This window comes from Steroidobacter sp. (assembly GCF_036402275.1).
Lineage (GTDB): Bacteria > Pseudomonadota > Gammaproteobacteria > Steroidobacterales > Steroidobacteraceae > Steroidobacter.
Map to the genome: position 1 here is coordinate 115,343 of NZ_DASWTF010000048.1, position 57,430 is coordinate 172,772.

Genomic DNA, 57,430 nt, shown 5'->3' on the forward strand with positions numbered 1-57,430 from the left:
TGAACGTGTTGCCGTTGCCCACTTCGGCGTAGATATCCGCTTCGAGGTGGTCCGAAGGTGCGCGTGTGATGTAGTTGATGGCGCCAGCGAGTGAGTTGCGTCCGTACAGGGTGCCTTGCGGTCCTTTCAGCACTTCGACACGCTCCACGTCATAGAACGGCAACGTGAAGGCGGCCGGGTCGACCTGATAAGCCCCGTCGATGTAGAAGCCCACGCCTGGAACGCCGCCGGTCGGAGCGCCGAGCCCGCGCATCACGACCGGAACTTCGAAAGGACGGATCGCGCTGTAAAAGAAGTTGGGAATGGTCGTCTGGAGATCGGAGAGTGCCGACACGCCCAACTCATTCAACTGCGTTCGATCGAGCACCTGGACGGTGGCGGGAATGTCCGACGCCCGCTCTTCACGCTTGCGCGCCGTCACGATGACTTCATTGATTACCGGCTCGGCGAGCGGGCTCTTCGTGCTTTCGCTGGAGTGGGCGGCACCTGACGGCGCCACGCTCGTGAGTGCGACCGCGACGCCTGTGGTCGTCACGCGGAATAGCTGAGCAAACATATCGGTCCTGAGAGCTGGGGACGCGTCGGGTCGCATCGACCGTTTGCACGGTCGATGGACCTTCGCCATCCGTTTCGCTCGATGCGTTTAGAAGCGTGCCAGCGCGCTCACGCCGATGGTGCGCGGCTGAGAGATCGCCGGCATTCCGGTGCCGCGCCAGTTCAGCGCTGAGAAGACGGCGCGCTCATTGGTGACGTTCCGCACGAACAGCTGCAGATCGACATTCCGCAATGTCAGACCGCCACGGGCATCGACGTTCGTATAGGAAGGCAGCACGTACTGGACGTACGGTACGGAATTGTCGAATACCGCGTTCCGTTCGCCCACATAGTTGACACTGGCGCCGACACGCGGATCCCACTGCCCCGCGAACTGATAGTCAGCGCTCAAGCCGCCGCTGAAACGCGGCACTGCTGGCAGAAACTCTCCAGCGCGGCCACCAAACGCAGGCTCATCCTCATCCAGCGTCGCATCCTGATAGGCGAGCGCCGTGGCAATCTTCAACTGCTGCAGGGGACGCAGCGTCAACGCCAACTCCGCGCCTTTCACTGTCGCACCATTGGTTGCGTTGTCCGTGAAGCCGAAACCGCCGACCACCCGATTGATCTTGATATCGCTCCAGTCGATGTAGAAGATCGCCGCGTCGATGCCGAAGCGCCGGTCGCTGGTCTCTGCCTTATAGCCCAGCTCATAACTCTTCAGATCATCCGGATCGAAGGGCGCCGTCGGCGTCGTGGTGCCGGTGGTCACATTGATGCGGGGATAGTTCGGGCCGCCCGGCCGGAAGCCCGTGGCATAACGCGCGTAGACGGTGTTGCGATCGTTGAAGTGATAGCGCGCATTGGCCAGATAGGTCTTGACGTTCTCTTCCGAACCACCCGCTGTATCGATTCCGGAACCAAACAATCCCCGGGGCGACTGGGCGGTATTCTGCTTGTCATGCGCGTAGCGCATGCCGACCGTGACATCGAACTTGTCCGTGAAGTGCCAGGTCAGGTCGCCGAAGCCGGCGTACTCTTCGTAGCGATTGGTGGCGCGAAAGTCCAGGACATTGGCGGTCGTGGGATTGCCCGCCAGATCCAACGTATCCCAGTACGTGCCGCCCCAGAAGTTTTCACGCGTATAGAACACACCTGCCAGCCATTCGAGCCGACTCGATCCGTCCGAAGCCAACCGGATTTCCTGCGTAAGCTTGTTCCACTGGCCCCATTGCTGCTGGCCGAGTGCGCTGAAGTTCGGACCCAACAGCGCCCTGATGATTGCCAGGTAGTTCGGCGTGGGCGCGTGCGTGAGGTCCTGCACGTACTCCAGATCGTTCTCTTGATAGCCGGTAATCGAAGTCAGTGTAGCCGGCCCGAAGTCATAGGCGATCGTACCGGTGTAGAGCTGATACTTGCTTTCCGACGGCTCGGCGAGCGCGCGGCTTTGATCCAGCTCGCCGTAGATCGGCTTGCCCTGAAAAGTGTAATCGGTGGTGCCCTCACCGTCGCGGGATACCGTTTGCGTGAAAGCGGCGAGGCGGATCGAGAACGCCTCCGAGGGCTGATACAAGAAATCGACTCGACCGCCGTCGACATTGGTGGCGTTCACGTCTTCCTTGTCCAGAGCCACGTTGTCGATGTAGCCACCATCGTCCGAGTAAAAGCCACTGACCCGCAGAGCGGCTGCATCCCCAAGCGGTATGTTCACGGCACCGGAAGCACTGTAACCAACACCGCCGTCCTCCACGCTCGACACAGAGGTCAACACTTTGCCACTGAATCGCGTCGGATCGGGCTTCACACTTACGTACTTGATGAGTCCGCCCATGGTGCTCGCGCCGTAAAGCGTGCCCTGGGGTCCGCGCAATACTTCGATCCGCTCTACATCGGCCAATCCCAGATCCAGGGATCGAGTCGCGCTCAGCGTGCTGTAAGGAACATCATCGACCAACGTGCCGACTGTTGCGCCGATGTCGGTGCCCGCGGTCACGCCACGCAACGTGACTTGCGTCGAGTTGGCGCCCGAAGTCATGAAGCTCAATCCCGGAACCGTCGCTGCGAAATCTCGAAACTGAGTCATACCCGTGGCAACGATCTCACTGCCCGATAACACCGAAACCGACATCGGCACATCGATCAATCGTTCGTCGCGCTTTTGCGCAGTGACGATGATTTCTTGTATCACCACGGAGGCCGAGTCATCGTCGCGCTCCTCCGCCGACGCCGACTGCTGGGCAGCCTCGGCCTGAGCGAGCCGCAACTGCGAACCGTCATCGGCCAGGTTGCGCAGCGAGATGGATGTTACTTTGTCGCGAGCCGGCGCGATCACTATGGAATTCGCGGCAGTTTGTTGTACCACCAGCTTGGTCCCGGCCAGGACGAGCTTGATGGCTTCCTCAGGCGACAGCGTACCGCGCAACGCCGGAGCGGTGAGGTTCTCGACCGTCTCCGGGTCGAACAGGATATTCGTGGTGGTCTGGCTGCCGATGGCGCGGAGCGCATCGGCGAGCGGTTGCGGAGGAAGGTTGAATTCGTAGTTCGATTGAGCATTGGCCACGCTGCCAATCGCTCCGAGGGTACACAGGACTGCTGCCGCCAGCAGTTTGTTACGGCGGGTCGTCATTGCTTTCTCCCCATATTATTCTGCGTGTGTCGCGCCCAGGCTACCGCAGGGCATGTGCCCAGGAGTGCGTGGTCTATGAAGGTAGACGACCTGCGATGCGCGACACCGCACCTGGGGATCGAAAGATTGTTCGGACGCGACGTTTGGCAGATTCGCGCGATCGTTGTGTTGTCCACGAAGGCCAGTTCGTGGACGACGCGCTCAATTGGACGCAGGCGTATGCGCCGTGGCGAGGTGAATCTCGCCCGAGTGATGAAGGACTTCCAAGCCGTACAGCTTCGAGATCATCCGGGCGAACGTTTCATTGTCAGCGGTATGGTAGATGCCGCTGATCTTGAGGCCGGCGATGGCCGGGTCGTCGATGACCAGCGTGTTTTCGTCATAGCGGTTCATCTCGGCGATGGCCTCGGCGAGAACCGTCTTGTCGAGCATGACTTCGCCACGGCGCCAGGCGGTCACCGCGTCGAGGCGCGGCTGGTCGAGTTGCGGCGGCTTGCTCTTGGCAACTACCAGCCGTTGACCCGGAGCCAGAATGGTTTCTTCGACAGGCAGTGGCGTCTGGATATCGGCGCCGAGACGGTCGGGCAGCGATGACACCGTCACCTTGCCCTCCACCAATGTCACCATCGTGCGCGTCGGTTCATATCTGATATTGAAGGAGGTGCCCAACGCGCGCACCTGATGGTCTCCGGCACGGACCAGGAAGGGCCGCGCCGGATCTTTAGCGACATCGAAATAAGCCTCGCCTCGATCGATGCGCACGCGCCGTTCTTCAGCGCGATAGCTGATGGCGACCTGCGAATCGGAGTTCAACGTGATCCGAGTGCCGTCGGATAACCGGACGATGCGTTGCTCGCCGATGCCAGTGGCGTAGGTCGGATTCAGCCAGAAATAGTTGGCGCTCCATAGACCGCCACCGATGAACACGAGCGCGAGCGCGGCGGCCAGCAACCACTGTCGCGCCGGCGAGCTTGCTAAAGCACGAGGGCGAGGCGCTAGCCGCGCCACCCCGGCAACCGGTGCGGTGCCGGCCTCCCAGGTTTCGGTGACACGCTCGAACTGCCGGCCGTTCTCCGGATCGGCGGCCAGCCAGGCTCGAAAACCAGCTTCGAGGTCGGCAGTCCGGTCCGGGCCATGCAGCCGAACGATCCAAACGGAAGCCTCGGCGCGGGCGGCCCTCCGTCTTATGTTCATCGCTTGTTCGGGTGTGCTTTCCATGTCTACTTTTCCTGATCGGTCTCCTGATCCATCCAGTCGGTGAGAAACAGCACCGCCTTCGCTGCATGCTTCTCGACCATACTGAGCGTTATCCCCAGCCGATCGGCAATCTGCGGAAAACTATAGCCCTCCACGCGATTGAGCAGAAAAACTTCGCGGCGGCGTGGGCTCAATGCGGCCACGCCCTGCTTCCACCGAAGTAGACGTTTTTGACTGGCGTACACCTCATCCGGGCTGGGATAGGGATCGATGAGGACGATCTCTTCCAGCAGCCCCTGTTGGAGAGGAGCCCGCTGATCCCTCCTCGCCTGGTCCGTTGACAAGTTCAGGGCGGTGCGCACCAGGAACGCCTCCTTCTTCTCCACCGCGTGATCGCGGCAGTACAGCTGGAGGCGAAGAAACGCTTCCTGGATGAGGTCATCGGTGTCATCCACGGTGCGACCTCGGCTGCGCAACAGGCGCCGGAGCTTGAACAGCAGAGTTCGCAACTCATCCATGGCCCGAAGATGTCACGACGCGAACCGTACTTCAATCGCTGCAGCGCCCCCTGCAAAAAGTTGAATCGGACAGGTGCGGTGCGCAGGCGGCCGGGACGTCTACCCCGAATAACGTGCACCAAATCGTGGCCCGCATCGAGCCTGGCATCCCATGACCGCATCGAACTGCAATGAGCTGCGTTGGTACCTCATCCACTGCAAGCCGCGCGAGGACGAGCGTGCGCTGGAGAACCTGGAGCGACAAGGCTTTGAATGCTTCCGTCCTGCCCGCCAGGTCGAGCGTCGACGAAACGGGCGCAAATGCACAGTCGCAGCCCCGTTGTTCCCGAACTACTTGTTCATTCGCCTGGACCGCGTGCACGACAACTGGGCTCCCATCCGCTCCACACGCGGTGTGATTCATATCGTCCGGTTCAACGAATTCCCGCTGCCGGTCGCCGACGCAATCATCGAACGTATCCGTTTGCGCCTCGCCGAGGACGATATAGAGCCTTATCTCAAGCCGGGCGAGCGAGTGCGCATTACCGAAGGCGCGTTCGCTCAGTTCGAGGCGATCTTCGTTGCCAACGACGGGCAAGACCGCGTCGTGCTGTTGCTCAACATCCTGCAACGGCATCAGGAGCTGAGCTTTCCGCTCGAGGCCGTGCGTAAGCTGGGCTGATCTTCCGACAAACTATTAGAACCCAGGATTCCGGATGACCCTTCGTGCAACCTTCGGCGCATGCGCAGCGCTGCTGAGCTTCGCAGCTCAAGCCGCAGATCCATTAGTCCTCAAAGCCCAACACATCTTCGATGCCGTGAGCGGCGCCTTACGCACCGGCGGCGTCGTGATCGTGCAAGACGACCGAATCCTGGCGATCGGCACGGATGTGCAGATACCGGTCGGCGCTCGAGTCATCGACCTGGGCAATGCGACCTTACTGCCCGGCTTCATCGATACCCATACCCATATCGCCTGGGAAGTGCAAAAGAACTACTACCAGGGTCTGCATGAAGAGCTATCGCGATTTCCTGCGGAGAAAGCTCACTACGCCGCTGCGTATGCGCGAAGGACGCTGGACGCCGGCTTCACTACCATTCGCAATCTCGGTAACGATGAAATGCTGGATGTAGGGCTGCGCAACGCAATCAATGCGGGCGTCGCTACCGGACCTTACATCCTCACGGCTGTTCATCTCGTAGGATCGACAGGCGGTCATTGCGACAGCCCGCCCATTCCGCCCGATCGTGTCAAAGGCAAGGGAATCATGGAAGGTATCTGCAATGGCGCCGATCAATGCCGCGAGGCGGTCCGCAATCAGCTCAAATACGGCGCCGACGTCATCAAGATCTGCACTTCAGGCGGCGTGTTGTCCGAGGCAGATCCCGTGGATGTGCCGCAGTTCACGCGCGAAGAGCTCGAGGCAATGGTGTCGGAGGCGCACGCGTGGAAGCGCAAAGTGGCAGCTCATGCGCACGGGGACCGGGCCGGCAGGCTTGCGGTCGAATCGGGTGTCGATTCCATCGAGCACGGCAGCCTGCTCAGCGAAGAAACATTGCGACTGATGAAACGCAACGGCACCTACCTGGTTCCGACCCGCCTTGCTGTCGAGTCGGTGCTCGAACAGGCCGACAAACTCCCGCCGCAGATCGCCGCCAAGATCCGCGCCGTGGCCGACGCTCACGCGGCAATGTTTAAGACAGCGTCGAAACTCGGTGTGCCCATTGCGTTGGGCAGCGATGCCGGCGTATTTCCTCACGGGCGCAATGCGGCCGAGTTCCGACTCATGCAAGAGTTGGGAATGACGCCCGAGGCTTCGCTACTGGCCGGCACGCGCGATGCCGCGAAGTTGCTCGGCATCGACACTCAGGTCGGTACGCTGGAGCCGGGCAAATGGGCGGACATCGTCGCCGTGCCCGGCAACGTATTGGAGGGTATCGACGCAACCGAGCATCCTCTGCTCGTCGTCCGGCGTGGACAAGTCGTGATGCAGCGATCCGCTCGATAGTCATGAGTACAGTTCAGCTTCATGTCGAAACACCGCTCATTGAATCCGGAGAGCTGTCCGTGCGGACGGAACGCTCGATCTGGCTGAAACTCGAGTCGTCGCAGCCTTGCGGGTCCTTCAAGATTCGCGGGATCGGGCACGCCTGCGACGAGTACGCACGCCGTGGGGCACGCAGGTTTGTTTCATCCTCCGGCGGGAATGCCGGTATTGCAGCCGCATACGCCGGTCGCCGTTTGGGAATTCCCGTTACGGTGGTGGTTCCGGAATCGACGACGGACCGAGCCAAGCAGCGAATACGGGACGAACATGCTGAAGTCATCGTGCACGGTGCTTCCTGGCAGGAAGCGAATGCGCAAGCTCAGTCGTTGCTCGGCGAGCAGGACATCTTCTTGCATCCGTTCGACGACGCGCTGGTCTGGGAGGGCCACGCGACACTGATCGACGAAGTTGCCCGCTCCAACATCAAACCCGACGCGATCGTTCTTTCGGTCGGCGGCGGCGGGCTGCTGTGCGGCGTGGCCGAAGGCTTGCGTCGTAACGAGTGGACGAACATTCCTCTGTTCGCCGTCGAAACCATGGGCGCGGACTCCTACGCGCAAGCGATACGGGCCGGCGAGCGCGTGGAGCTGCCGGGCATCTCGAGTATCGCAACGAGCTTGGGTGCACGCAGAGTCTGCCAGCAAGCTTTCGATCTGGCCCGACGTCATCCTATTCATAACGTCGTGGTCACGGACCTGCAAGCGGTGCAGGCCTGCCAGCGTTTTTACGAAGATCAGCAAACCCTGGTCGAGCCCGCCTGCGGCGCATCGCTCGCAATGGTCTGGGACCATTCGCCATTGCTGCGCGACTTTCAAACCGTGCTCGTGGTGGTTTGCGGCGGCACTGGCGTCAGCCTCGAACAACTGGAGCATTGGCGTCGGCGGCTCGACGCGGCATAGGACCATGTTGGACACAAACCTGGCAGAGCGGGCTCGCGCCGTAATGGGTTCCAGTATCTGCTGGGACAACCACTCATGCATGCCGCTGCGCCCCGGCGATGACCGGTTCCTGCCGCAGTTGGCGAGAGTTCGGCGGGCCGGTTTCGACGTCATCTCGCTGAATGTGAGCTTCGACGCCATGGATCCCCGCGAGGCCTTTCCGATGCTGGCGAGCATCCGCCATTGGATACGCCAGCGGCCCGAGCAGTACCGACTGATCGACACGGTCGCGGATATCGAAGCCGCCAAAGCCAACGGTCAACTTGCGGTGTGCTTCGATATCGAAGGCGGCAATGCCGTCGCCGCCCATCCCGGGCTCGTGGAGTTGTTTTATCGCTCGGGCGTGCGCTGGATGCTGTTCGCGTACAACAAGAACAACGGACTGGGCGGCGGCTGCATGGATGAGGATCCGGGCCTCACCGACTACGGTCGCAAGATCATCGATGAGATGGAACGCGTCGGCATGGTCTTGTGCTGCTCGCACGTGGGTCATCGCACCGCTCTCGAAGCTATCGAATACTCCAGTCAGCCCGTGATCTTCTCGCACTCCAACCCCTCGGCCGTGTATCCCCATGTCCGGAACATCCCTGACGAGCTCATGATTGCCTGCGCTCAGACGGGCGGCGTCGTGAATATCAACGGCGTCGGCAAGTTTTTAGGCGACGGTGTCGGCGGTCGCGGCGACAGCACTACCGAAACGATCCTGCGCCACATCGACTATGCAGCCCAACTTATCGGGCCGGCGCACGTCGGGCTGGGGATGGACTACGTTTTCGACGTATCGGAACTGGAAGATCTCGTTCAGAAACACCCGGGCGCCTTCCCGCCCCTGTGTCCCGCCGACGGCGGCTATCAACAGATCGAACCGGAGCGTCTTCCGCAGATCGTAGAGGGGCTGCTGAGGCTCGGATACGGCGACGGCGATGTCCGTGCGATCTTAGGTCAGAACAATCTTCGTGTAGCGCGGGCGGTTTGGAAGTAGCGGCGAGTTGATAGCGCGGGCAGCTGGCGAAATTCCCGCAGCTAACCAATTCAGATGCTCAACGCATTGGGCCGTCTTTCGAGCCCCTCCAGTCCCATCGATTCCCCGTGGCTGGCACCAAAGCTGGCACCAGCGATACCGAACCAATTAAAGGCTGAGCCGATGCATTCTTGGAGAAGCTACAAACATTCGTAAGCCCCCGGATCGGGCCTCTTATTGGCCGCACACCTTCGTAGTACGCAAAGCAATTCGCCAGAAGATACTAATAATAGCCGCGGGAGTCTAAAACAAACCGCTACTCAAGACGGGACGTCGGCTCTATTGGAAGCGCAGGATGTCGCACCATGTAGCGAACTGTCGCATTCCGAAGCCCATCCGCAGCTCTCCTGCAATCATTCGAAAGTACGACTCTCCGGTACCACGTGCGGCGGATTCAGCGGCGATGGGCAACCGCACTATGGTTACCCCATGCAACGATTCATGGCGCCATTCACAGCTCTGCGCTGTGATCTGGCAAGGCAGCTGCTCCCACTCGGTGGCGCCGCCTCAGCTGGAAAGTGACCATGCGCCGGTAGCAGCAGAGCCTGCCATCCTCGTTTTTCTACAACGCCCCCTTTCGAAGGCGATGAGCGCACCAATGTCACTTCCGATGCATGTTACCAGTGAGCAGTCAGTGTCGTTTGGCCCATTTCTCCTTTGCCCGAGAGCACGGCTGCTGTGCAAGAACGGCAGACCTGTCGCGCTGGGGAGCCGGGCGATGGACATCCTGATCGCGCTAGTCGAGCAATCCAGCGAGGTCGTGAATCATCGCGAGCTGATTTCGCGCGCATGGCGGGGGCTGGTCGTCGAATCGGGAAACCTGCGAGTTCAGGTGTTATCTCTGCGCCGTTGTCTTGGCGACGGCAAGGACGGCGCACGGTATATCGCGAACCTGCCGGGACTCGGTTACAGCTTTGTTGCATCAGTCAGGCCGGTGAGCTTCGATCAAGTAATGGAGGCCACGGGCACGGGCCAAGTCACACAGCCGCGGATTCGACAGAAGCATCGTCCACGAGTTGGATAGGCTGGCTGAGTGATCAATCCACGAGCGCCGTTTCATTCAACAACGAGGTGCTGTGTTCAAGAACCGCCCCGACAACTCATCTAGATTGCCGAGCACCAACGAACGCCATCACTCAACAAGGACCGCACCATGTCGGACAACAAGCGAACCAGGCATCTCGATCTATCTCGGCGCGGCGTTATAGCGGGTGCGGCGGGAATCGTTGCAGCCTCCGCGCTGGGTTCCATTGGCGGATCCGCAGCCAGAGCCGCCCAGACTTCCGTAACTACACCTCGAAGAGGACATTCCATGAGCACCATTACCACACGTGACGGAACAAATATCTTCTACAAGGACTGGGGGCCTCGCGGCGCCACACCCATTGTCTTCCATCACGGCTGGCCGTTGAGCGCCGACGATTGGGACAATCAGATGCTGTTCTTCCTGGCGAAGGGCTATCGTGTCATTGCGCATGATCGCCGTGGCCATGGCCGCTCGACCCAGACGAGCGAGGGTCACGAGATGGACACCTACGCGGCCGATGTAGCGGCGTTGACTGACGCGCTCGACCTGAAAGGCGCGGTGCATATCGGCCACTCCACTGGCGGTGGCGAAGCGGCTCACTATGTGGCGCGCGCGAAGCCCGGGCGGGTATCCAAGCTCATCATGGTAGGCGCAGTGCCGCCGGTAATGGTGAAGTCAGCGAAGAATCCCGGGGGCCTGCCTATCGAAGTGTTCGATAACATGCGCACCGCGCTGGCCGCGAACCGCGCGCAGTTCTACATCGATGTGCCGACGGGTCCGTTCTATGGATTCAATCGTCCAGGCGCCAAGATCGTGCAGGGCTTGATCGACAACTGGTGGCGTCAGGGCATGATGGGCGCGGCGAACGCTCATTACGAGTGCATCAAGGCCTTCTCGGAAACGGACTTCACTGACGATCTGAAGCAAATCACGGTGCCGACGCTGGTCGCGCACGGCACCGAGGACCAGATCGTCCCGATCGCCGACTCGGCGTTACTTGCGGTGAAGCTGTTGAAGCACGGCACGCTGAAGACTTACGAGGGATTGCCGCACGGGATGCTGTCCACGCATCCGGAGAAGTTGAATCCCGACCTGCTCGCGTTCATCAAGTCCTGAGGAATGTTGGTCGGGCATCGATGCCTCGATGCCCGACGCATCGTTCAAAACCTCTCGCCGAATTCACGCCGAAGGTCCTGGGCTGATTGTGCCACGGTCCAGCAATCGTTCAGATCGACGCGCAACGCCAGTCGAGCACCAGCGGTATCGACCGCGTTGTGATTGCCTGTTGAGATCGACATTTGCTTGCCTAGTCAAGTCGCACTTCCGTCAGCATCTCGCTCATTTGCCAAAGCCTTTCGGCGGCGACAGGATCGATGGCCCAGGGATTGACGCCTGGATCTTTCGTTCCCGAGACATCGGAGATTACCGAGATATCCGCGTCCTCGCAGTACACGCCTCCATGCCCTCGCAGTTGCGGACTTGTCGCGCACCAAACTGCGGTCGCGGCGCCTTGTTCGATCGACTTGAAGATTCCGCCCTCGGCAGCCGACTGGCCTGGCGGCACGTACCCCTGCGGCGTGTCTCGTGTGAGCCCAAACCCCGCGAAGTCTTCCTCGCTCATATGCCGCGACAACTCAGTGATTACGCCCCCGGGGTGCACGGAGAAGGCGCGAACGCCGCAGCCCTCTCCCCGCTTGTCAGCTGCAACGGCGAACAATGAGTTGGCTGTTTTCGACTGCCCATAGGCCTGCCAGCGATCGTAGGGACGCATGTTGAAATTTGGATCGTCGAAGTCAACCGCGGAATATCGGTGCGCCCTGGAGGACAGAGCGACGATCCTCGCTTCGCCGGCGCGCCTCAGCGCGGGCCACAGCCGCACTGCCAGCTGAAAATGGCCGAGGTGATTCGTCGAGAACTGGCTCTCATAGCCGCGCCCATCGCGGATCAGGGGACTCGCCATGATCCCGGCGCAGTTGATCAATACCTGGAGTCTGGAGTGCTTGCGCAGGAAACGCTCGGCGAAGGCGTCAATCGATGCGGGATCCATGAGATCGAGCTCATCGATGTGCGCGCCGGGGACCGCGGCGAGGGCGCGTGCCGCTTTGTTGATGTCTCGGGCTGGAACGATCACCTTGGCGCCAGCGTTCACCAGCACTCGCACGGTCTCCCTCCCAAGGCCGCTATATCCGCCCGTCACGACCATCAGTCGATCGCGAAGATCGAGACCCTCGAGCACCTCCTCCGCCGTTGATCTGGCGGAAAAGCCTGAAGGAATGGGTCGCTGCTCACTTGGCATGGATGGAACTCCTGAGTAAGTCCTATGGAACCTGGGAGGCGGACGTGGCGCGATCCGGGTCGGTGCGCGCACGCCGCCACATTCGCGGCGTCACTCCCACGGTCTGCAGAAAGAGTCTGCTAAGGTGCGACTGATCGGCTAGACCGCACTCCAGAGCGATGTCGCTCAGCCTGGCGTCGGTTGACAGCATGAGTGCCTGTGCTCGTGCGATTCTGCGCAGTCTGAGATATGCGCGCGGCGACAAGCCAGTGCTCAGCCGGAACGCTCGTGCGAAGTAACTGCGGCTCAATCGCGTGCATTCCGCCAAGCGTTGGTTATCGATGGTTTGATCCAGGTGCGTGTCGATGTACTGGCATACCTTCTTCAGCTGCCAGGGCGCCAGGCCGCCGTGAATGCCGCCGGCGGCTGCTCGACCGTCATTCAGCACCCAGACGGCCCGTCTCAGCCGATCGCTGGCGGCGTCGTGCTCCTCGACAAGTGTCGCGCGCAGTCCGGCGATGACTTGCTCTAGCAGCACTCGAAGCTGATCGTTGGCCACCGGACAAGGGACGCTTTCGCCAACGTCGCTCACCAGTCGCCCACTCCAGTCGTCACGATCACGCACCTCGAAACTCCTTCTGCCGACTTCACCGGCGATTCGTTACCACCCGCTTGCGCCTCGCGAACAGCCGTGCATCCAGCGACAGATTCCCCGGTCCGAGACATGCCAGCGCGAAGCTCGACAAAACATGACTGGCGATGAGAAAGGCGGAAATATCGCTCTGGCCAGTCAAGACGCCGAGCTCGGCGGCAAGGAGAATCGCGGCTGCGAGCGGCGTCGCAAACCCCAAGGTGAGGCAAGCCGCGACCACGCCGGCTCCGAGCGCCAGAAGCCGACCCGGATCACTCGTCGCCTGCACGCACTGAATAGCAGCAGCGGCACAGCTCAACCTGAGCAGGATCGCGCTCCAGTCACATCGCAAGGCAGACCACAGCGCAATGATCTTCGGCATGCGAGGACCATAGGACGGAGTGCCGCGGCGGGATATCCGCCAAGCGTTGCAATGTCCGATCATCCTTTCGGGTGGTTGCAAATCACGAGCGAGCATTTCGAAGCGGACGTTTGCGTGGTCAACCAAGGCAGCGATACATTCTCGGCATGGCCTTGGTCGTTATTGTTTGGCGCTGCCTTCAGCGCACCTTTCTGGGTCGATCGCGAACATCGCGCGAGGAGCCTTCGTACAACCCGATGCGGTTCTTCAACGCTGTCCTTGCGACCCTGTTGTTCGCGCAGCCGCAGCTTGCGACGGCACTCGACCCGAACAGCCTGCTGTCCCAGTACGCTCACAGGAGCTGGCGCGTCCTCGACGGCACGCTGAGCGCCGCTCCGTTCGCGTTGGCTCAGACTTCGGACGGATACTTGTGGATCGGCTCGGAGCGCGGCCTGCTCCGCTTCGACGGGGTGCGCTTCGTCGATTGGAATCCGCCGGCGGAGCACAAGCTTGCGCTGAAGGTCTTTCAACTTGCAGCAACGAGCGATGGCAGCCTGTGGATCGGTACCGATATCGGATTGTTCCGGTGGCGCGATGGCACGTTCAAACGCATAGGAACACTGACCGCGGCCGTCTTTTCGCTGCTGGTCGCACCCGATCAGACCGTATGGCTGACGCTCACGGACATCACTCCACAGCACATCTGCCGTGTGGTGAATGACGATCTCGACTGTAACGCGACGCCAGGCGTCTCACTGCGGCACGCAAACTGTTGCGCTCAGATGCTCGCCGCACGTGCCGACGGCAGCATTTGGGTCGGCAGCGATGAAAGCCTGTTTCGCTGGAGTCCGGCAGCCACTCTTACCTATCGACCCGCGGCGGCAGCGGAGATCAGGAACATGAGCGGCGTAAGCGGCTTCGTCATCGATCGCAGCGGCGAGCAGTGGGTCGGCATCGCCGCCAAGGGTCGTGAAGGTGGGCTACAGCGACTCAGAGAAGGAAGATTCTCGCCACTGAAGACGGCCGGCATCGATACCAGCAATTGGATCGTCAGTACGCTGTTCGTCGACCGAGACGATGTCCTGTGGGTCGGCACGCCAGCGGGCCTGTATCGAGTTGCCCGCTCGAGAATCGACTGGATGGGCGAGAGCAGCGGCCTGACGGGCGATAACATCCTGCGAATCCTCGAAGATCACGAGGGCAACGTCTGGGTCGCCACCGCCAAGGGCCTCGATCAGTTCCGCAATCTGAAGGTAACCACCGTCGGTGACGACGTCGATGGAGTGCTCGCACGTCGCGACGGCTCGCTCTGGGCTTCGACGGCAACCGGATTGCGTGTGCACCGGGATGGGACCTGGCAGCGCATCGATCAGAGCGACGGCTTACCCGGAAGCCAGACGACTTCTCTATTCGAAGATCGGGCAGGCGGGCTTTGGGTGGGCGTCGAGCAAGGCTTGACTCTTTACGAGTCGGGCAGGTTCAAATCGATCGATGGCCTGGATGGGCGTGCGATCGGCATGGTGGTGGGCATGACGGAGGATCGCGCTGGCGCGCTTTGGGTCGCGGTCACCGGCGATCAGCGCAAGATCTTGCAGATCGTCGATGGCAAGGTGCGACGAGAACTGTTGCCGCCCGCCTTTCCGGCCGCCCGGCGCCTCGCCGCGGCTCCCGACGGTAGCGTCTGGTTCGGATTGCTTGACGGCAACCTCGCGCGTTTCTTTGCAGGCGAGCTTGCCGTGTTCCCTGTCGAGCGAGACCCGAGTGTTCCTGATTCACTGTTGGTCAACATGATCGAGCAAATCGAAGTGTCCGAGGATGGTGCCGTCCGAGCAGCATCCGCATCGGGATACATAGAATCTCGCAACGGCCGCCAGGTGCGCATGTCCGGCGCCAACGGCTTGCCGTGCACCGGGGTTCTATCCTTCCTCTATGACCAAACCGAAGATCTTTGGCTGTACATGAGCTGTGGCCTGGCGCGGATCCCACACTCCGAAGTTGCTGCCTGGCGAAGCAATGCGGCGCATCGGCTGCGATTCGACTTCTTCGATACTCTCGACGGCGCCCATCCCACCTGGGCAGCGTTCTCTCCCGGCGCGGTCCGGACCGGAGACGGCCGGTTATGGTTCGCAAACTCGTTGGCATTGCAAACGATCGACCCTGCGGCCATCCATCGAAACGAAGTCGTGCCTCCGCTGCGGATCGAAGCTCTCGTCGCCGATCGTCGGGATCACGCATTGGCCCTTCCCATTCGATTACCCGCGCTGACGCGCGACGTGCGCATCGACTATTCCGCCATGAGTTTCTCGATTCCGCAGAAGGTGCTGTTCCGATACCGCCTGGAGGGCTACGAAAACGATTGGCAGGAGGCCGGGACACGCCGCGAGGCGTTCTTCAGCAATCTACCCCCCGGGCAGTATCGCTTTCACGTGACTGCCTGTAACGAGGACCACGTCTGCAATACGAATGGCGATCGGCTGTCCTTTACCTTGCTGCCGGCGTTTTATCAAACAGGATGGTTCCTAGCGCTGTGCACGGCTGTCGCCGTTGCATTGCTGAGCCTGGTCTTTTCCTGGCGCCTGTCGTATCTCACTTCGCGGCTGCGCGCCCGTCTCGAGGAGCGCATCGATGAGCGAGAGCGAATCGCCCGAGAACTTCACGACACCTTCCTGCAGAGCATTCAGGGACTCATCCTGAAGTTCCAGTCGATCATGGAGACGATACCGAGCGACCAGCCGGCCCATCGCGGCATGGCCGAGGCGTTGGATCGCGCGGATCGCGTCTTGCGCGAAGGACGCCAGCGCGTGTCCGACTTGCGGCAGTCGGCCGGGAGCCGAACCGATCTCGAGCAGGAGCTTCGCGATCTGGCCGGGACTCTCATCCGGAATGATCTACCGAAGGTTCGCGTAGAGGTCGACGGCAACGCCCGCCCCCTGCACCCGGTGGTTTGCGATGAGATCCAAGGAATCGTGCGCGAGGCGGTAACGAACACCGTTCGTCATGCCAACGCCTCGAGCATTCACATCGAGATCGTTTACTCGAGGCCTGCGCTGATCGTGCGCGTTTCCGACGATGGGATCGGCTTCGATGCAGCCGCCAAGGCCGGAGCGAACCCCGGCCGTTTCGGCCTGGTTGGCATGTGCGAGCGCGCCGACAAAATACAGGCGCAGCTGGATATTTCCAGTGGCCAAGGCGCCGGGACAGTCGTGCAGATCACAGTGCCGGCCAGGATCGCGTTTCGTCGTGCCCGCAATGGACGCTCCCGCCCATGAGCTGCCTCGATCAGATGAAAGACGACCGAAAGATTCGCGTACTTGCCATCGACGATCACGCGTTGCTGCTCGAGGGCATCGCCTCCGTCCTGCGCTCTCAATCGGACATCGATCTCGTCGCCGAGGCGAGCGATGGAATCACCGGGATCGAAGCGTTCCGAGTCCACAAACCCGATGTTACGTTGCTGGATCTGCAACTGCCGGACATGAGCGGCATCGATGCAATGCGCGCCATCATTGGGGAGTTTCCGGCCGCTAGGGTGGTCATTCTCACAACCTTTCGTCGCGATGTGCAGATCAGTGCGGCGTTACGCGCCGGCGCATACGGCTTCCTGCTCAAGGACACCTTGCGAACTGATCTACGCGAAACGATTCGGGCTGTACACGCTGGAAGCCGAGTCGTGCCTGCGACCGTGGCCGTAGAATTGGCGCACCACGTTGCGGATCAGAGCCTATCGGCGAGGGAAGTTGAAGTACTGAAGGGCGTAGCGCGCGGCAACTCGAACAAGATGATCGGTCGCGAGCTGCGCATCTCCGAAACGACAGTGAAATCGCACCTGAAAAGCATCTTGCAAAAGCTTGACGCTCAGGACCGCGCGCACGCGGTCGCCGTTGCGGCTCGGCGCGGATTCATCGACCTGTGATGCCCATCACCGATCGCTTCCGGACTTTACTCTTCAAACGGCGCATTCATCAGCACATCGACCATGGACGGCGGCTGGTAGCCCGGGACGAACCGTTCGCCAAAATCTCGCGCGAAGTTATCGTATGTTGTTTGAGGTCGCGATCTGATCAGGCCGCACACGTCGGCGGCGAAGCGCTGTTTCATCCGCAGCCGGGGATAAGCTTCGAGGATCGATTGAGCGAGCCGAGGGGGAATGTTTTCATAACCGAACCCGCCCCAATCGGCGCCGATGCCGCGCGTGCATAGCGAGACTTCCGTTTCCTTGTAAAGGCAGATCGAGGGCGTCGAGTTGAGTGCCACCCCATCCCAGATCAGCTGCAACTGCCGCTGAGTCATTCCCCGTTCCTGGGCGAAGGCGCGCACCGCATCCGCCGCCTCCACTTCGAAGCGTCGCGGGCCGTTGAACGCGTCGGAAAGACCAATGTCGTGCAAGACGACGGACACGGCCAACACCTCCGGGTCATATGCCTCGTTGCGTTGACTGGCGAGAACGACAGCAAACAACCAAGAGCGCATCGAATGATTGAACAGGTATGGATCGCAATGCCGTTGCGCCAGGTCAATGGCAGCCGAGACGATGGGTGTCTCGGGTACTTCCACACCGGCAAGCAGTCGCGTTTTGTTTGACATCTGGAACTCCCGACGCTTCATTCAAAGGAGGCGGCTCGAAGCCGGCCTGCATCTTCACTCGTCTACTTCGTGCGGGTGTGGCAGTCGACTACCGCCGCATAACTTGGCACCGCCTTCATGTACATCGCGGCAAAGTCAGCATCGAGTGGTCCGCGCCAGCGGTGCTGCAGTTCGCTGATGACCGCGTTGACGCTAGTGGGAACGACCCCTGCCTGAACAATACGAGCGAGCGTGACGCGCGATACAAACTCACTCACATCCCCGGACGCATCCATCACCGCATACACTCGATACCCCTCGGCCCGAGCGGCAAGCGCCGGAAGTGCCACACAGACGCTGGTCCAGATCCCGGCGATGAGCAGAGTCTTTCGACCGGTAGCACGTACTGCGCTCACAAAGTCTTCATTGTCCCACGCGTTGATCTCGCCCCGACGTGCAATGTGGCGTGCACGCGGAGCTTGGCTGCGCACCTCAGGTATCGTGCGACCATTAGGACCATCTGGCTCCGATGCGGTGGTGAAGGTCGGGATCGAAAGCAACTCGCCCAACGTGGCGAGCACCGAGACATTAGTGCGCAGCTCAGCTGCATCGATATCTCGCACGGTAAGCAGAAGCCCGGCTTGATGATCGATCAGGAGCAGGACGGTGTCCGACGGATCGATGGTAACGCGATTGGATGCGGCATCACTCACAGCGAGAGTTCCAGAATGAAGTTGACGGGGACTGTCAGAGCGCTTCGTCAGCGCGCGTGCTGCTAGAAAGCTGTTATCAGAATGCCTGTGGGATGCCTTTCGATCTTGAACGGCTCGGCTGTGGCTTGTATGTGCGCATTTCAGAAGCGCGCCGACTGGTCAACCACCTTTGACCGCATGGGCGATGTTTTCTTTAGCGACAACCCATTAGCTGCTAATGACGCGCACTCGCTGTACTCAGCAGACGCATCGTCGCGGGCTAGTGCCAGCTTGGTGCCAGCATTTGGGGAGCAGAGGGGACTCAGCGAATGCGGCGTTTTCTTCTAATTTACTGTTTTTAGGACTGGTATTGGCTGGGGCGGAAGGATTCGAACCTCCGAATGGCGGGATCAAAACCCGCGAAGAGAATTAGCGGAATCAGTAACTTGCTGATTCCATCCATTTTTCAATCCCCTCCAATCCCATCGACTCCCCATGGCTGGCACCAAAGCTGGCACCAGCGATACTGATGAACCACGGTCGAAAGCGAGGGCTCAATATGCGTGAGTCGCGACGGTTTCTATCCTCCCCCGCTTCATGCGCAGAGGGTACCCCGTCGTTCCAAATATCGCAGCCCTGCTTAAGAAGACTACTGCAGCTCGGCGACTCAAGCCATCCGAGGATTGAGTATGCATGGATGTGGCACCGGAGCGCGCTCCGCTAATGCCATACCGGAGCAATTTGTTGCAATCTGTTGCACCCACATATACATCGCAGGTTCAAATCCTATCTTCGCGACATTCCACCAACGGCTGCCAAGGTCCATGTGGGTCTTGCATCCGCTCTCCAGGAGCATCGCCAGGCATTTCCTTCGGAAAGAGGAAACGTCGCGCAAGCGTTACCTTCGCAACGTCGGTCGTAGATCGGGATCAGCCGTCGTTGCATGACCAGACACCAGCCAACGATAGATGATGTCCCCTTCGGAAGAGCCGATCACCGCCATGCCGGGATGACTGCGGCCATCAATCTTCCGAACGGCAACATTGCCGTGCTCCAATGATTCAAAATGACCGAACGGAGCGACTGGATCATCGGGCGAAGCTAGGACGAGTACGCCCATGGGCAGCGCTGCAATCAACGGCTTGATATCCGTTTGCGTCAAGGAGACGCCAGCCTGCGCCAGCGCAGTGCGGGCGCCGTTCTTGATCGCGCGCTCAGTCAGGGACTTCGCCAGCAGTGGCGAGTCGTTCTCGATGTAACTCATAACCGCTTGGTCGAACACGGGCATCGGCGCCTGCAAGATCAAGCCATGAATGTCCTTGCGTGCTGCAGCCAAATGTGTCGCGGCCACTGCGCCCATCGAATTGCCGAGAACGTAAAGCGGGTACTGTATTTCAACGCGACTGTCGAGCAGTTCGTTCAGCGGCCCGCTGTCCTTGATCCCAAAACCCAACGGCGCGTCCGACTCACCGTGCCCCAGCAAATCCGGCATCAGTACGTCGAAGCCCATGAAGCGAAAGTACAGCGCCGTGTTCACCATGAATTCCTTCGAGGCCCTGAAACCGTGCAGGAGCAGCACGGTGCCATGCAGGGGCGCTGTAACAGTTTGTCGGCTCAACTCAAGTTGAACTCGCTCCGTTCGAGCTCCGGCGGAGATTTCTACGTCGTACGTCAGCCTCTGGGAAAGGGCTAACGGGCCGGCAGACAGATAGGTCAGGCAGACATGGTCGCGCGACGAGCAGAATCTCTCCTTGGAGAACCCCTGCTCACGAAGCTGCTGCTCGTTTGCCACATCAGAAACATCGAAGCTCTGTCGGCTCGAGATGTACTGCGATACCAGCACCGAGCAGCCACTCGTCGCCAAGCACGCGCCGATCCAGACCAATGCGCCGAAAACTCTTCTTGTAGAGCGCATGACAAGATCCACCATGGGAGGCCAGCATACCGTACTGCGACTCGTAAGTAGGCGCTCGTCGCGCCCGGAGCCCCGGTCCCTCCGAACCGCATTACCTCACTCGCCCTCGCACGCGAACAGCAGGAACAGCGTGTAGCGGGTCACCCCGACCACGATATCCGGTGGCTGTTAATAGTGCCGCCGGTTGCAGGGCAGAGTAGGCCGACAAGCTTCCATCCTCTTTCGGCGACAGCGAGCGTGATGCGCTGGCCGCACAGTGCCGCGGCCAGAGGGATTGCCGAAACCACCTTGATCACTTCCGAGTTGTCCTGTAGTCCGCTCTTGAGCTGGCGCCGCTTCGCCACGACGCGATCGATGGCAGCCTGAAGCTCATCCGCCACCATGTCCGGGCCCTCCCTCCTTGAGACGCTTTCGCAGTCGTTCAAGGCGTGCCTCCAGCTCCTTCAATTCCTGCGGTGCCTCACTGCTACGAGCAGTGTGCTCCTTGAAAAGTTGAATCAAGTGGGGCGCTGCATTTCAGTGACCATCAAGGCAAGTCTGTCTGGATCACGCAGTATGGCGCGACCCTCAATCCTGCGTCGGGATCACGAGCACCCCGCGATTGCCGCCGATGAACAGCGTCCGGCCGTCGGGTGTCATCGAATGTTGCCTGCTGCAAGATTTGGAACGCAGCTGATGACGGCCCGGAGGCAGAGGCTCTGATTCGGTCAGCTGGCCAATTGGCTTCCAAACGAACAAGTCCACGCCCCGACGACGACTTAGAGATCTTGACGCGACTGTCGGCCGACAGACCACCCGTCGTCCCCCCAACCCTTTGCATAAACTGGCAAAAAATTAGGCTGAAGATTTCCGTACCCACGGAAGACTGTATCGCGTATTATAGCGACGGGAGAAATTTCTTTAGAAACAACAGACAACACACGTATCGTCGATGTCGAACGCAAAGCAAATACTGGCAATGCTACGCAGTCGCGCCGAGGGCGACGACGAGCAGTTCTATTCCATTGCTTTGCAAATAGCCGCTTCCGAAGCGAGGCAAGGCCGCAAGACGACTGCCGAGGAACTGCGGACAGCGGTTGATGAGGCCAGAAGCAAGTCATCGCGTGGAGCGTCGGTTCCCATTCCATTTGGACGACCGAGAGGTGATCTTGAAACTCTGATCGAGCTGAAGCCGGCGCGACTGCGCCTGTCTGACGTTGTCCTTCATGAACTGCTTCAAAAGCGGCTGCATGACGTAGTACGTCAGCAGCAGAAGCGGGAATGGCTGCGAGAGCACTCCAAGACGCCTAATCGAAAGTTACTATTTGTCGGACCGCCGGGCTCAGGGAAGACAATGACCGCCGAAGCCCTCGCCGGTGAATTGAAGCTGCCTCTTTACGTGATTCGCCTCGAATCACTCATCACTCGCTTCATGGGGGAAACCGCTTCGAAATTGCGACTCGTTTTCGACGAAACGCTAAAACGCAGGGGCGTGTATCTCTTTGACGAATTCGATGCCCTTGGTGGACGCCGAAACGCAACTAATGACGTCGCTGAAATGCGCCGCGTTTTGAATTCATTCCTTCAGCTAATGGAACAACCAAACGCGACCGATAGCTTACTCATCAGCGCGACGAATCATCCTGAACTTCTGGACCGTGCATTGCTACGGCGGTTCGACGCAATTCTTGAATTTGATGCGCCGACAGACGAGCAGATTCAAACCCTGATTAGAACAAGCCTCAAGCCCTTCAAGCTATCGCGCCTGAATTGGGAGTCAATAGTTGGTCGGGCTCGCGGCCTTAGCCAGTCGGAGATCGTGCGCGCCGCTGAGGATGCGATAAAGACCGCAATTCTCGACGAAAGGAATATACTAACTACGGGTGATTTATTAGAACGCCTCGATGAGCGTATACAGATGCGAGAGGCGTTTTTAAAAACAAAATAAACTAAGGAACGATGGTGACCCGATTCACCCTCCCCCATATCGACATTACCGATCGAGCAATTACCCGGCTTTATCAAGCACCACAAGAAAATATGGGCGGTGGGAGCGCCCCGCGCGTCCGCGACGCACACGGCGCTCGATTACAAGCGGAACTCGCGGCAGCCTTTCAAGGTGCGGATGCAACGCGCCCGACCGACGACAGATTGGAACCAGCCCCCGCCACCTATCTTGAGATAGATCTACGACGGGGCGACAACCCGAAAGTGCTCGAACAGAAAACAGCGCACATAGTACCAGGCGCTACGCGTCTCCAAGAAGACGAGACTACGACTGTCGCACTGTATGTACCTGACGAAGCCCGCCCAATCCTTGAAGGAATTCTTCGCGACTATACATCCGGCCCACTCACACCGAAGGCTCAATTGCCACGGCACAAGCCGAAGGTGGAGGCGATCGAGGCAATTCGTCAGGCACGCCTTGAAACTTTCTGGACGGACGATCTCGACGCGCTGCCGGCCGATCCTCAGCAAGCTATTTGGTGGGAAGTTTGGTGCTTTAAGGGAATGGAGGCTAAAACCCTTGAAGCAGCTGAGCGCCTGGGCGCGCGAGTGGCCACTCCCGACAATCGCCTCTACTTCCCTGAAACTGTCGTCGTTCCAATCTTAGCCAACCGCGTAACAATCGAACTCCTATTGTTTGCAGCCGCTGGAATTTCTGAGCTTCGGCGGGCTAGTGCGAGCCCAACGTTCTTCACCGATGTCGACCGAGAGAACCAGATTGGCTGGGCGGAAAACCTTGCTGAACGAACGACATGGCCCGGGAGCAATGCACCAGCGGTTTGCATATTGGACACGGGTGTCAACCGGGCCCATGTACTGATTGAACCCGCCCTCGCCGCTACGGACGTTACCTCTATTGTTGCTGAGTGGGGCGCAGATGACGGACCGGACGGGCACGGAACCGGAATGGCGGGACTGGCGCTGCACGGCGATCTCGTCGCACCACTGTCCGACAACCGTGAGCTAGTGCTCACTCACCGCTTGGAGTCCGTAAAGATTCTTCCCCCGGATGGTTTCGATGTCAACGATCCTAGAAGCTACGGGGCCATCACCCAATCGGCCGTCGCCCTCGCTGAAATCGCAGCATCTCATCGGACACGCGTCTTCTGCATGGCTGTGACCAACGAGAATGTTTCCGGCGCCCGCCCGACAACGTGGAGTGCCGCCATAGACCAAGCGGCTGTAGGTAACATGACTGGCGATGATGACGAGGCGCCTCGTCGCTTGTTTCTAATATCAGCGGGTAATGCGCCAGCGCCTGTTCAGCGGGACCAAATTCTCTCTGCTGACGACTATCCCGTCGAAGATCCTGCTCAGGCGTGGAACGCCATCACTGTCGGCGGGTATACAGACAAAGTTGAAATTGATGACGAAGGCTACGAGAACTGGTCACCTCTCGCGGAGGCTGGCGAAATAAGCCCATTTACAAGAACGTCGGTAAGATGGCCGCAGAACAAGTCACCCTTCAAGCCTGAGATCGTGATGGAGTCTGGTAATCGAGCTGTGAGCCCAGCGGGCGATGAAGTTCTCAGCGTGGATTCGCTGGCACTTTTGACAACAGGGCACGAAGTTGCGCAGCACCCGCTCGTGCCATTCTCGGCCACAAGCGCAGCGACAGCCCAGGCCGCTCGGCTTGCCGCCATGCTGAGCGCTGCCTATCCAGATATGTGGCCAGAAACGATTAGGGCACTCATCATTCACAGCGCTGAGTGGACTGAAGCGATGACAGCGTCTCTGGACGGAGCCAACAAACGCGATGCGTATTCGCTGCTTCGTAGATTTGGCTACGGTGTTCCAAGTTTCGAGCGTGCCTCAGCATCAGCCGACAATCACCTTGCACTGATAGCCCAGAATACGATTACCCCATTCCGGTCTACGGATGGCCGAAAATTCAGGGACTGTCACTTCTACCGCCTTCCTTGGCCGCGGGAAGTTCTTGAAGGGCTAGACGCAGATATCCGGCTGAAAATCACGCTCTCGTACTTCATAGAACCGAATCCGGGAGCGTCGTCTGCCATCGACCCTCAGCGGTATCAATCGCATGGCCTCCGATTTGATCTAAGGCGACGACTGGAAACGGTTACTCAGTTCGTCGAGCGGGTAAATCCTTTGGAACGCGACGACCCGAAGGCTCGCGTGGTCGTTACGCCAGATGAAGGTTGGCGTTTCGGATCGCAAAGCTTCTCGGCTGGATCGCTCCATTGCGACGAATGGTTAGGGCCAGCTGTACAACTCACCTCCCGCGACATCATTTGCGTCAAGCCCGTCATGGGGTGGTGGCGCACACGCGGGACACGCGACGAGTGCAACCGGCAGACGCGATATGGGCTTGTCGCGACGCTGAGCGCACCGGGCGTTGAGGTTGATCTACACACCCCCATCACGTTACTTGTCGAGAACGCTATGAACGTTGAGATCGCATTCGCCAATGATGAAGTTGACGAATAGGCGTGCTAGCGATGAAGCGGTCGCCGATGGATAAATTTGGGCGCCCGTTGAAGCCTCCTGCATCAGAAGATCTGCTGCGGCACTTAAAACGCATCGCTGGCGCAATGATCGACCCCCTACGTGTCGAGCACACAAAGGGCAGGGTCGTGAAGCGAGGAACGGCGCAAGGTGAAAGTCACACGTATGTGATGAATCGCGGAGAGAACACTCTTGGCCTGTGGCGGGTTGATCCAAAACACGTCCGAGAACTCGGGACTATTCTGATGCGGATCACGAATGGCGAAGATGCGTACAGGCTCTTTCGACAGAATGAACGCAAGAAGCCGAGCATGACAGTCGACCACCAGATAGGCGCAATCGCTTACTGGGCAACCTTTGCGAAAAATCCAGATTCTCCGCGGAATAGGAAGGCCGCGATCGCTGCAGTCCGCCGAATCCTTCCTAGCTTGCAGAAGCTGTCAGATTCGACCATTAAGCGCATTGCTGGGAACCACCGAAGAACAGCACTTCAGATGCTGGAACTCCGCGAAGGTATTACTTACGAATTCGCGCCCGGCAAGAAGATCCGCACTGTCGGCGAAGAAAGGATCCAGGTCCTTCGTGAGTATCTTGCGAAAAAATCAGCGCGCGAGAACATTGACAAATAGGTGCTGGCAATTCATCGCTGATTCCATTCGCTCGCTTGATTCGTAGTATCGCTATCGCACCTCATCGGAGGGCCGCAGACAGCATCTGCCGTTTGCGTACTAATGAGGATATGCGATGCCCGCCAATACTCCGATGAATCGCCCCCGTCCTGGGGCCACCAGCCACAATAGCGAAATCCGGACTCGGCCGTGTTTCGGCCTATCGCAGGGCTCGTAAGACCTTATTCCTCAAGCTAAGCGTGATAGCAAGCAATCGAGCGCCGGGGCATGGCTACTCCGTCTGACGATCAGCTGCGTTGGCGTCATTATGCAGCTATCGCCAAGCACGAGATCCTGTGCGCCGCGATCATCGTCGCGGACGTACTCGACCGGCGAGATGCGGGCGAGCCGGATTGGCAGCGTCTGGTGCTGGCCCTGCAACGCCTGCGCGCGCTAGCGGAGAGCGAGTGACTTCTACGGCGCTTCGAGCGAAATACACGGTTAATGACCCTGTGCCGGCCACCTGTTCGAAACATTGGCAAGGGCGAAGTTGGTGCGAGCACCGGTGGCTTGCTCCAATCCATCATTGGACCGCTCGCGCACCATACCGTAAGCATCGTTGTGAGACAGTCGAAACCTTGAGCCAGCGACTCCAACTGGCGTAAGACGTACGCGTATGTGCCCTCAATTCGTCTCCAGCACTATGGATCAATGCCTACGCTTGCGGCTCTCTCGTTGTCGCACGTTCTCAAGCTCAACGAGGCGTCTCTCTCGGGGGTTAAAATGGGTAGCAAGTGGTTCACGGGCGGAGTCGTTGCGGCGCCTCGCGGCAGAATTCAATTCGACTTCGTTTTAGACGGCATCCGCTACCGCCCTTCGATCAAACGGCCGCCCTCGGAAACCAACCTTCGCCGCGCCCGGGAACGGCTCGGCGTCATCAAGCGCCAGATTCAGTTGGGCATATTTTCCTTCGCCGAAGAGTTCCCAGACTATCGCTATCCCGAACGCTTGACTGGCATCTCAAAATTTCAGTTCTGCGGTGAAGTCTTCGACGACTACCTCGCCCATTGCGAAGCGCGCCTACGGCGCGACGATCTGGCCGCGGCCACGGTGAGATCGTATCGAAAAATACTCAATGGCGTCTGGCGCCCACACCTCGGTCAGCTTGTGTTTCAGCAAATCCGCTATTCGCATCTGATCGCCATCGCGGATGGGCACGATTGGAGCAAGAAGACATACAACAATGCCATCAGCGCGCTGAAGCGCGCATTCGACTTCGGCTATCGTGATCGGCCGCTGCGCGAAAACCCGGCCCGACAGCTGCGCTGCATACGTCTGCGGAAATCCGATCGACCCAACATCGATCCGTTTTCCATGCACGATGCCGAGGCGTTGATCGCGCCATTCACCGCGATTGGGGCGAGGCGCAGGGCAATTACGATGAGTTTCGCTTTTTCACGGGCCTGCGGCCTTCGGAGGAAATTGCCCTCGTGCTCTCCGATGTCGACCTCGTCCACGGCGTTATCAGCGTCAACAAGGCGCGCGTCCATGGCATCGATCGGTGCAAGACAAAGACCGGCGAAGATCGCCGCGTCGAACTCTGCCCGCGGGCGCTGGCCGTTTTGATAAGGCAGCTTCAGCTGCGCGCGCGCCTGCAAGCGGCCGGCAAGATCGACCACGACGTCTTCTTCCAGAATTCCGGTGAGCCCATTCGCGATTTGCTGTGCCCCGCCATTCGGTGGCGCAAGAGCCTGCGGTCGCTGAAGCTGCGTCATCGGCGGCCCTACGTGGCACGCCACACGTCCGTGAGCTGGCAGCTCATGCTCGGTAAGAATCTGCTGTGGGTGGCCAGGCAGCATGGTCACAGTATCGTGACGATGCTGCGCACCTACGCGGCGTGGATTGACGGCGCCGCCGAGGTGGATGTGGCGGCCATCCGGCGATCGATGCATCGCGTGACGATGCGTCGAGCGTCGTCGGCGCGACCTCGGGAACGCTGCCGTTTGGGTCGGCGGTCGTGGAAAGCAAACATCGCAATGCCGGCTGCAACTTCTGGCAGCAGGGCTGCCAGCAGCAATGGATTTTTCCAATCGCTGTGGCGGCGCTTACTCGGCAAAGAGCGCCGCGCGAGACGCAACGCGTTGTGCTCACAAAGGAAAATTCGAGCGAGCTGAGTTCGAGGAACTGGCTGGGGCGGAAGGATTCGAACCTCCGAATGGCGGGATCAAAACCCGCTGCCTTACCACTTGGCGACGCCCCAACAAAAACTGCAAAGACGAAGACTCGCGAGCGAGTCTTGGAAGTCCGGGGAGGACTTTACGCGGCCTCGTACGCCAGCCGGTCCAGCAGCGGCGAACGGTTCAAGCCACGCACGACATAGCCGGTCCAGCGCGCGGGCACGCGCGCGGCTGCGCTTCGAGCTGTCGCGTCATCAGGCATCGCGACGAACACGCAGGCGCCCGTCCCGGTCAGCCTTGCCTCTCCGAAATTACCAGCCCAATCAAGCGCTTCGGCAATCTCGCCACTACGCTTGCGGACCACCGGGGCACAGTCGTTTCGACCGCCCCCCGCAAAGAAGTCGCGTATTGTCGTGACGGGGGAATTACGTGTCAATTCAGGATCCTGAAAGACGGCCGCAGTGCTCACTCCTTGCTGGGGTTTGATCACCAGAAAAACCCGCTCGGGGAAGTCGGCCGGCGTGAGCTGTTCGCCGACTCCCTCGGCCCAGGCCGAATGACCGCGCACGAAAATCGGCACGTCCGCGCCCAACTGCAGACCCAGCGCCGCCAGCTCTTCGATCTTCAGATCCAGCCGCCACAAGTGATTCAGCGCCACCAGCACGGTCGCGGCGTCGGAGCTGCCGCCGCCGAGGCCGCCCTGGACGGGAATGCGCTTTTGGATTTCGATGCCGACGCCGTCGAACACTTCGTAGCGCGTGGCGAGCAGGCGCGCCGCGCGCACTACCAGATCCGAATCGGCGGGAATGTCGGCGTTGTCGCCGACGCGCTCGATGACGCCCGCAGGACGTTTGTAGAACTGCAGCTCGTCACATAGATCGATGAGCTGCATGGCGCTTTGTAACAGGTGATAGCCATCCTCGCGCCGACCCACGATGTGCAGACACAAGTTGAGCTTGGCCGGCGCCGGCCAAGCTTCCGGCAGGCCGAGGAATTCGTTGTTGTCGTTCATTGCCCTAGCTGCCAACGATCCACGACGATGCGCACGCGCGCGTCGCCGCTGGTGGCGGTGATGCGCATCGGGACGCGCGCGCCGGGCTCGTCGGAATAACGTTGATAGTCGATGCGCCAGCCCTCTTGTAACAGAGTGGCTACGCCGTGCTCGTTTTCTTCCTGCCACTGATGCTCGCCGGGCGCGGCGACGCCGAGCATCCAGTAACGCAAGTTACCGGCAGGCACGGAAGTACCGAGACGATTTTGCAGTTCCGCCCAGGCCGCGTCGGACTGCAGCTTCAAACCGTCGCTGGTTTCCAATGTCAGCTCGGGAGTGCCGCCAGTGCCACGCATTTCCAGATGCACGCCGCCGATGCCGACCGGGCCGCGAATTTCCACGGCGGAAACATCGCCGCGCTGACGCCATTCGAAGCTGCCCGAGCCGCCATTCTCCGGCCCCGACACACCGAGCCGGCCGCGCGCTTGCCAGCGGTCAAGATCTTTCAGGTCAGCCGGGATCGCCGTACCCGGCCCAGTCGACGGCGCGGTCGCACAGCCGGCCGCGATCAAACAAACGATCGCCGGCGCCAGCCAGGAAGCCCAACGCCGCATCAATTCAACTTCTCGAGCCGCTGCTTGATCTTGTCGTTCTCGGGATAACGCTCGCTGGCTTTTTTCCAGACATCGAGCGCGTCGGCTTTACGGTCCAGGGCGAGCAGCACTTCGCCGAGATGCAGATCCACCTCGGGATCGTTGATGCGACGCTTGGCCTGCTCGAGATAGTTGAGCGCGTCCTGGTCACGGCCGACGCGGTGGAGCGCCCAGCCCATGCTGTCGAGCACCGCGCCGCTGTCGGGCGTTTCCGCGAGCGCCTGCTCGATCAGTTCCAAGCCTTCCTTGTGATGACGCGTGCGATCGACCAGCGTGTAGCCGAGCGCATTGGTCGCGGACGGATCGTTCGGACGATCGGCCACGAGCTTGCGCAGATCCGCGATCGCCTCGTCCACCTTGTCGGAAGATTCGAGCTGGAAGATGCGCGCGAAGCGCAGCTCGACCGCGTCGGGATAAGCCTTCAACGCCTGATCCAGCAACGCCAGCGCGCCGGCCTTGTCGCCATTACTGCTGAGCAAGTTCGCCCGCGCGGTGATGGTCTCGATCCGATACTGCGGGCGGGTCGCGCCGAATTCTTCGAGGTGCTTGAGCCCCGCTTCGACGCCTTCCTGCTTCGCCTTGATGCGCGCCAGACGAGTCTGCGCGGCCATCGCGAATTCGCCGCCGGTGACGCGGCCGTAAATCTGGCTGGCGTCTTCCAGGGAGTCGCGGCCTTCGGCGATGGCGCCCAGATAGAACAACGATTCGTAAACGAACCGGCCGCTCGACACCAGATTGCTGAAACGTTGCGCGGCGGAGTCGCGATTGCCGAGCTGGAAGTCGATGTCGGCCAGCGCCCGCTCGACCACCGTGCCGGTGGACTCGCTATTCGCCAGTGCGCTCAGTTCCTTGCGGCCTTCCTCTTCCTTGCCCGCCTGCATGAGCATCAGCGCATATTCGAGCCGATGCGAATCTTGATTGTCTTGCTCCAGCACCTGCTTGGCGGTGGCGAGCGCGCCGTCCGAATCGCCAGTCAGCATCTGCATGCGAGCGAGCAGCAAGCCGGCGGGCGCCCAAAACGGCCCGAGCTCGCGAGCCTTACGCGCGTGCTCCATGGCCAGCTTCAGGTTGTCGGACTGAGACGCGGCCTGCGCCAGGGCGTAGTGCGCCTCGGTGACTTCGGGATATTTGACGATGAGCTGCCGGAGCACGGCGGTCACACCGCTGGAACTGCCCTCGTCCGCCAACTGCGGCAGCAGCGCGAGGAAACCGGCCTGCGGATTGATGAACGCGGTGTCGAGCAGGATGCCCAGGTGCTCGGCGGCGGTGTTGATCCTATAAAGATGTAAGGCGGCGAACGCGGCGAAGCGGCGGGCCTCCTCGTTGGTGTGGTTCAGCTCCAGCCAGCGCTCGGCGGCGGCCTGCACCACGGTCCATTGCCGATGCTCGTGAGCGACGCGCGTGGCTTGCTCGGCCAGCTCCTCGTCGTTGGTCGCCTGAGCCGCCCGCAGGTAGGCCTGCGAAGCCTCGAGGTACTGGCCCCGCTGCAAGGCCATTTCCGCGCCCAAAACCAGTGCATTGGGATCCGCCGGCAAATTCGCGACGTCCGCGTCCTGCTTGGCGCCCGGACTGGCGCAGGCCGCGAGCACGGAAGCCACCAGCAGAGCCGCGACTCGCGCGGAAGTACGAACTGTAATGCGATGATGGGAGCTCATTGTCGTCGGACTATATCTCAGCTGCCGCCCGGCCCGTCATATCGAAACTCGGGATCGGGCATCCTGCCACGACCCTCGTGCGAGTCGGCAAAAGGCGCGACTTTTGCCGATCGCTCGCCGCCTACGGCGGCGGGGTACATCCCTGTACCCGATATATGGGGCGGTCGCTTGTCATTAGTGGGCCCTTCCCCGACAATCCGCACCCGTTGCGACTGCAGCCGGCATGCCACTCGTCGTCATAGGAATCAACCACCGCACCGCGCCCGTCGAAATCCGCGAAAAAATGGTCTTTGGGGGCGAAGAGCTGCCCGAAGCCTTGCGGGAGCTGGCGGGGCAGCCTGGGGTGCGTGAAGCGTTGATCGTTTCCACCTGTAACCGCACCGAGCTCTACTGTTTCGCGGACGACGGCGCCGGCGGTGAATCCGCCCTGGCGGGCGCTGATGCGTCCGAAGGTGGCGCGTCCGAAGGTGGCGCGTCGGCGGATTCAGTGCCCCCGGTCCCTGTGCCGGCGTCCCTGCCCGCGTCCGATCCCTCGTTGCCATTGTCCGACTGGCTCGCCAACTGGCACGACCTGGCCGCGCATCGCCTTGATATCAACCAGTCCTTGTACCGCATGCACGGTACCGCGGCGGTCCAGCACTTGTTCGCGGTGGCGTGCGGGCTGGATTCCCTGGTCATCGGCGAGCCCCAGATCCTGGGCCAGTTGAAGGACGCCTATCGCGCGGCGCTGGATCAGAAGGTCACCGGTCCGTATCTCAACCGGGTGATGCAGACCGCCTTCTCGGTCGCCAAGCGAGTGCGCACGCAAACTCGCATCGGGGCGAACGCGGTGTCGGTGGCTTATGCCGCCGTGTCGCTGGCGCGAACCGTGTTCGAGAAGTTCTCCGGCCACACGGCGTTGTTGGTCGGCGCGGGCGAGACGATTGCGCTGGCCGCACGCCATCTGCACGCGAACGGGCTCGGGCGCATGATCGTCGCCAATCGCAGCCTCGGTCGCGCACAGGAACTCGCCGCGGAGTTCAAAGGATTCGCGATCGGCATCGATGACATCGCGGCCCACTTGCCCGAGGCCGACATCGTCATCACCTCGACGGCCAGTCCGACGCCCGTAATCACATACGACGCGGTCGCGGCCGCAGTGCGCGCCCGCAAGCGCAAGCCGATCTTCATGGTGGACATCGCCGTGCCCCGCGACATCGAGGCGGAGGTGTCGAAGATCGAAGACGTGTATCTGTTCACCATCGACGATCTGCAAAATGTGGTGAACGAGAATCTGGCGTCGCGCCGCGAAGCCGCGCGCGATGCCACCGACATGCTCGCGACCGAAGTGTCGCTGTTCGAGCAGCAGCTGAAAACGCTGGACGCGGTGCCGACGATCCGTCAATTGCGCGACGACGCCGAGGCGGTCCGCTCGCAGACTGCCGAACAGGCGCGGCGTATGCTGGCGTCCGGGCGCGATCCGCGCGAGGTGGTGGACTTCCTCGCCTCGACGCTGACCAACCGGCTGCTGCATGGTCCGAGTCAGCGGCTGCGCGAGGCGGCCGAACGCGGCGACGTAGAATTACTGGAGGCGGCGCGGACGTTATTTGCTCCGGACTCCCCCGATCAGACGCAATGAAAGATTCCATACGCATCAAACTGGAGAAGCTGGCCGAGCGCCACGAGGAAGTCAGCGGCCTGCTCGCCGATCCTTCCGTGATCGGCGACACCAACAAGTTTCGCGATCTGTCGGTGGAATATTCCAAGCTCGATCCCGTGGTGTCGCGTTATCGCGCGTATCTCGGAACGCTGGACGAGCGCGTGCAGGCGCGTGAAATGGCCGAAGGCGACGATCCGGAAATGCGCGAGCTGGGCCAGGAAGAACTGGCCAGCCTCAGCGCCCGCATCGAGGCCGAAGAGGAAGAGCTGGCCAAGCTGCTCATCCCTAAGGACGAGCGCGACGAAAGTAACATTTATCTCGAAGTGCGCGCCGGCACGGGCGGCGACGAGGCCGCGATCTTCGCGGGCGATTTGTTTCGTATGTATTCGCGCTACGCGACCCAGCACGGCTGGAACGTCGAAGTGCTGTCGGAGAGTCCGGGCGAGCACGGCGGCTACAAAGAAGTCATCAGCCGCGTGGTCGGGCGTGGCGCGTTCTCGCACCTGAAGTTCGAATCCGGCACTCATCGCGTGCAGCGTGTGCCGGCCACCGAAGCCCAGGGCCGTATTCATACATCGGCGGTCACGGTCGCCATCCTGCCGGAGCTGGACGAGATCGAGCCCATCGAGCTCAACCCGGCGGACCTGCGCATCGATACCTTCCGCGCCTCGGGCGCTGGCGGTCAGCACGTGAACAAGACCGACTCCGCGATTCGCGTCACGCATCTGCCCACCGGAATCGTGGTGGAATGTCAGGATGAACGTTCGCAGCACAAGAACCGTTCGCGCGCGTTGTCGCTGCTCAAGGCCAAACTCAAGGCGGCCGAGCAGGAAAAGCGCGATCAGGCCGAGGCCAGCTCACGCAAGCTGCAGGTGGGTTCGGGCGATCGTTCCGAGCGCATCCGCACTTATAACTTTCCGCAGGGTCGCGTGACGGACCATCGCATCAACCTGACGTTGTACAAGCTGGCCGACGTGATGAACGGCGAGCTGGAAGGCGTGATTCAGCCGTTGCAGCAGGAATACCAGGCCGAGCAACTCGCACGGATCGTGGAATAATCGGTCGACTAAGACAGGAACTCTCATGGCTGCGCCTCAGGTCACCCTGCAGAGCATTACCGGCGTCGATGTCGAGCTGCGCATCGCCGGCGTCGGCAGCCGCAGCTATGCGTTCGTGATCGACTGGCACATTCGCGTGATCCTGGCGTTCTCATGGTGGTCGGTCGGCACCATGCTGACGTTGGGCCGGCTCACTTTGACAGGCAGCGGCCAGTCGCCCGGTCAGAACTATTTTTTCTGGGTGTGGCTGCCGACCATCGTCATCTATCTCCTGTATCACCCCATCCTCGAAATCCTCATGCGCGGCAGTACTCCCGGCAAGCGCATGGCCGGCGTTCGCATCGTCACGCGCACCGGCGATATTCCAGGCGTCGGCGCGCTGCTGATCCGCAACGTGTTTCGCATCGTCGATTCGCTGCCGTTCGCTTATCTGGTCGGACTCGCCAGCGCGATCGTCACGGCACAACACGTTCGTATCGGCGACATCGCGGCCGGCACCCTGCTCATCCTCGACAGCAAGGAACACGACAGCTCGTTTGCCCGACTCACTCCGGCCAATCGCTCGCTCGATCCTCGCGCCGCGGACCTGATTCATGAGTTGTTGGAACGATGGATGGCGCTGGACGAAAGGACTCGCGGTGACCTCGCGCGCTCGCTGCTCGGCAGAATCGATCGATCCCTGTCGCCGGAGCAACTCGCGGAAATCCCCACGCGTGAACTCAGAGTTCGCCTGCAGGCGCTGCTGAACCCGACCGCATGACTACCGAAGCCGGCATGCAAGCGTGGCTCACGTCCCGGGTGGAAACCTGGCGCCAGCTGACGCCGCAGCTCGATGCGCTGGAGCGCAGCCGCGATCACTCCGCTGCCGAGGCACTGCAGGCCATCGAGCTATATCGGTCGCTCGGCCGCGATCTGTCGATCGCGCGCCGCATTCTCCCCGGCAGCCGTGTGACCAAGGCGCTGGAACGCAGCTACGCGAAACTGCACTCGATCATCTATCGCAAGCCGCATGACTGGCGCGCACGTACGCTGACGCTGTTTCGGGAGGAAATACCCGAAGTCGTCAGCGAGCTACGCCCCGCCATCATTTGGGTGACACTGCTGTTCGCGCTGAGCGCTGGCGCGGGGTGGTGGCTGGTGTCCAGCTATCCCGAGCTGATTTCGCTGCTGGCCAGCGAGCAGATGATCAACGGCGTGGAACGCGGCCGGTTGTGGACCGAGGGCCTGCTCAACGTGGCGCCCTCTTCGATGCTTTCGCTCGGGATCCTGTCCAACAACATCGCCGTGACTCTGACGGCGTTCTGCGTGGGCGTGTTCTTCGGCCTCGGCACGTTTTATATCATCGCCACCAATGGCCTGATGCTCGGCGCCATCTTCGCCTTCACCCATCAGCATGGGATGGCGGGCGAGTTGCTCAAGTTCGTGACGGCGCACGGCGTCGTCGAGCTGTCCGTCATTTGCATCGCCGGCGCGGCCGGCACCATGCTCGGCGAGGCATTGATCCGCCCGACGCATCCGACGCGCCGCGAATCGTTTCAACACGCCGCGACCAAAGTCTCGCGTTTGTTATTACTGTGCGCGCTGCTGCTGATCGGCTGCGGCTTCATCGAAGGCTATCTGTCGCCGGATCCCGATTTTCCGATGACCAGCCGCGTGATCGTCGGATTCGGTTATGGAATCGTGATGGTCGGCGCGCTGACCGGGCACCTGTTCGGCCGCAGATTCGTCAAACCCGCCGCCGGTTCCTGAACTCGGCGTACGCATCGAACACCGCGCGCTCCAACTGTTCGGGACGTGTCACCAGCGCCGGCGCACCCAACGCACGTAAGGCACGAACGTTACGCTCCAGTCGCGAGCAATATTCCTGAGCCGCCAGCGACTCGTACGGATCGAGCCAGGTATGCGCCGTGGCTGCCGTCATCGCCTCCGCTTCCGGGCTCGACATGCCGGCGATCAGTGGCAAATGTTTCGGTAGCAACAGACGAGCCGCCGATGCGAGCTGGCCGGCGACCGTCGCGTCGTCCACATCCGTCAACATCACGATGAGACTGCGATGGCGCACCAGGGTTCGAATGCGCAGCGCGGCGTTGAGCGGATTGGATTCCGCAGGTCTCGGCGTTGCCGCCGACAACATCTGGCGAATGCGGAGCACCGTGCCGATGCCGCGCCCCGGAGCAAGCGTCGCGAGCGGCTGATCGGCAAATAACATCACGCCGACCCGATCATCCTGCGCTACCGCATGCTCGGCGAACCGCGCAGCGAGGTTGATGTAGTGGCCCAGGCGATCCAACTCGCCGGCGCGCAACGCGCTGGTCCGTCCAGCGTCGACGGCCACGACGATATCGAGATGCTGATCTTCGGAGAAATCGCGGCTGATCAACTGACCGCGCCGGGCGGCCGCTTTCCAATCGATGGAGTTCTGTGGATCGCCGACGCGATACTCCCGCAACTGCAGGACCTCGGCGCCAGCGCCGAGCGCCGCGCGAGCGCGAATACCGCCGCTCACTGCGCCAACTCGTCCGGCCGCGTCACGTAACAATTCGGGCACGACTTTGAACGTGTAGCTCGCGTCGAGACGACGCGACCACCATGCCAGTCCCATCGGTCCGGCGATACGAGCCTGCATTCCAGGCCAGCTGTGCTGACCCAACCTTCGTGGCGTCGCGCGCAATTCAACCGTCACTGTCCCATTGGCGGGCACGGACACCAAGCGTATGTCAGTGGCGATCTCGACAGCTTCTGGCGCTGCCGGCGCGGCCTGGATATCCACAACACGCGACAGTTCGTGACGAAACAAAAGTTGCAAATGCATCGGCCGACCCAGCACTCCCTGCGCAGGAGCATCGACAGTGACGTTGGGCCGTGCTCGCGTGATCGTCCAACCCTCATAGGCGAGGCCGGCAAGCAGCAGCGCCAGCGGCAGTAGCCACAAGCGTTGCAGATCGGGATCGCCGCTCCATGTACCGAGGATAGCCACGAGCGCGGTGAGCACCGCAAACACGAGGCCATTGAGACGCAGATGCATGACTTGTGCGACGGGCTTAGCGAGGCACTGGCGTGCGATCGAGCAGCTGCTGAGTGACTGCGTGCTCGGTCACACCTTCCAGCAGTGCCTCCGGCGCCAGCATCAAACGATGCGGAACGACCAGCGGCGCGACTTGCTTCACATCGTCCGGCGTTACGAAATCGCCGCCGCGCATGCCAGCGGCAATTCGCGCGGCCCGCACCAACGCCAGCACGCCACGAGTCGACAGGCCCAGGCTCACGTGCTGATGTGAACGGGACGCCGCGGCGATGTCGATCGCATAGCCGGACAGTTCCGGCGCGAGATGAACTTGCTCGACGGCCTGTCGGACTGCGTTCAGATCCAGCGGCGGCGCTTGTTCCTGACCATCGGCGCGAGCGTGCGCGTCGGCATTGCCATAACGAGCGACGATGGCGAGCTCGTCCTCGCGCGAGGGATAGCTCAGATCGACACGCATCATGAAACGATCGAGCTGCGATTCCGGCAACGGGAAGGTGCCTTCGAACTCGCGCGGGTTCTGGGTTGCGACCACCAGGAAGTTATCGGGCAACGCGTAGTTCTGCCGATCCACCGTGACCTGCCGCTCTTCCATCGCTTCCAGCAGCGCCGATTGAGTCTTGGGCCCGGCGCGATTGATCTCGTCGACCAGCAGCACGTCAGCGAACACCGGGCCGTGACGAAATACGAACTGGCGCTTCTCGGTGTCGTACGCGTGCACGCCGGTGATATCGGCGGGCATCAGGTCCGATGTTCCTTGCACGCGCTTGAATGAGCCACGCAGGCAGGTCGCCAGCGTCTTGCTGAGCAGAGTCTTGCCCAGGCCCGGCGCCCCTTGCAGCAACACGTGACCGCGCGCGACCACGGCAATCGCCAGCGCGCGAATGACTGGCTGCAGGCCAAGCACCACCGCGCCGAGTTCCTGTTGCAACCGTTGTTCGAAAGCTTCGAGAGCGTTCATCTTTTCCTCTGACTCGGGATCGGGCATCCTGCCACGACCCTCGTGCGAAGCGCCAAAAGGCGCGACTTTTGCCGCTCGCTCGCCGCCTGTGGCGGCGGGGAACATCCATGTACCCATGCGGATCCTATTTCAAGGCGGCGCGCAGTCGCGCCAGCAAATTATGCAGTTGTGACAAATCCACGCGGCGACCCTGCTGCACTTTGGCATGCAAGCTCTGCAGCCGCTCGAGATCTTCCTCCGCCACGACCGGCTGCGCACGCAGCCAATCCCAAACGGGCGCGCCATCGGTGGGCAGACCGATACGCTTGCGGGTGTCATTGAAGAAGTTGGCGATCATCCGCTGACCTGCGGTCGCAGGACGCATGACGCGCGCCATGAAACCACCGGTGGCGCGCACGAAGCCCGTGATGTCCACCGGATTCCAGTTCGACTGCGCGGGACGCAGCCGCTGCGAGCCAACGACGAACAGCAGCCACAACCCGATCAGCCACCACAAGGTCGTATGCAGGCGCGAGTCGCCGAAGAAAGCTTCCGGATCGTAGAACGCGACCAGGCCCTGATGAGCGTCGTCCACGATCACCTTGCCGCCATCGCGCACCGACCAACGCACGATGTTGGCGAGCAGACGGGCATTGTCGGTCTCGCCCAGCAATTTGTTAGTGAGAATGCTGCCGTAACCACTGACGATGATCTGGCCCTTACCGAGCGGCAACAGCCACAGCACGGGCGCTCCCGACCCCGGATCGTGCGCCAATTCCATCGCGCCCGTTTCGTTGAACCAACCGTCCCATTTCGCGGTGGGATATTCCGACAGTGCGCTTACCTTGGTCACGCCTTCGAGCAGCGGATGCGAGCCCGCCGGCTGCATCTCGAAGGGCAGCGGCTCGGCATATTTGGTCTGCGCCTCGATCGTCTCGGCGATCGAGGGCGACTCGTCTGCAGCGTCCTCGGCGTCTTTGTCGGCGCTCTGGTCGGATTCCGCGGCTTCGCCCTCGCCGCCCTCGTCCTCGCTATCCTCTTCTTCGTCCAGTTGCGAAAAATTCATCTGCGTCATGGACCGCAGATGCTCGAGAAACTCGGGGTCGACGGCCTCTTCCATGGACCAGTCCGGAGTATCCGACAAGCCCGCGACCACCAGTAACGTATTGCCTTCCCGGACCCAGCGTCGCAACGGCAATACCTCCGAATCGCGGATCGGATACAAATGGGGCGCGGTGCTGACCAGCAGGTTGCCTGCCGATGTTTCCAAGCCAGGCGTCTCGGCCAATTTTCCGAAACGCTCGCGCAGCGACAGCACCGGCACGTGCTCCGCCTCGAGCCAGCGCACCAGGCCGAGATAACCGTTCGGACCGGCCTCGATGCTGACCGGTCGCGTCGGGCGAGCTTGTGGCGCGTCGGGTTTCGGCGCCATCACGACGTAGAACGCGACGAATGCCCCGAGCGCCAACGCTAATGTAAGCAGCCGGTCTTTCATGTCGCGGCTCCACTGAGCTGCGCGTTGAGACCGCGGCCGACGCGCACTGCTTCATCCTGAGCGTCGCTCGCCAATGCCTTGCCGCTGAAAACTTCCAGCTCCGCAAGCTGCGTCACGCGGCGGAAAGAATCTCGCTGAGTCGAATCGTCGAAGCGTGCACGCGCCATCAGTTCACGGTGCGTCAGACTCTGTGCGCCATGCAGCCGACCGGTTTTGACCAGCGTGGCGATCAGCAATCTCAACACCGCGGAAGGTCGCCCCTCGCGCAGGGCTGCTTCGAGATCGAATTCGCCGGAGGGTACGACACCAGCATCCACAGCGCTCGTAGTCGCAGCTCCCGACTTGCGTCGCCCCGTTCGGGCGGCCCTCACTTCGTTCACGATGATGACGATCGCCAGCACGACCACCAGCAACATCACGCCATAGAACAACGCGAGCCGCACTGCTGCGGAGATGGGATGGTCGTTGAGCCAGCGTTGCAGCCAGGGATCGGCCTCCTCTTCCTGGCGATCGAACGCTTCGCGCAGCCATCGCTTGAGCCGCTCGAACCAGGACAGCTCTTGCTCGGCCACCACCGGCTCGCGCAACGACTCCAGCACGGAATGCACGCTGTCGATGCCGACCTGTCCTTCGGGCGGCTGGGCATAGCGATCCAGCAACGTCCGCAGATTGGCCAGGCCGTTGAGTGTCAGCAAGTGGTGCTGATCCACGGGCAGCAGAGCTTTTATGCCGAGCTCGTTGAGCGCCGCATCGAGGCCGGGACAGGCCGCTTCCATGTCATCGAGCCCGACGACGTCGGACGCGAGAGAGTCGATGCACGCATCGAGCACTGGCCGTGCCGAGCCCTCGCCTTGCGCGAGGGCCGCGGGCACGGCCAGTAGCATCAGAACAAAAGCAGCTAAACGCACGAATCAGGCGGGATTCAACGCATTCACGCGCGCGGCGAGATCGCCGCCTTCTTTACGCAGCTTCAGATCCCAGTACAGGGCGATGACCACGGCGCTGAAGAACGGCATCAGGAAGATGTTGAACACGGCGTTGAACGCCAGCTCGCCGAGCAAGCCGACCAGCGCGATGTCGTCCACGCCCAGGCCGATGAATGGCGCGGCGACGCCCGCCACCAGCGCGAGGGCCATGAAGATCACCATCACCAGAATCAGCGCCACGGTGAAGATGGCGCTGGTGCGCCACCAGTTGCCCCACACCAGCTTGTGACTGCCGGTGAGCGATTCCACCGCGCCTTTGTTCTCGAACAGCAGCAGCGCCATGTACATCATGAGGGTGATCATCAGGATCAGGCCCGGCACGATCAGCAGGATCAGACCGACGATCACCGCCAGCGTGAACAGGATGGTGGCGCCTATCAGCGTCGCGAGTCGTCCCAGCGCCGCTTTCAATGCGTCGCCGACACTCATCTCCACATCGGCGCCCAACGCATGCTGTTTCAAATACAGCGCGCTCATCACCCACATGGTGAGCAGGCCCGATAGGAGGCCGATCGCGATCGAAGCCGGATCGTTGAGGCCCAAGGCCGCGCCCACGCCGGCAGTGGCATCGGGAAGCGGCTTGCCGCTGAACAGCCAGTACAGAGTCGGCGGCATGCCGACCACCGCCAGCAGCAAGGAAATGGGCCAGACCGCGCCCAGCGAGGATTTGTACAGCTGGAAGCCAGTGTCCAACACGCCGCCGATACCCTGCGGCTGACTCGGCTGAATAGCCATCACGCGTCTCCCTTATGGTTTGTCGATGGATCGAGCAAAGGCGCCCGCTGAAGCGCATCGAGCGGCGCAGATGATCGCGGCGCTGCGCGCCAATGGCAAATACCTCCGTCTCAGGTTCATAGTGATATCACTTTGATATCGATTCATGGTATGGTGTCCGTAAATCCCTCAGGACGAGCCCAGGAGCCAACCATGAAAGAACGACCCGTGATGACCCTGCCCGGCGTGCCCATGGTCTTGATCCTGCTCGCATTACTGGCGCTGTGCTGCTGGTGGTTGTACGTCTCCGTCGAGTCGATGAGCTCACCCGTGTGGCCGCTTCTGGCGGGCGGCATCGTGGGCTTTTGCGGGATGGGGTTTTTCATCGTGCAGCCGAACCAGGCCGCGGTGATGCAGTTCTTTGGCAAGTACGTCGGCTCGGAACGGCACAGCGGGCTGCGCTGGGCCAATCCGTTCTACACCAAGAAAAACGTCACTCTGCGCGTGCGCAACTTCGAGTCGGGCCGTTTGAAAGTGAATGACTCGGAAGGCTCGCCCATCGAGATCGCGGCGGTGGTGGTCTGGCAGGTGCAGGATGCGGCCGAGGCCGTGTTCAACGTCGACGATTACGAAAACTTCGTGCAGGTACAGAGCGAGGCGGCGCTACGCCAGATGGCCACGTCGTATCCCTACGATCTGCACGAGGATCACAAGATCGCCCTGCGCTCGCATGCGAACGAAATCAACGAGCACCTGCGTAACGAAGTCCAGGAGCGTTTGTCACAAGCCGGACTGCAGGTGATCGAAGCCCGCGTCAGCCATCTGGCTTACGCACCCGAAATCGCGCAGGCCATGCTGCAACGTCAGCAAGCCGCCGCCATCATCGCCGCTCGCACGCGCATCGTCGAAGGCGCCGTGACCATGGTGCACATGGCGCTGGAACAGCTGGCGAAAAAAGACGTGGTGCACCTGGACGAAGAGCGCAAGGCCGCGATGGTCTCCAACCTGCTGGTGGTGTTGTGTGGCGAGCGAGGCACGCAGCCCATCGTCAACACCGGCACTTTGTATAGCGGCTGAGCGAACACGCCGTTGGCGGAGAAAAAAGCTTATCCGCTGCGGATCAGCAGCGACGTCCTCGACGCCGTACAACGCTGGGCGCAGGACGAGCTGCGCAGCGTGAACGCGCAGATCGAATATGTGCTGCGTGAGGCATTGAGAAAGGCGGGGCGAATGAACGCCCCGCCTTCCTCGGATAACGATCAGCAACCGCCGCCGTCGGAGTAATTACACCGCCAGCGCCTGCTCCAGGTCCGCCAGCAGATCTTCGACTTCCTCGACACCGACCGACAGGCGGATCAAAGAATCGTCGATGCCGAGCTCGCGACGCTTGTCTGGCGGAATCGAGGCATGCGTCATCAGGCCCGGATGATCGACCAGGCTTTCCACGCCGCCGAGACTTTCGGCGATGGTGAACAAACGGCAGCGCTCCAGGAAATGTTTGGCCTCGCCCAGCCCGCCTTTGACGAAGAACGTGACGATGCCGCTGAAGCCATTCTGCATCTGACGCCGCGCCAGCTGGTGCTGAGGATGGCTCGCGAGCCCCGGGTACAACACCTTGGCGACACGTGAATGTTTCTCCAGCCAACCTGCGATCTGTAGCGCGCTTTCACTGGACTGGCGCATGCGGAGCGTCAATGTTTTCAAGCCGCGCAAGGCCAGGAAACTATCGAACGGACCGCTGATCGCGCCGACGGCGTTCTGCAGGAAACCGATCTTGTCGGCCAGCTCCTCATTCGCCGCCACCGCGATGCCGCCGATCATGTCGGAGTGGCCGTTGAGATACTTGGTCGCGGAATGCATGACGATATCCGCGCCCAACTCGATGGGCCGCTGCACCCACGGCGTCGCGAACGTGTTATCGACGACGGTGAGAATGCCGCGCTTGCGCGCGAACTCTGCCACCTGGGCAATATCGACGAGGCGCAGCGTCGGATTGGTCGGCGTTTCGATCCAGATCATTTTCGTGGTCGGCCGCACCGCCGCTTCGAGCGCGCGTTGATCGGCGAGATTCGCGAAAGTGATGTCCAGGCCCGCCGAACGTTTGCGCACACGCTCGAACAATCGGAACGTGCCGCCGTACAGATCGTCCATCGCCACGATGTGACTACCACTGTCGAGCAGCTCCAGGAGCGTGCTCGTGGCCGCCATGCCCGAGGCAAACGCGAAGCCGCGCACACCGGCTTCGAGATCAGCGATGCATCGCTCCCACGCGCCGCGGGTCGGATTGGCGGTGCGCGAATAATCGTAACCTTTGTGAACGCCAGGGCTGCTCTGCGCGTAGGTGGACGTGGTGTAGATCGGCGGCATCACCGCGCCCGTGCTGGGATCGGGCGACTGACCGGCGTGAATGCAACGAGTGCCGAAACGCAGCGACGAAGATGAAGTCATGATGAGTACCGTGCTGATCGAGTCTGTGAATGATGCATTATTTCACTTGACGCCGCAGATAGTTGAGCACGTCCGAGCGCGTCACCAGGCCGAGGAACTTGTCCCCGTCCATCACCGCCGCCGACGAGCGCACTTCGAGCATGGCCACCAGGTTGTTGAGCGTCTGACTCTTGTCGACACGCAGGAACGTGCTGGTCATGGCCTTGTGCACCGGTTCGTTGAAGCGTTCCGGATGACCGAAGGCGAACCGCAGAATATCGTCTTCGGTGACCACGCCGATGAGCTTATCGTTGTCCATCACCGGCAATTGCGAGAAGCCGGCGTTGCGCAGACGGTTGTGCGCGGTGGTGAGCACGTCGTTCGGCCCGACCGTGATTGTGGCGCGCTGACCGTGCGGCCGGCCGATCAAGTCGCGCAAGTCGCCGTACTGCTCGCGCTGAATGAAGCCTTGATCCTCCATCCAGAAATCATTGTACAGCTTGGACAGATAACGCGCGCCCGTGTCGCACGCCAAAGTCACGACGCGCTTCGGTGATTTCTGCTCGCGACAGAAACGCAACGCGGCCGCGAGCAACGTGCCTGTCGACGACCCCGCGAGCACGCCTTCTTTCTGCAGCAACTCGCGCGCGACGGAAAACGATTCTCCGTCGGAGATGCTGTACGCCCGCTTGGTCATTGAAAAATCGGCGATCGAGGGAATGAAGTCCTCACCGATGCCTTCCACCAGCCACGACGACTTCTGAGTCATTTTGCCGGTCGCGATGAACTCCGCGAGAATGGAGCCCTGCGGATCGGCGAGCACCAGCTCGACGTGCGGAGCGTGCTTCTTGAAGAACGCGGCGAGGCCCGCGATGGTGCCGCTCGATCCGACGCCGATGACCACGGCGTCCAGGCGCTGCTCCATCTGTTCCCAGATCTCCGGCGCGGTGGTGCGCTCGTGCGCCTTGGGATTGTCGGGGTTCGCGAACTGATTGATGAAGTAGGCGTTATTGCGTTTGGCGATGGCCGCGCCCAGATCCTGGTAGTACTCCGGATGGCCCTTGCCCACGTCGGAACGCGTCAACACCACTTCGGCGCCCAGCGCGCGCAGGTTGAAAATTTTTTCCTGGCTCATTTTGTCCGGCAACACCAGAATGAGCCGGTAGCCCTTTTGCGCGGCGACCAGCGCGAGGCCCAGGCCGGTGTTGCCGGCGGTGGCTTCGACGATGACGCTGCCGGGCTTCAGATCGCCGCGGCGCTCGGCCTCCTCGATCATGGACAGGCCGATGCGATCCTTGATGGAGCCGCCCGGATTCATGGATTCGAGCTTCAGGTACAGCTCGCAAGGCCCCGTGTCGAGCCGATGCAGCCGCAACATGGGCGTGCGGCCAATCATCTCGATCGCGTTTTGATAGACGTGCATGGGAGACTCCGGTGAGCGAATCTTTACGTATGAATCAACATAGCCAATTGCACTAGTCCAGCGTCATTCATGCCTGCCGTCAAATCCTCGCAAACCGTTTCCGACGCACTGCATACCGCGACCATGCTGTTGTCGCGATCTTCGCCATCCGCGCGCCTCGACGCCGAGCTGCTGCTGGAATACGTAACCGGATTGTCACGTACGAATTTCCGAGCAAACCCCGAACGCGAGCTGCCGGCCGCCGCGGGTTGGTCGTTTCAACAGCTCGTCAAGCGGCGCTCGCAGGGCGAACCGGTTGCATACATCCGGCAGCAACAGGAGTTCTGGTCGCTGCTGCTCGAAGTGAGCCCCGCGGTGCTGATTCCGCGACCGGAGACCGAGCTCGTAGTCGAACGCGCCCTCGACCATATAAATAAAGAAGACACCGTCCGAGTTGCCGACCTGGGCACGGGCAGCGGGGCGATCGCGCTGGCCATCGCTTCCGACCGCCCGCGCGCCACGGTGCTCGCCGTCGATGCGTCCAAGGATGCGCTGGAACTGGCCAGCCGCAATATCGGGCGGCTGCAATTGACCAACGTTTCGCTATTACACGGCAGCTGGCTCGCACCGCTCGAGGGTGCGCGCTGTCACCTCATCGCGTCCAATCCGCCCTACATCGCGCAGGACGATCCCGACCTCGCGCCCGACGTGAAGCGCTTCGAGCCCGGCATGGCGTTGATTTCAGGACGCACCGGCTTCGAAGCCCTCGACGTCATCGTCCGCGACGCACCGGCTCACCTGGAACCGGGCGGCTGGCTGGTGCTGGAACACGGTTGGAAACAGGCCGAAGCCGTCCGGCAGCGGCTTGTGCGTCAAGGCTTCGTTCACGTACGCTCGCACGCCGATCTGGCCGGTCACGAACGCGTCACCGAAGGCCAGTGGCCACTTTAGAGGAAAGTCGCACATGCTCGAATTCAAGACGTCCAAAGGCACCTTCACCGTTCAGCTGTTCGACAAGCAGGCGCCGATCACGGTGGCGAACTTCTATCGTTACGCCGACGAAGGATTTTTCGACGGCACGATTTTCCATCGCGTCATTCCCGGCTTCATGGTTCAGGGCGGCGGACTGACCCCGGACATGGAGCAAAAGAAAGGTCACGCGCCGATCAAGAACGAGGCCACCAACGGCCTGAAGAACAAGCGCGGCACCCTGTCCATGGCGCGCACCAACGACATCGACAGCGCCACCTCGCAGTTTTTCATCAACGTGGTGGACAACGATTTCCTCGACCACAAGGGCCAGAGCAACTACGGCTACGCCGTGTTCGGTCGCGTCGACTCGGGCATGGACGTGGTGGACGCCATCGTGGCGGTGAAGACGGGCAACCGCGCCGGCCATCAGAACGTGCCGGTGGAAACCATCACCATCGAGTCGGTGAAGCGCATCGACGCGCCGGCCAAGTAAGCCTGCCGCTCGTAGCTGAATGCGGTCGTCGCCGCGTCCGCGGCGACTCCGAAATCAAATAAAAAACGCCGGGCGCACCCGCAGGCGCCCGGCGTCTTCTCGATCGGCGTCGATTACTTGAAAAGCACCGACAGGTTGATCACGTCCACGTCGCTCTCGCCAGCCTTCTCGTCGTCGCCCACGTCGAAGTACTTCTGATACTCGACGCGCAGCGCGAAGCTCTCGTTGATGTTCCAGGCGCCGCCGATGCCGGCGAGCAGCTCCATCTGGCTCGCATCCACGCGGCGGTGATACAGATTGAAAACATCGTCCTCGATCTCGGCGCTCATATAGCGCAGGCGATCGGTCACCCGCGTATCGGCGTAGTACAAGCCGCCACGCACATGCAGATCGAAGCTCTGACTGAGCGGGAACATGCCGAGCGCGCTCGCGGTGATGCCGCTGCTGGTGATCTGCTTGGCGCGCTGGAAGTCGCCAGACAGCGGGCGGGTGTAGATGCCCGCCGGGTCGCACTCGCCGCAGAAGAATCCGTAAGTGCCGGTGAGCGTGCCGGTCAGGCTGTACAGGAACTCGCCGAGGTTCACATAGCCCGCCTCGACCGCGATCCACTTGTTGAAGCGGTAGCCGATTTGCGCGCCCCACGGCGTCAGGCTGTCGTCCTGAGTCGAATCCTCGGGGCTGAGCGTGACGTTGGTGAACGGCTGGATCGGGAGAACCGCGAGCTCGGCGTCCAGTCCGTCGAGGATGGCCTCGTCATTGGCCGCTTTACCCGCGACGTCGTATTCGCCGCTGCCGCCCCAGGCCGTGAAATAAAAGCCGCGGTATTCCTCGTCGTCGGCCAGCGCCGCCGGGGTCGTCAACGCACCGGCCAACGCCAGGCCCGCCAGCCAAGCCGCCTTGTTAGTCATGTCCCGCTTCATCATGTGCCAGCGTCTCCGTAAGTCCGTGCTAATGATTCGAAAGGGCCTCGGCCGCCTTCGATCAGCCGAAACAGCCGCCAATCCCGGTTTTTGGGGCGCGATGGTAGACGATTATGTGCAATCAAACAGCGACTGCATCACACTTGGCCCGGCGCCCCGGCGCTTTCGTGAACCATGTCCGATTCCCATTCCACAGAACATCCCGTGCCGCGAATGTTTCGTTTCGTTGTCTGGCTACTGGCCCTGGTACTAATGCTGAGCGTCGGCTCGGTCGTTCTCCTGAGGTGGGTGGATCCGCCCACTACCGCCTTCATCGTTCGCGAGCGACTGTCCGCCGGCGAACCCGGCAAGCCGCGCAGCGTGCAATACCGATGGGTAGATTGGGAGCAGATCTCGCCGCACATCAAAGTGGCGGTCATCGCCGCCGAAGACCAGAAGTTTCCCAGCCATAACGGCTTCGACCTGGAGTCCATCAACGACGCGCTGGAAGATCGCGAGCGCGGCCGCCGGGTGCGAGGCGCCAGCACTCTGTCGCAGCAGGTCGCCAAGAATCTGTTCCTATGGCCAGGACAGAGCTGGGTGCGCAAAGGCCTGGAAGCCTACTTCACCGTATTGATCGAGACGCTGTGGCCAAAGCGACGCATCCTCGAGGTGTACGTGAACATCGCCGAATTCGGCAGCGGCGTGTTCGGCGTGGGTGCGGCCTCGCAGGTTTATTTCAATAAGTCCGCCGCGCGACTCAATGCGCCCGACGCGGCGTTGCTGGCGGCCGTGCTGCCGAGCCCGAAACGCATGAAGGTGCGCTCGCCGTCGCGCTACGTGCGCTCGCGCCAGGATTGGATCCTGGGTCAGATGCGGGGATTGGGCGGCGTCGGATTGCTGCGTCAGATCGAACCCGCCGCCGCCCAGGAAAACAACCGAAAAAAGAAGAGCTGACGCCGCTCAGGCGCGCACGACTTTCTGCTCGATGGCGCCGAAGAGGCTACGGCCCTGGGCATCGAACATTTCGATGCGCACGGTATCGCCGAACTTCAGGAACGAAGTGACCGGCTTGCCCTGCTCGATCTGCTCGAGCGTGCGCCGCTCGGCGATGCACGCAGAGCCGAGCGAGCGGTCATAGTTCGAGATGGTGCCTGAGCCGAGCACCGTACCGGCGCGGGCGTTGCGAGTCACAGTGATGTGCTCGATGAGCTTCGCGAAGTCGAAAGTCATATCGACGCCGGCGTTGGGCTTACCGAAAGGCTGGCCGTTCACATGCACGACCAGCGGCAGATGCACTTTCGCTTCCGACCAGGCCGTGCCTAATTCGTCAGGCGTGACGGCGACCGGCGAGAACGCGGTCGCGGGCTTGGATTGATAGAAGCCGAAGCCCTTGGCCAGCTCGTTGGGAATCAGATTCCGCAACGACCAGTCGTTGACCAGCATGACGAGCTTGATGTGCTCGAACGCGGCGGCTCGTTTGGTGCCGATGGGCACATCGTCGGTAATGACGGCGACCTCGCCTTCCAGGTCGATGCCGAAATCTTCGCTCGGCACCGGCACGTCCTGTCGTGCGCCCAGGAAGTCATCGGATCCGCCCTGATACACGAGCGGATCGGTCCAGAAACTTTCCGGCATTTGCGCGCCGCGCGCCTTGCGCACGAGCTCGACGTGATTCACGTACGCGGAACCGTCGACCCAGTGATACGCACGAGGCAGCGGCGCCATCGCGTTCGATGGATCGAACGCGAACGAATCTTTCACTGCGCCCTTTTCCAACGCCGCGGCGACTTCGGCCAGCTTCGGCGCAATGCTCGCCCAATCGTCGAGCGCCGCCTGCATAGTGGCCGCGATCTGCGCGACCGCGACGGCTTTGGTGAGATCGCGGTTGACGACGACCAGCTGGCCGTCGCGATTCGCATTCTTAACGGTTGCCAGCTTCATTTGGTCTTCCAGCTATCCACGTATCCCGACCACTCGACGGCGGCGGCGGCCTCGGTGATCTCCAGTGCATCGCGCGTGTCGATCATCACCGCGTACTCATCCGTCGCCGGCTTGGATTGCACCAGCATGTTCTTCAGCGCCTTCGGATGCGGGCCATGCGTGAAGCCGCAGGGATGCAACGTCATCATTCCCGGCTTGATGTTGTCGCGGGAGAAGAAGTCACCCGCGTGATAGAACAACACCTCGTCGTAGTCGTCGTTGTTGTGAAAGAACGGGACTTTCAACGCGCCCGGATCGGTCTCGAACGGCCGCGGCACGAAGGTGCAGACCACGAAGCGATTGCCGAGGAACGTAGTGTGCGCCGAAGGCGGCAAATGATAACGATGGCTGGCGACCGGACGGATGTCCTTGACGTTGATGCGCACCACCGACAGATCGCCATGCCAGCCGGTCGCATCCAACGGGTTGAACGGATAAGTCACGATCGAAATCGCGTTGTTACGTTTCACGCGCACCTGCCAGTGGCGCTCGTCGCTCTGCTGAGCCACGAACGCCGCATCCATCTGCGGCGCGTCCAGCATGGCCGGATCGAAGATGGCGTGCGCGCCCAACAAACCTTTGTCTGGCAGCGAGTAGCTCGAGTTGGTGGCTTCGATCAGCAGCGCGAAAATCGGATCTTGGGGTTCCTGCAACTCGATGCGCCACATCGTGCCGCGTGGAATGACGACATAGTCGCCGGCTGCGAGCGTGAGATGACCGTAGTCGCAGTGAAACTCACCGGCGCCCCGGTGCACGAACAACAGCTCGTCGCCATCGGCATTGCGCGCCAGGTGATCCATCGACGCAGCCGCATTCCACACACGCACGCGAACATGCGCGTTGCGCAGGATCTCCGCTGCCTGCCAGGGCGACGCCTGGCCGGCGTCCACCTTGGTCAGATCGAACGCGTGCGGTCGCAACGGCCCTTCGAACTCCACCCACGCCGTGGGCGGATGGCGATGATGAAAGAAGGCGGCCGGGCCGAAAAATCCTTCCTTACTGATCTCGCGCTCGAACGTGCCCGGCGGCAGATCGGCATGCGCCTGCCGCGAGGCCGTGCCCTCGACGCGGGATGGAATGATGGGCCGTTTCATGGCGCACCTCGCCGGTTAAATCACACCGCGACGCATCTGATCCAGCTCGATGGATTCGAACAATGCCTTGAAATTACCTTCGCCGAAGCCGTCGTTGCCCTTGCGCTGGATGATCTCGAAAAAGATCGGGCCGATGACGTTCTGGGTGAAGATCTGCAGCAGCAGACCTTCGCCCTTGTCCGGATTGCCGTCGATGAGGATGCGACGCTTGCGCAGCTCTTCCAGGTTCTCGCGATGCCCGGTGACGCGCTGGTCCACGCCTTCATAATAAGTGTCCGGCGTATCCTGGAACTGCACGCCCTGCCCACGCAGCGTATCGACCGTGTGCTGGATATCCGAGGTGCCAAGTGCGATATGCTGAATGCCTTCGCCCTTGTACTCGCGCAGGTACTCTTCGATTTGCGACTTGTCGTCCTGGGACTCGTTGATGGGGATGCGGATCTTGCCGCACGGGCTGGTCATTGCGCGGCTGAACAGGCCGGTCTTTTTGCCTTCGATGTCGAAGTAGCGGATCTCACGGAAGTTGAACAGCTTCTCGTAGAAGCCGGCCCACTTGTTCATGTTGCCGCGAGCCACGTTGTGAGTCAGATGATCGATGTACGTCAGCCCGGCGGTGCGGCCCAGCGAATGGCCCGACACCGGCACGAAATCGACGTCGTAGATCGTGCGGTCGCCGTAACGGTCGACCAGATAGATCAGGCTGCCGCCGATGCCTTCGATGGCCGGAATGTTCAGCTCCATCGGGCCGACGCGGGTTTCGACCGGCTTGGCGCCGAGCTCCACGCAACGCTTGAAAGCGTAGGCCGCGTCCTTGACGCGAAACGCCATGGCGCAGGCCGACGGGCCGTGCTCTTTGGCGAAACGCTGGCCGAAGCTGTCGCCTTCCGCGTTGATGATGAAATTGATGTCGCCCTGCCGGTGCAGAGTGACATTCTTGCTGCGATGTTTGGCCGTGGCCGGAAACCCCAGCCGCTCGAACAGGGTGCGCAACAACTCCGGGTCTTCGGCGGTGTATTCGACGAACTCGAAGCCGTCGGTGCCGAGGGGATTATGACTGTCGCTCATTGCGGTTATCCAGGATAAGAAACTAATGGTTACAGTTGAAACTATCAGCGCGCGGGCCGTCAAGGGGAGTCGTCGCAAGTCATGACAGCTTCTAAAGAAAAAGAGGGAGCCGTGGCGCCGGGCGTCGGCCGGGCTCAGAAAGATGCGACCGTGGCACCGGGCGTCAGCCGGGCTCAGAAAGATGCAACCGTGGCACCGGGCGTCAGCCGGGCTCAGAAAGATGCAACCGTGGAACCGGGCGACAGCCCGCTGCACCTGGATCGCTTCATTCCCTACCGGCTGTCGGTGCTCTCGAACACCATCAGCATGCTGATCGCGAGCGCTTATGAACGGGAGTTCGGGCTGAGCATCCCCCAGTGGCGCATCATGGCCGTGCTGGCGCGCTATCCCGATCTGTCGGCGGTCGAGGTGGCGGAACGCACGGCCATGGACAAAGTGGCGGTGAGTCGGGCCGTGCAGGGCCTGCTCAGCTCGAAGCGAGTATTGCGCGCCTATGACAAGGGCGACCGCCGTCGCTCCATCCTCCGCCTGTCTGCCGCTGGACAGGCTGTGTACACGCGCGTCTCGCCAATGGCCCTGCGCTACGAGGAGCAACTGCTCAGCGCATTGAGCCCCGCCGACCAGCGCACCCTGGACAAACTGCTGACGCGTCTGATGGAGCAAGCACAATCCATGCAAGCAAGTCGCGATAGTTAGCAAGGCTTCGCTATACTCCGCCCCGCTTGTATGCAAGTTGCGAAGGGAGCGGCGAACGAGTGAGAACAGTGGCGGAGTTCCGCGTCGAGTATCTGCGGCAGTTGAGCCCGCAGGGCCGACCGCTCGACGAGCTGCCGGCTTTCGCGGCGGACAACGACGAGTTGCTGAAAATGTTCGCGGCCATGCTCCGCGCGCGCACGTTCGACGCCAAGGCAGTCAATCTGCAGCGTACCGGCAAGCTCGGCACTTACGCGCCGTGTCTCGGCCAGGAAGCCGCTCATGTCGGCGTCGGCGCGGCGATGCGCCCCGAAGACTGCCTGGCCATCGTCTATCGCGAGATCGGCACACTGTTCTGGCGCGGCGTGAGCATGACCGAAGTGCTGCTGTACTGGGGCGGCGATGAACGCGGTAACAACTTCGCCGTGCCCAGACACGACTTCCCCTGGTGTGTGCCCATCGCGACTCAGACGTTGCACGCGGCCGGCGCCGCGATGGCATTCAAGATTCGCAAGGAGCCACGCTGCGCGGTCGCGTACATCGGCGATGGCGGCACGTCGGAAGGCACCTTCTACGAAGCGATGAACCTGGCGGGCGCGCGCCAGCTGCCCATCGTGTTCATGATCGTCAACAACAAGTGGGCCATCTCGGTCCCCATCGAACAGCAGACCGCCGCGCAAACCCTGGCGCAAAAAGCCATTGCCGCCGGCATCCCGGGCGTGCAGGTCGACGGCAACGACGTGATCGCGGTTCGCGACTGCATGTCGCGCGCGCTCGAGAAAGCACGCAACGGCGGCGGCCCGACCGTGGTCGAGGCGATGAGCTATCGCTTGAGCGATCACACTACCGCTGACGACGCCAGCCGTTATCGCGACGAAACTGAAGTCGCCGAAGCGTGGAAGGTCGAGCCGCTGGTCCGATTGCGCAAGTTGCTCGAATCGCGCGGCGTGCTCGATGAAGCACGCGAACAGGCCATGAAGGCGCAGTTCACGCGCGAGGTCGACGCCGCCGTTCAGGAATATCTGAGCACGCCGCGTCAGTCGACCGACGCGATGTTCGATCATCTGTACGCGAACCCTCCTCCGTATCTCGAGGCGCAAAAGGAAATCGCGCGTCGCTACGCCGGCACCGGCCGGCCTTCACACTGAAGTCTGCGCATGCCCAAAGTCACAATGGTCGAAGCCATCGCGATGGCGCAGGCGTGGGAGTTGGCGCACGACCCGAGCGTAGTCGTGCTCGGCGAGGACGTCGGCAAGAGCGGCGGCGTGTTTCGCGCCACGTCGGGCTTGTTCGAAAAGTTCGGCGCCGATCGTGTGCAGGACACCCCCCTGGCGGAAAACATGATCGCCGGCATGTGCGTCGGCATGGCCGCGCAAGGCATGCGGCCGGTCGCCGAAATCCAGTTCATGGGCTTTCTGTATCCGGCGGTCGATCAGATCGTCAATCACATGAGCCGGCTGCGCCATCGCACGCGCGGACGTTTGTCGTGTCCGGTTGTGATCCGCACGCCGCACGGCGGCGGCATTCACGCGCCCGAACATCACTCCGAATCGGTCGAGTCGATGATCGCGCATGTGCCCGGCATTCGCGTGGTCTGCCCTTCTTCGCCAGCGCGCGCTTATGGCTTGCTGCTGGCTTCGATTCGCGATCCGGATCCGGTATTGTTCCTCGAACCCACGCGCATTTATCGATTAGTGAAACAGGAAGTGCCCGACGACGGCGTCGCCGCGCCTCTGGATGTTTGTTACATCCTGCGTGAAGGCGAAGACGTCACCATCGTTACGTGGGGCGCGATGACGACGGACGTGTTGCAGGCTGCCGAGCAGCTCGCCGCTCAAGGCGTCAGCGCCGAAGTCATCGACCTCGCGACCATCAGCCCGATCGATGCCGAGACCATTCTCGACTCGGTGGCGAAGACGGGTCGTTTAGTCATCGTTCACGAAGCCGCGCGTAACTGTGGCGTCGGCGCCGAGATCGCGGCTATCGTCGCCGAGCATGGACTGTACGACCTGCTCGCCCCCATTCAACGAGTCACCGGCTTCGACACCGTCGTGCCGTTGTATCGACTCGAAAACGATTACATTCCCAGCGTGACGCGCATCATCGATGCCGCCAAAGCGACGCTGGCCGGCTAGGAAGAAGTTTATGAGCGTTACCTTCAACCTCCCGGACCTCGGCGAAGGCCTGCAAGAAGCGGAAATCGTGTCCTGGCACGTCAAGGAGGGCCAGCGCGTCGAAGTCGATCAGCCGCTGCTGTCCGTCGAAACGGCCAAGGCCGTGGTGGACGTGCCGAGCCCCTACTCCGGCAACATCGTGCGCTTGTATGCAAAGCAGGGCGATACCGTCGAGACGGGCAAGCCGCTCGTCGATTTCGATCTGCCACAAGGCGCTGCTGCGAATACATCGACAGCCGGCCATGGCGCCCAAGCGCCTTCGAACCAAGGCATGGTCGTCGGCCACATGGCCACGCGTAATGAAGAGTTCGTCGATCAAGCCGTCGTCGGGCGCGGTCGACGTGCATTCAGGGATCGCGGTCGCGTGCGTGCAGCGCCAGCCGTTCGTATGCTGGCCAAGCGCCTGGGCGTCGAGTTGAGTGCATGTCCGGCGACCGGCCGGCACGGTCTCGTCAGCGTCGATGACGTTCTCGGTCGCGCCAACCTGAACAAATCTCAACAGCGCGCCCCGGCGGTCGCCGGATTGACCGACGCAGATAAATTGCGCGGTCCGCGCAAAGCCATGGCTCAGAGCATGTCGCTGTCTCGGGATGAGATCGCGATGTGCACAATCTTCGACGACGCCGACATCGACGTTTGGAAGAGTCGCGGCGATATCACGATCCGATTGATCCGCGCCATCGCCGCCGGCGTCAAGGCCGAGCCTGCTTTGAACGCGTTGTTCGATCCTTCCGTGCCGGCGCGCAAGCTGATGGAACAGGTGCATCTGGCGATGGCAGTGGATACAACGGAAGGTCTGATCGTTCCGGTCCTGCGCGATGTCGCTTCTCAATCGCCGACACAATTGCGCGCCAATCTGGACGACATCAAGCAACGGACGCGCAGCCGTACCATCACGCCGGAAGAAATGCGTGACTACACCATCACACTTTCTAACTTCGGCACCGTCGCCGGACGGTATGCAACGCCGCTGGTTGTGCCGCCGACCGTCGCCATCCTCGGCGCGGGCAAGTTACAACGTGACGTGGTTGCGGGCGTCAACAGCCCGGAAATACACGTTCGTCTGCCGTTGTCGTTGACGTTCGATCACCGCTGCGTCACCGGCGGCGAAGCACTACGATTCCTGGCGGCCGTCATCAAGGATCTGGAACTTCCGAGCTAACCGCTGGAGAGTTCCGACAGCCTTCGTTATTCCATTTTGGTGCATCCGGCGCCACGGGGATCTCTTAATCTATGCGCCCCAGCGCAGTCCCGTTGCGCGCCTTACTGATTGACCAGTGAGCTCAGGGGCTCACTCTGCCCCCTTTCAAACGAATAACGTTCGCATCATGACACCGACTATTCCTGCTGCCCGTCAGAAACTGATCGAGCGAATTGCGCAATCCGCCCGCGAATTGAGACGACGCGGCGACCCGCTGGATGTTCAGGAATTCATCCGCCACTACTACCGTGGCGTGGGTGAAGAAGACATGGCCGAGCACGGCAGCGAGACGCTGGCCGCGCTGGCGCTCGCCCATCTGCGCGCCGCCGCCGTGCGCAAGCCGAATCGTCCCTTCGTGCGTGTCTTCAATACCGATGAAGAGCGTGACGGCTGGAGCACCACGCACACCATCGTGGAAGTGACCACCGAGGACATGCCGTTCCTGGTGGACTCGCTGGGCATGGTGCTGACCCAGGCCGGACTCACTATTCATATGATGGTTCATCCGGTCCTGCCGGTGCGTCGCGATCGCACCGGCAAACTGGAAGCGCTGGCTCAAGACGGCGACGTGAAAAAGTTCACGCAGGAATCCTGGCAGCACATCGAGATCGATCGCATCGGCGCGCCCGAGCGTCTCCAAGAGCTGGAACAGAAACTGTTACGCACGCTCGAAGACGTGCGCCTCGCGGTCGGCGATTGGACCGAGATGCGCCAGCGCGCCTCCGAGCTCGCGAACGAGATCGAGCGCGACAATCCCGGCGTGCAACCTAACGAAGCGCGCGAGGCAAAGGCGTTGCTCGATTGGATGGCCGCGAATCATTTCACTTTCCTCGGCTATCGCCAGTACGAGTTGCAGCGAGGCCGCAGCGAGGATTTGCTGGTGCCGATGCCAGAGACGGGCCTGGGCATCTTGCGCACACGCAAGGGATATCGTTCCGAGCCAACGGTGCTCAAGGGTGAGCTGCGCGAGCGCGCACGCCAGCCCGAGTTGCTGATGATCACCAAGGCGAACTCCGTCTCAACCGTCCATCGCGCCACCTATCTCGACTACGTCGGCGTGAAAACGGTCGACGCGCAGGGCCGCGTCACCGGCGAGAAACGTTTCCTCGGCTTGTTCACATCGGCGGTCTACAACCGCAGCCCGCGCGAGATTCCCATGCTTCGGCACAAGATCGAACGCGTGGTCGGACACTTCGGCCTCGATCCCGCCAGCCACGACGGCAAGGCAGTCGTGCATGTATTGGAAACCTATCCGCGCGACGAGCTGTTCCAGGCCAGCGTCACGGATCTGATTCGCACCGTCCGCGGCATCGTCAATCTGTACGAGCGTCAGCGCGTCCGTGTGTTCCTGCGCCGGGACACCTTCGGCCGCTTCTACTCCGCCCTCGTCTTCGTACCGCGCGACCGCTACAACACGCAGGTCCGTCAGAAGATGGAAGCGGTGATCAACGAAAAGCTGCAGGCCACCGCAATCGAATCGCAGGTGCAGCTGTCGCAGTCGGCTCTGGCCCGCGTGCATATGATCATTCGTCTGCCGGCCGACGGCGGACCGAGCATCGATGCGGAGGAACTCGAAGGTCTGATCGCCGAAACCGTGCGCACGTGGAACGATAAGTTGCGCGACGCCTTGATCGAAAAGCACGGCGAGCTGGACGGCCGTTTGATCGCCGAGAAGTTCAAGGACGCGTTCCCGGCCGCTTACGAAGAAGACACGAGCGCGGAAGTCGCGCTCGCCGACATCCAGCAACTCAACGAAGTCATCGCCAACAGCGACCGGGTCGCGATGCGCCTCGCCAGCGGCGAAGGCAAGACGGTCCATCTGCGCCTGTTCCGCGCCGCCTCGCCCATCGCTTTGTCACAAGCCCTGCCGATTCTGGAGAACATGGGCTTCCTGATCGTGAGCGAGCGTCCGTACCGCATCGGCGTGCCGGGTGGCCGCGAGATCTGGCTGCAGGATTTCGAGATGCAACGTCGCGACGGCGGCACCATCACTCCCGCCGCGCTGGGCGAACGTTTCACCGATACGTTCACCGCGGTGTGGACCGGTCGCGCCGAGAACGACGGCTTCAATCAGCTCATCGTGGTCACGAATGTCACCTGGCGTCAGGCCAGCGTGCTGCGCGCCTACTGCCGTTACGCGATTCAAACCGGCGCGAGCTTCAGCCAGGCGTACATGGAGCAGGTGCTGATTTCGAATGCGCGGATCGCGGCCATCCTGTCGCAGCTGTTCGAAGCGCAGTTCGATCCGGCGATCAAGCCGGCAAAGCGCACCCCCGAAGTCGACCGCCTGAAACAAGAGCTGTCCGACCTGC

General features: G+C 61.4%; 52 protein-coding genes, 2 tRNA genes and 1 pseudogene (2 of these 55 cut by a window edge). 28 read left to right on the top strand and 27 right to left on the bottom strand.

The features are described 5' to 3' along the window. The 4 genes from VGD45_RS27650 to VGD45_RS27665 all read right to left on the bottom strand — a co-directional run. On the bottom strand, positions 1–556 hold the start of the coding sequence (locus tag VGD45_RS27650) for a TonB-dependent receptor (RefSeq protein ID WP_331158625.1). It extends 1,598 nt beyond the left edge of the window; 556 of the gene's 2,154 nt are visible here — the first part of the coding sequence; it begins with the start codon at positions 554–556; the stop codon falls past the left edge of the window. A gap of 87 nt (positions 557–643) precedes the next feature. Beyond that, positions 644–3,160, bottom strand: coding sequence for a TonB-dependent receptor (locus VGD45_RS27655; RefSeq protein WP_331158626.1), 2,517 nt, complete (start codon positions 3,158–3,160; stop codon positions 644–646). A gap of 201 nt (positions 3,161–3,361) precedes the next feature. Further along, positions 3,362–4,378 (bottom strand): FecR family protein, encoded by a 1,017-nt coding sequence (locus VGD45_RS27660; RefSeq protein ID WP_331158627.1) that lies wholly within the window; start codon positions 4,376–4,378, stop codon positions 3,362–3,364. A gap of 2 nt (positions 4,379–4,380) precedes the next feature. Then, entirely contained in the window at positions 4,381–4,875 is a 495-nt protein-coding gene (locus VGD45_RS27665; protein WP_331158628.1) for an RNA polymerase sigma factor, read from the bottom strand. 151 nt (positions 4,876–5,026) lie between these two features. Between VGD45_RS27665 and rfaH the strand changes: the two genes are divergently transcribed. From rfaH to VGD45_RS27695, 6 genes are all read left to right on the top strand, one after another. Then, positions 5,027–5,536 carry a transcription/translation regulatory transformer protein RfaH gene (rfaH, locus tag VGD45_RS27670; protein ID WP_331158629.1) on the top strand — a complete coding sequence of 170 codons (510 nt, stop codon included), beginning with the start codon at positions 5,027–5,029 and terminating at the stop codon, positions 5,534–5,536. 34 nt (positions 5,537–5,570) lie between these two features. Next, entirely contained in the window at positions 5,571–6,863 is a 1,293-nt protein-coding gene (locus VGD45_RS27675) for a metal-dependent hydrolase family protein (RefSeq protein WP_331158630.1), read from the top strand. Positions 6,864–6,865: 2 nt separating this feature from the next. Next, on the top strand, positions 6,866–7,801 hold the full coding sequence (locus VGD45_RS27680; protein ID WP_331158631.1) for a pyridoxal-phosphate dependent enzyme: 936 nt from the start codon (positions 6,866–6,868) through the stop codon (positions 7,799–7,801). Between the two features lie 43 nt (positions 7,802–7,844). Next, positions 7,845–8,822 carry a dipeptidase gene (locus VGD45_RS27685; protein WP_331158632.1) on the top strand — a complete coding sequence of 326 codons (978 nt, stop codon included), beginning with the start codon at positions 7,845–7,847 and terminating at the stop codon, positions 8,820–8,822. Between the two features lie 649 nt (positions 8,823–9,471). Then, entirely contained in the window at positions 9,472–9,885 is a 414-nt protein-coding gene (locus VGD45_RS27690) for a transcriptional regulator (protein WP_331158864.1), read from the top strand. Between the two features lie 288 nt (positions 9,886–10,173). Next, positions 10,174–11,004: an alpha/beta hydrolase gene (locus VGD45_RS27695; protein ID WP_331158633.1), complete on the top strand. Its 831-nt coding sequence runs from the start codon at positions 10,174–10,176 to the stop codon at positions 11,002–11,004. A gap of 190 nt (positions 11,005–11,194) precedes the next feature. On the opposite strand, the gene VGD45_RS27700 is transcribed toward VGD45_RS27695, so the two are convergent. The 3 genes from VGD45_RS27700 to VGD45_RS27710 are packed head-to-tail and all read right to left on the bottom strand — an operon-like array spanning position 11,195 to position 13,176. Continuing rightward, positions 11,195–12,184, bottom strand: a complete 990-nt coding sequence (locus VGD45_RS27700) for an oxidoreductase (RefSeq protein ID WP_331158634.1) — start codon at positions 12,182–12,184, stop codon at positions 11,195–11,197. Positions 12,185–12,206: 22 nt separating this feature from the next. Next, positions 12,207–12,788, bottom strand: coding sequence for an AraC family transcriptional regulator (locus VGD45_RS27705; protein ID WP_331158635.1), 582 nt, complete (start codon positions 12,786–12,788; stop codon positions 12,207–12,209). Positions 12,789–12,810: 22 nt separating this feature from the next. After that, positions 12,811–13,176: a hypothetical protein gene (locus VGD45_RS27710; RefSeq protein WP_331158636.1), complete on the bottom strand. Its 366-nt coding sequence runs from the start codon at positions 13,174–13,176 to the stop codon at positions 12,811–12,813. Positions 13,177–13,412: 236 nt separating this feature from the next. Here VGD45_RS27710 and VGD45_RS27715 point away from each other — a divergent pair, with 236 nt between their 5' ends. After that, entirely contained in the window at positions 13,413–16,424 is a 3,012-nt protein-coding gene (locus VGD45_RS27715) for a two-component regulator propeller domain-containing protein (RefSeq protein WP_331158637.1), read from the top strand. Then, positions 16,421–17,068 (top strand): response regulator transcription factor, encoded by a 648-nt coding sequence (locus tag VGD45_RS27720; RefSeq protein WP_331158638.1) that lies wholly within the window; start codon positions 16,421–16,423, stop codon positions 17,066–17,068. The genes VGD45_RS27715 and VGD45_RS27720 overlap by 4 nt, the downstream gene beginning before the upstream one ends. Positions 17,069–17,094: 26 nt before the next feature. Here VGD45_RS27720 and VGD45_RS27725 read toward each other — a convergent pair whose 3' ends face one another. The 5 genes from VGD45_RS27725 to VGD45_RS27745 form a co-directional block, all read right to left on the bottom strand. Then, the gene (locus tag VGD45_RS27725; RefSeq protein ID WP_331158639.1) at positions 17,095–17,739 is read right to left on the bottom strand and encodes a hypothetical protein; all 645 of its coding nucleotides are present in this window, start codon (positions 17,737–17,739) and stop codon (positions 17,095–17,097) included. A gap of 62 nt (positions 17,740–17,801) precedes the next feature. Then, the gene (locus tag VGD45_RS27730) at positions 17,802–18,431 is read right to left on the bottom strand and encodes an isochorismatase family protein (protein WP_331158640.1); all 630 of its coding nucleotides are present in this window, start codon (positions 18,429–18,431) and stop codon (positions 17,802–17,804) included. A 350-nt stretch (positions 18,432–18,781) separates the two neighbouring features. Beyond that, positions 18,782–18,906 (bottom strand) — tRNA-Ser (locus tag VGD45_RS27735). Between the two features lie 402 nt (positions 18,907–19,308). Next, the gene (locus VGD45_RS27740; protein ID WP_331158641.1) at positions 19,309–20,325 is read right to left on the bottom strand and encodes an alpha/beta hydrolase; all 1,017 of its coding nucleotides are present in this window, start codon (positions 20,323–20,325) and stop codon (positions 19,309–19,311) included. Between the two features lie 140 nt (positions 20,326–20,465). Beyond that, on the bottom strand, positions 20,466–20,708 hold the full coding sequence (locus tag VGD45_RS27745; RefSeq protein ID WP_331158642.1) for a hypothetical protein: 243 nt from the start codon (positions 20,706–20,708) through the stop codon (positions 20,466–20,468). Between the two features lie 548 nt (positions 20,709–21,256). Between VGD45_RS27745 and VGD45_RS27750 the strand changes: the two genes are divergently transcribed. From VGD45_RS27750 to VGD45_RS27775, 6 genes and pseudogenes are all read left to right on the top strand, one after another. Beyond that, positions 21,257–22,252, top strand: a complete 996-nt coding sequence (locus tag VGD45_RS27750; RefSeq protein ID WP_331158643.1) for an ATP-binding protein — start codon at positions 21,257–21,259, stop codon at positions 22,250–22,252. An 11-nt stretch (positions 22,253–22,263) separates the two neighbouring features. Further along, positions 22,264–24,759: a S8 family peptidase gene (locus VGD45_RS27755; protein ID WP_331158644.1), complete on the top strand. Its 2,496-nt coding sequence runs from the start codon at positions 22,264–22,266 to the stop codon at positions 24,757–24,759. 11 nt (positions 24,760–24,770) lie between these two features. Then, positions 24,771–25,406 carry a hypothetical protein gene (locus VGD45_RS27760; RefSeq protein WP_331158645.1) on the top strand — a complete coding sequence of 212 codons (636 nt, stop codon included), beginning with the start codon at positions 24,771–24,773 and terminating at the stop codon, positions 25,404–25,406. A 267-nt stretch (positions 25,407–25,673) separates the two neighbouring features. Further along, positions 25,674–25,856, top strand: a complete 183-nt coding sequence (locus VGD45_RS27765; protein WP_331158646.1) for a hypothetical protein — start codon at positions 25,674–25,676, stop codon at positions 25,854–25,856. Positions 25,857–26,168: 312 nt separating this feature from the next. After that, a pseudogene (locus VGD45_RS27770) lies at positions 26,169–26,363 on the top strand (Arm DNA-binding domain-containing protein); the annotation flags it as partial. A 512-nt stretch (positions 26,364–26,875) separates the two neighbouring features. Continuing rightward, positions 26,876–27,559 carry a hypothetical protein gene (locus tag VGD45_RS27775; RefSeq protein WP_331158647.1) on the top strand — a complete coding sequence of 228 codons (684 nt, stop codon included), beginning with the start codon at positions 26,876–26,878 and terminating at the stop codon, positions 27,557–27,559. An 11-nt stretch (positions 27,560–27,570) separates the two neighbouring features. On the opposite strand, the gene VGD45_RS27780 is transcribed toward VGD45_RS27775, so the two are convergent. From VGD45_RS27780 to VGD45_RS27795, 4 genes are all read right to left on the bottom strand, one after another. Continuing rightward, positions 27,571–27,645 (bottom strand) — tRNA-Gln (locus VGD45_RS27780). Positions 27,646–27,701: 56 nt separating this feature from the next. Then, complete coding sequence (ispE, locus tag VGD45_RS27785; protein WP_331158648.1) at positions 27,702–28,574, bottom strand: 4-(cytidine 5'-diphospho)-2-C-methyl-D-erythritol kinase; 873 nt, start codon at positions 28,572–28,574, stop codon at positions 27,702–27,704. Beyond that, on the bottom strand, positions 28,571–29,167 hold the full coding sequence (gene lolB / locus VGD45_RS27790; RefSeq protein WP_331158649.1) for a lipoprotein insertase outer membrane protein LolB: 597 nt from the start codon (positions 29,165–29,167) through the stop codon (positions 28,571–28,573). The genes ispE and lolB overlap by 4 nt, the downstream gene beginning before the upstream one ends. Beyond that, positions 29,167–30,861 carry a tetratricopeptide repeat protein gene (locus VGD45_RS27795; RefSeq protein ID WP_331158650.1) on the bottom strand — a complete coding sequence of 565 codons (1,695 nt, stop codon included), beginning with the start codon at positions 30,859–30,861 and terminating at the stop codon, positions 29,167–29,169. The genes lolB and VGD45_RS27795 overlap by 1 nt, the downstream gene beginning before the upstream one ends. Before the next feature lie 223 nt (positions 30,862–31,084). On the opposite strand from VGD45_RS27795, the gene hemA reads away from it, so the two are divergent. From hemA to VGD45_RS27815, 4 genes are read left to right on the top strand one after another with little or no spacing between them, the layout of a single operon-like run. After that, complete coding sequence (gene hemA / locus VGD45_RS27800; protein WP_331158651.1) at positions 31,085–32,479, top strand: glutamyl-tRNA reductase; 1,395 nt, start codon at positions 31,085–31,087, stop codon at positions 32,477–32,479. Then, positions 32,476–33,558, top strand: coding sequence for a peptide chain release factor 1 (gene prfA / locus VGD45_RS27805; protein WP_331158652.1), 1,083 nt, complete (start codon positions 32,476–32,478; stop codon positions 33,556–33,558). The genes hemA and prfA overlap by 4 nt, the downstream gene beginning before the upstream one ends. Positions 33,559–33,583: 25 nt before the next feature. Beyond that, entirely contained in the window at positions 33,584–34,318 is a 735-nt protein-coding gene (locus VGD45_RS27810) for an RDD family protein (protein ID WP_331158653.1), read from the top strand. Beyond that, complete coding sequence (locus tag VGD45_RS27815; RefSeq protein ID WP_331158654.1) at positions 34,315–35,307, top strand: stage II sporulation protein M; 993 nt, start codon at positions 34,315–34,317, stop codon at positions 35,305–35,307. The genes VGD45_RS27810 and VGD45_RS27815 overlap by 4 nt, the downstream gene beginning before the upstream one ends. Here the strand turns inward: VGD45_RS27815 and VGD45_RS27820 are convergent. From VGD45_RS27820 to VGD45_RS27840, 5 genes are all read right to left on the bottom strand, one after another. Continuing rightward, entirely contained in the window at positions 35,285–36,583 is a 1,299-nt protein-coding gene (locus VGD45_RS27820; RefSeq protein WP_331158655.1) for a DUF58 domain-containing protein, read from the bottom strand. The genes VGD45_RS27815 and VGD45_RS27820 overlap by 23 nt on opposite strands. A gap of 16 nt (positions 36,584–36,599) precedes the next feature. Further along, the gene (locus VGD45_RS27825) at positions 36,600–37,541 is read right to left on the bottom strand and encodes a MoxR family ATPase (RefSeq protein WP_331158656.1); all 942 of its coding nucleotides are present in this window, start codon (positions 37,539–37,541) and stop codon (positions 36,600–36,602) included. 124 nt (positions 37,542–37,665) lie between these two features. Further along, positions 37,666–39,015 (bottom strand): DUF4350 domain-containing protein, encoded by a 1,350-nt coding sequence (locus tag VGD45_RS27830; RefSeq protein ID WP_331158657.1) that lies wholly within the window; start codon positions 39,013–39,015, stop codon positions 37,666–37,668. Further along, positions 39,012–39,923, bottom strand: a complete 912-nt coding sequence (locus VGD45_RS27835) for a hypothetical protein (RefSeq protein ID WP_331158658.1) — start codon at positions 39,921–39,923, stop codon at positions 39,012–39,014. The genes VGD45_RS27830 and VGD45_RS27835 overlap by 4 nt, the downstream gene beginning before the upstream one ends. Positions 39,924–39,926: 3 nt before the next feature. Beyond that, the gene (locus VGD45_RS27840) at positions 39,927–40,736 is read right to left on the bottom strand and encodes a hypothetical protein (protein ID WP_331158659.1); all 810 of its coding nucleotides are present in this window, start codon (positions 40,734–40,736) and stop codon (positions 39,927–39,929) included. A gap of 192 nt (positions 40,737–40,928) precedes the next feature. Between VGD45_RS27840 and VGD45_RS27845 the strand changes: the two genes are divergently transcribed. Both VGD45_RS27845 and VGD45_RS27850 read left to right on the top strand, forming a co-directional pair. Beyond that, the gene (locus tag VGD45_RS27845; RefSeq protein WP_331158660.1) at positions 40,929–41,792 is read left to right on the top strand and encodes an SPFH domain-containing protein; all 864 of its coding nucleotides are present in this window, start codon (positions 40,929–40,931) and stop codon (positions 41,790–41,792) included. 12 nt (positions 41,793–41,804) lie between these two features. Beyond that, a complete protein-coding gene (locus VGD45_RS27850) occupies positions 41,805–41,999 on the top strand; it encodes an Arc family DNA-binding protein (protein ID WP_331158661.1) in 195 nt (64 codons plus the stop codon). Here VGD45_RS27850 and VGD45_RS27855 read toward each other — a convergent pair whose 3' ends face one another. Beyond that, positions 42,000–43,163, bottom strand: coding sequence for a PLP-dependent aspartate aminotransferase family protein (locus VGD45_RS27855; protein WP_331158662.1), 1,164 nt, complete (start codon positions 43,161–43,163; stop codon positions 42,000–42,002). It abuts the gene before it with no gap. A 37-nt stretch (positions 43,164–43,200) separates the two neighbouring features. Further along, positions 43,201–44,565 carry a cystathionine beta-synthase gene (locus VGD45_RS27860; RefSeq protein WP_331158663.1) on the bottom strand — a complete coding sequence of 455 codons (1,365 nt, stop codon included), beginning with the start codon at positions 44,563–44,565 and terminating at the stop codon, positions 43,201–43,203. Positions 44,566–44,634: 69 nt separating this feature from the next. Here VGD45_RS27860 and prmC point away from each other — a divergent pair, with 69 nt between their 5' ends. Further along, the gene (gene prmC / locus VGD45_RS27865; RefSeq protein WP_331158664.1) at positions 44,635–45,495 is read left to right on the top strand and encodes a peptide chain release factor N(5)-glutamine methyltransferase; all 861 of its coding nucleotides are present in this window, start codon (positions 44,635–44,637) and stop codon (positions 45,493–45,495) included. A gap of 13 nt (positions 45,496–45,508) precedes the next feature. Next, positions 45,509–46,009 carry a peptidylprolyl isomerase gene (locus tag VGD45_RS27870; protein WP_331158665.1) on the top strand — a complete coding sequence of 167 codons (501 nt, stop codon included), beginning with the start codon at positions 45,509–45,511 and terminating at the stop codon, positions 46,007–46,009. 113 nt (positions 46,010–46,122) lie between these two features. Here the strand turns inward: VGD45_RS27870 and VGD45_RS27875 are convergent, their stop codons facing one another. Beyond that, a complete protein-coding gene (locus tag VGD45_RS27875) occupies positions 46,123–46,917 on the bottom strand; it encodes an outer membrane beta-barrel protein (RefSeq protein ID WP_331158666.1) in 795 nt (264 codons plus the stop codon). 225 nt (positions 46,918–47,142) lie between these two features. Here VGD45_RS27875 and mtgA point away from each other — a divergent pair, with 225 nt between their 5' ends. After that, on the top strand, positions 47,143–47,865 hold the full coding sequence (mtgA, locus tag VGD45_RS27880; RefSeq protein WP_331158667.1) for a monofunctional biosynthetic peptidoglycan transglycosylase: 723 nt from the start codon (positions 47,143–47,145) through the stop codon (positions 47,863–47,865). 6 nt (positions 47,866–47,871) lie between these two features. Here the strand turns inward: mtgA and VGD45_RS27885 are convergent, their stop codons facing one another. From VGD45_RS27885 to hppD, 3 genes are read right to left on the bottom strand one after another with little or no spacing between them, the layout of a single operon-like run. Further along, the gene (locus VGD45_RS27885; protein WP_331158668.1) at positions 47,872–48,852 is read right to left on the bottom strand and encodes a fumarylacetoacetate hydrolase family protein; all 981 of its coding nucleotides are present in this window, start codon (positions 48,850–48,852) and stop codon (positions 47,872–47,874) included. Next, a complete protein-coding gene (locus VGD45_RS27890; RefSeq protein ID WP_331158669.1) occupies positions 48,849–49,985 on the bottom strand; it encodes a homogentisate 1,2-dioxygenase in 1,137 nt (378 codons plus the stop codon). The genes VGD45_RS27885 and VGD45_RS27890 overlap by 4 nt, the downstream gene beginning before the upstream one ends. A gap of 15 nt (positions 49,986–50,000) precedes the next feature. Next, positions 50,001–51,050: a 4-hydroxyphenylpyruvate dioxygenase gene (gene hppD, locus VGD45_RS27895; RefSeq protein WP_331158670.1), complete on the bottom strand. Its 1,050-nt coding sequence runs from the start codon at positions 51,048–51,050 to the stop codon at positions 50,001–50,003. Positions 51,051–51,131: 81 nt separating this feature from the next. On the opposite strand from hppD, the gene VGD45_RS27900 reads away from it, so the two are divergent. The 5 genes from VGD45_RS27900 to VGD45_RS27920 all read left to right on the top strand — a co-directional run. Next, positions 51,132–51,746, top strand: a complete 615-nt coding sequence (locus VGD45_RS27900; RefSeq protein WP_331158671.1) for a MarR family winged helix-turn-helix transcriptional regulator — start codon at positions 51,132–51,134, stop codon at positions 51,744–51,746. A 59-nt stretch (positions 51,747–51,805) separates the two neighbouring features. Further along, entirely contained in the window at positions 51,806–52,891 is a 1,086-nt protein-coding gene (pdhA, locus tag VGD45_RS27905) for a pyruvate dehydrogenase (acetyl-transferring) E1 component subunit alpha (protein ID WP_331158672.1), read from the top strand. 9 nt (positions 52,892–52,900) lie between these two features. Next, the gene (locus VGD45_RS27910; protein ID WP_331158673.1) at positions 52,901–53,878 is read left to right on the top strand and encodes an alpha-ketoacid dehydrogenase subunit beta; all 978 of its coding nucleotides are present in this window, start codon (positions 52,901–52,903) and stop codon (positions 53,876–53,878) included. 10 nt (positions 53,879–53,888) lie between these two features. Beyond that, on the top strand, positions 53,889–55,079 hold the full coding sequence (locus tag VGD45_RS27915) for a dihydrolipoamide acetyltransferase family protein (protein WP_331158674.1): 1,191 nt from the start codon (positions 53,889–53,891) through the stop codon (positions 55,077–55,079). Between the two features lie 166 nt (positions 55,080–55,245). After that, positions 55,246–57,430, top strand: partial view of an NAD-glutamate dehydrogenase gene (locus tag VGD45_RS27920; protein ID WP_331158675.1) — the beginning only. Its footprint extends 2,660 nt past the window's final position; the window shows 2,185 of its 4,845 coding nt (coding positions 1–2,185); its start codon is at positions 55,246–55,248; its stop codon lies beyond the right edge, outside the window.

Excerpts from the sequence above, each read along its gene's own strand:
- VGD45_RS27655 (WP_331158626.1), bottom strand. The coding sequence starts at position 3,160 with ATGACGACCCGCCGTAACAAACTGCTGGCGGCAGCAGTCCTGTGTACC.
- VGD45_RS27660 (WP_331158627.1), bottom strand. The coding sequence starts at position 4,378 with ATGGAAAGCACACCCGAACAAGCGATGAACATAAGACGGAGGGCCGCC.
- VGD45_RS27665 (WP_331158628.1), bottom strand. The coding sequence starts at position 4,875 with ATGGATGAGTTGCGAACTCTGCTGTTCAAGCTCCGGCGCCTGTTGCGC.
- rfaH (WP_331158629.1), top strand. The coding sequence starts at position 5,027 with ATGACCGCATCGAACTGCAATGAGCTGCGTTGGTACCTCATCCACTGC.
- VGD45_RS27675 (WP_331158630.1), top strand. The coding sequence starts at position 5,571 with ATGACCCTTCGTGCAACCTTCGGCGCATGCGCAGCGCTGCTGAGCTTC.
- VGD45_RS27680 (WP_331158631.1), top strand. The coding sequence starts at position 6,866 with ATGAGTACAGTTCAGCTTCATGTCGAAACACCGCTCATTGAATCCGGA.
- VGD45_RS27685 (WP_331158632.1), top strand. The coding sequence starts at position 7,845 with ATGGGTTCCAGTATCTGCTGGGACAACCACTCATGCATGCCGCTGCGC.
- VGD45_RS27690 (WP_331158864.1), top strand. The coding sequence starts at position 9,472 with ATGCATGTTACCAGTGAGCAGTCAGTGTCGTTTGGCCCATTTCTCCTT.
- VGD45_RS27695 (WP_331158633.1), top strand. The coding sequence starts at position 10,174 with ATGAGCACCATTACCACACGTGACGGAACAAATATCTTCTACAAGGAC.
- VGD45_RS27700 (WP_331158634.1), bottom strand. The coding sequence starts at position 12,184 with ATGCCAAGTGAGCAGCGACCCATTCCTTCAGGCTTTTCCGCCAGATCA.
- VGD45_RS27710 (WP_331158636.1), bottom strand. The coding sequence starts at position 13,176 with ATGCCGAAGATCATTGCGCTGTGGTCTGCCTTGCGATGTGACTGGAGC.
- VGD45_RS27715 (WP_331158637.1), top strand. The coding sequence starts at position 13,413 with ATGCGGTTCTTCAACGCTGTCCTTGCGACCCTGTTGTTCGCGCAGCCG.
- VGD45_RS27720 (WP_331158638.1), top strand. The coding sequence starts at position 16,421 with ATGAGCTGCCTCGATCAGATGAAAGACGACCGAAAGATTCGCGTACTT.
- VGD45_RS27725 (WP_331158639.1), bottom strand. The coding sequence starts at position 17,739 with ATGTCAAACAAAACGCGACTGCTTGCCGGTGTGGAAGTACCCGAGACA.
- VGD45_RS27740 (WP_331158641.1), bottom strand. The coding sequence starts at position 20,325 with ATGCGCTCTACAAGAAGAGTTTTCGGCGCATTGGTCTGGATCGGCGCG.
- VGD45_RS27745 (WP_331158642.1), bottom strand. The coding sequence starts at position 20,708 with ATGGTGGCGGATGAGCTTCAGGCTGCCATCGATCGCGTCGTGGCGAAG.
- VGD45_RS27750 (WP_331158643.1), top strand. The coding sequence starts at position 21,257 with ATGTCGAACGCAAAGCAAATACTGGCAATGCTACGCAGTCGCGCCGAG.
- VGD45_RS27755 (WP_331158644.1), top strand. The coding sequence starts at position 22,264 with ATGGTGACCCGATTCACCCTCCCCCATATCGACATTACCGATCGAGCA.
- VGD45_RS27760 (WP_331158645.1), top strand. The coding sequence starts at position 24,771 with ATGAAGCGGTCGCCGATGGATAAATTTGGGCGCCCGTTGAAGCCTCCT.
- VGD45_RS27765 (WP_331158646.1), top strand. The coding sequence starts at position 25,674 with ATGGCTACTCCGTCTGACGATCAGCTGCGTTGGCGTCATTATGCAGCT.
- ispE (WP_331158648.1), bottom strand. The coding sequence starts at position 28,574 with ATGAACGACAACAACGAATTCCTCGGCCTGCCGGAAGCTTGGCCGGCG.
- lolB (WP_331158649.1), bottom strand. The coding sequence starts at position 29,167 with ATGCGGCGTTGGGCTTCCTGGCTGGCGCCGGCGATCGTTTGTTTGATC.
- VGD45_RS27795 (WP_331158650.1), bottom strand. The coding sequence starts at position 30,861 with ATGAGCTCCCATCATCGCATTACAGTTCGTACTTCCGCGCGAGTCGCG.
- hemA (WP_331158651.1), top strand. The coding sequence starts at position 31,085 with ATGCCACTCGTCGTCATAGGAATCAACCACCGCACCGCGCCCGTCGAA.
- prfA (WP_331158652.1), top strand. The coding sequence starts at position 32,476 with ATGAAAGATTCCATACGCATCAAACTGGAGAAGCTGGCCGAGCGCCAC.
- VGD45_RS27810 (WP_331158653.1), top strand. The coding sequence starts at position 33,584 with ATGGCTGCGCCTCAGGTCACCCTGCAGAGCATTACCGGCGTCGATGTC.
- VGD45_RS27815 (WP_331158654.1), top strand. The coding sequence starts at position 34,315 with ATGACTACCGAAGCCGGCATGCAAGCGTGGCTCACGTCCCGGGTGGAA.
- VGD45_RS27820 (WP_331158655.1), bottom strand. The coding sequence starts at position 36,583 with ATGCATCTGCGTCTCAATGGCCTCGTGTTTGCGGTGCTCACCGCGCTC.
- VGD45_RS27825 (WP_331158656.1), bottom strand. The coding sequence starts at position 37,541 with ATGAACGCTCTCGAAGCTTTCGAACAACGGTTGCAACAGGAACTCGGC.
- VGD45_RS27830 (WP_331158657.1), bottom strand. The coding sequence starts at position 39,015 with ATGAAAGACCGGCTGCTTACATTAGCGTTGGCGCTCGGGGCATTCGTC.
- VGD45_RS27840 (WP_331158659.1), bottom strand. The coding sequence starts at position 40,736 with ATGGCTATTCAGCCGAGTCAGCCGCAGGGTATCGGCGGCGTGTTGGAC.
- VGD45_RS27845 (WP_331158660.1), top strand. The coding sequence starts at position 40,929 with ATGAAAGAACGACCCGTGATGACCCTGCCCGGCGTGCCCATGGTCTTG.
- VGD45_RS27855 (WP_331158662.1), bottom strand. The coding sequence starts at position 43,163 with ATGACTTCATCTTCGTCGCTGCGTTTCGGCACTCGTTGCATTCACGCC.
- VGD45_RS27860 (WP_331158663.1), bottom strand. The coding sequence starts at position 44,565 with ATGCACGTCTATCAAAACGCGATCGAGATGATTGGCCGCACGCCCATG.
- prmC (WP_331158664.1), top strand. The coding sequence starts at position 44,635 with ATGCCTGCCGTCAAATCCTCGCAAACCGTTTCCGACGCACTGCATACC.
- VGD45_RS27870 (WP_331158665.1), top strand. The coding sequence starts at position 45,509 with ATGCTCGAATTCAAGACGTCCAAAGGCACCTTCACCGTTCAGCTGTTC.
- VGD45_RS27875 (WP_331158666.1), bottom strand. The coding sequence starts at position 46,917 with ATGACTAACAAGGCGGCTTGGCTGGCGGGCCTGGCGTTGGCCGGTGCG.
- mtgA (WP_331158667.1), top strand. The coding sequence starts at position 47,143 with ATGTTTCGTTTCGTTGTCTGGCTACTGGCCCTGGTACTAATGCTGAGC.
- VGD45_RS27885 (WP_331158668.1), bottom strand. The coding sequence starts at position 48,852 with ATGAAGCTGGCAACCGTTAAGAATGCGAATCGCGACGGCCAGCTGGTC.
- VGD45_RS27890 (WP_331158669.1), bottom strand. The coding sequence starts at position 49,985 with ATGAAACGGCCCATCATTCCATCCCGCGTCGAGGGCACGGCCTCGCGG.
- hppD (WP_331158670.1), bottom strand. The coding sequence starts at position 51,050 with ATGAGCGACAGTCATAATCCCCTCGGCACCGACGGCTTCGAGTTCGTC.
- VGD45_RS27900 (WP_331158671.1), top strand. The coding sequence starts at position 51,132 with ATGACAGCTTCTAAAGAAAAAGAGGGAGCCGTGGCGCCGGGCGTCGGC.
- VGD45_RS27910 (WP_331158673.1), top strand. The coding sequence starts at position 52,901 with ATGCCCAAAGTCACAATGGTCGAAGCCATCGCGATGGCGCAGGCGTGG.
- VGD45_RS27915 (WP_331158674.1), top strand. The coding sequence starts at position 53,889 with ATGAGCGTTACCTTCAACCTCCCGGACCTCGGCGAAGGCCTGCAAGAA.